Genomic DNA, 56,294 nt, shown 5'->3' with positions numbered 1-56,294 from the left:
GGCGGTGCGCGGGGAGGCCCGCCGGGCGCGCCGCCGGGCCCGGCACGAAGTCCCGTACGGACACCGCCAGCACTCGGCGGAAGGCGGGTCCGGTGCGGGGACCCGTACCAGTACGGGCGTGGAACCGGAAGACGCCCTCCTGCACGGCGAGGAGAACCGGGCCCTCCGATCGGCGGTCGCCCGATTGCCCGGAAGGTGTCCGGAGCTCATGAAGGCACTTCTTTCGCCCAGGGACCTCACCTACCGTGAAATCGCAGGAGAGTTGGGTATCTCACAAGGAAGTTTGGGGCCCGTCCGTTCCCGTTGCCTGGGATGTCTGCGCAGAATGCTGGCCGTAGAGGTTGCGGCTCCCGTCCTGCGGGGAATGGAGCGGTAGACCAAAAGGCCACCAGGTGAGCGGGAGGCATGCGCACATGGGCATGAGCGTGACGATTTCGGCGGCAGCCGCCGAGGATGCCGAGCAGATCATCAAGCTGCAGTATCTGGCGTTCCAGAGCGAGGCCGAGCTGTACGGCAACTACCGCATCCAGCCGCTCACCCAGTCCCTGGACTCCCTCAAGGCCGAGCTGGCGTCGGACACCGTGCTGGTGGCCCGGCTCGGCGAGGAGATCGTCGGCGCCGTGCGCGGCACCGTCGACGAGGAGGGCACCGGCAAGATCGCCAAGCTCTGCGTGCACCCCCGGCTCCAGGGCCACGGCCTCGGCGCCCGGCTGCTGAGCGCGGTCGAGGCGGCCCTGTCCGGCCACGACGGGACCACCCGCTTCCGGCTGTTCACCGGCCACAAGAGCGAGTCGAACCTGCGGCTCTACCGCAAGGCCGGATACACCCAGGTCGGCGGGCGCACCGCGTCCGACGGCGTCCGCCTGGTGATCCTGGAGAAGGCGGCCAAGGAGGCCACCGACTTCGCGGTCAGCGCTTAGCCCCCAACGCCTAGCGCTTCGCGCGGAGCCAGAGCATCCCGGTGATCGGCAGGATCACCGGGATGAACAGGTAGCCCATCCCGAAGTCCGACCACACGGTCGCGTCGGGAAAGGCGTCGGGCCGCGCCAGGGTCCAGGCGCCCACGACGAGTACGCCGGTCAGCTCGGCGGCGCAGCAGATCCGCGCCGCCTTGCGGGCCGTCTCCCCGCCGCGCACCAGCGAGTACGTGATGAAGGCGTAGACCAGCGCGGCCGCGGCCGACAGCGAGTACGCGAGCGGGGCCCGGTCGAACTCGGTGGAGATCTGGTAGATCGAGCGCGAGACCGCGCCGACGGTGATCACCCCGTAGAACCAGACGAGCAGCACCCCCGGCCCGGTGACCAGGCGCTTCCGCCCGCCGGGCGGGGTGGCGGTGGCCGTGGCGTCCGTGTCGGTATCAGGCACCGGTGTTTCCCCAGATGTCGTAGAGCCGTACTTCGAGCACGGCGAGGACGACCGCTCCCGCGGCCACCGTCACCGAACCCCACTTGGTCCGCTCGCTCAGCGAGAGCACCCCCGCGGCCGGGATGGTCGCGAAGGCGCCCACCAGATAGGCCAGGAAGAGCACCGTGCCCTGACCGGGCTTCTCGCCCCGGGCGAGCTGGACCAGGCCGACCACCAGCTGTGCCAGGACCAGAACGGTCACCACGGCCATGCCGATGAAGTGCCAGTCCTTGGTCGGCTGGTCCCGCCAGGCGGCGAAACCGCACCAGGCGGCGAGAGCGAGTGCGGCCACGCCGATGGCGACCGTCAGGGCGTCGAGCATGCAGCGAGGGTATTACGGGCCGAAAGACCCGATGCGCTCACCCCTGCCCCGGGGCTTTCCTTGAAGGCATGAAGCTGCTGCACGGGAAGCTCGGCCCGCAATTCGACGCGCTGCTGTTCGACAACGACGGCACGCTCATCTCCTCGATGGAGTCGGTGCACCGCTGCTGGACCCTCCCGCAGACTCCGTCCGGGGGGACCCCCGGGGCCCGGGAGTACGGGATCACCGAGGAGGCCTTCGCCGCGGTGGAACTCCACGGCCGCCCGGCCGCGGAGATCATCGCCGACCTCCTGCCCGAGGCCGTACGGGCCGGCGCGCCCGCCCGGATCGAGGTGCTGGAGACCGAGGACGTGGCGGGCGGCGTGGTCCTGCTCCCCGGCACCAAGGAGCTGCTCTCGGCCCTCCCCGCCGGCCGCTGGGCCGTGGTCACCTCCGCGACCCTCCCCCAGCTACCGCTGGGAGGTGCCCCCGGGCTGGCCGAGGCCCGGCTGCGGGAGGTCGGCATCGCCGCCTGGGAGGAGGGGGGCCCGGAGATGGTGGCCGCCGACGACATCACCCGCGGCAAGCCCGACCCGGAGCCCTTCCTGCTGGCGGCCGCCCGGCTCGGCGTGGACCCGGCCCGCTGCGCGGTCTTCGAGGACGCCCCCGCCGGCCTGGCCGCGGGCCGCGCCGCCGGGATGACCACCGTGGCCTTGACCACAACCCACCCGGCCGCCGAACTCGACGCGGACGTAATCGTCCGAGACCTCTCGGCCGTGTCCGTGCTGGTCGGAGCCGATGGTGTGACGATCGAGACGGACGATCGGCCCTGACCGGTGTTGTCCGGTATGCGGCCGAAATCCGTCCGCTATTCGGACGCCTTTGATCGGTCACGGGGAACGTCTGGTTTACTGGGGCCCATGACCACGACGAGCAGCCGCACCCTTGCGACCGAGGCGACGATGACGCCCGGTGCTCGTTGTATGTGTCGAATGCGCGCCTTCTGAGGGCCCCTGCCCCAGGTCTCACGCCCCGAAGCGAGACCGGCCGAGCCGCTCCCGGCACCCCCGTGTGAACCCGGACCGCTCCTGCCCCGCGCATGCGCCGAAGCCGTCGATTTCCGATGGTTCGACCCGTATCGCGTCCCAGATGTTTGCCCCGTGCCCGGCACCCGCTGCGCCGCGCACTCGACAGCGACGGAAATCCTGTGATCACCACATCGGGCCTCACGAAGGTCTACCAGTCCCGTGGCCGTGAGGTCACCGCCCTGGACGGCGTCGACCTGCACGTCCGCCAGGGCGAGGTCTACGGAGTCATCGGCCAGAGCGGCGCCGGAAAGTCCTCCCTGATCCGCTGCGTGAACCTGCTGGAGCGCCCCACCGCCGGCACCGTGTCCGTCGACGGGGTCGACCTCACCGCCCTCGCCGGCCGGGGCCGCCGCGCCGGCAAGGAGCTCCGCGAGGCCCGCAGCCGCATCGGCATGGTCTTCCAGCACTTCAACCTGCTGTCCTCGCGCACCGTGCAGGGCAACATCGAACTGCCCCTGGAGATCCTCGGGATCTCCGGCCGCGAGCGCTCCCGCAAGGCCGCCGAACTGCTCGACCTCGTCGGCCTCGCCGACAAGGCCACGTCCTACCCCGGTCAGCTCTCCGGCGGCCAGAAGCAGCGCGTCGGCATCGCCCGCGCCCTGGCCGGCGACCCCAAGGTGCTGCTCTCCGACGAGGCCACCAGCGCCCTGGACCCCGAGACCACCCGCCAGATCCTCCAGCTGCTGCGCGACCTCAACCGCCAGCTGGGCCTGACCGTCCTGCTCATCACGCACGAGATGGACGTGGTCAAGTCGGTCTGCGACTCGGCCGCCCTCATGCGGCAGGGCCGGATCGTCGAGGCCGGCACCGTCACCGAGCTGCTGGCCACCCCCGGCTCCGAGCTCGCCCACGAACTGTTCCCGCTGACCGGGTCCGCGACCACCGCGGAGCACACAGTCATCGACGTCACCTTCCACGGCGAGACCGCGACCCGGCCGGTCATCTCCCAGCTGGCCCGCACCTACAACATCGACATATCGATCCTCGGCGCCGCGATGGACACCGTCGCCGGCCGGCAGATCGGCCGCATGCGCATCGAGCTGCCCGGCCGCTACGAGGACAACGTCGTCCCCGTCGGCTTCCTGCGCGAGCAGGGCCTGCAGGTGGACGTCGTGGAAGCGGACACGGACGTCGAGGCCGACGTCGACGGCGAACTGGCCGAGCTGGTCAAGGATGGTGCGAAGTGACCTGGTCCGAAATGCAGCCGCTGCTCACGCAGGGCACCTTCGACACCCTCTACATGGTGTTGTGGTCCGCCCTGGCGACCATCCTCGGCGGACTGCCCATCGGCATCCTCCTCGTCCTCACCGACAAGGGCGGCCTGCTCCAGAACCGTGCGGTCAACAAGATCCTCGGCGTGATCGTGAACATGGGCCGCTCGCTGCCGTTCATCATCCTGCTGATCTTCCTGATTCCGGTCACCACGGCGATCGTCGGCACCTTCATCGGCCCCACCGCCATGATCGTCCCGCTCGCCATCGGCGCCATCCCCTTCTTCGCCCGGCTCGTCGAGACCGCCGTGCGCGAGGTGGACCACGGCCTGATCGAAGCCGTCGAGTCCATGGGCGGCGGCATCCCGACCCTGGTCGGCAAGGTGCTCCTGCCGCAGGCCCTGCCCTCGCTGATCGCGGCCGTCACCACCACCGTGATCACCCTGATCGGCTACTCCGCCATGGCCGGCGCGGTCGGCGGCGAAGGCCTCGGTTCCAAGGCCATCACGTACGGCTTCCAGCGCTTCGAGACCGGCTTCATGCTCGCGACCGTCGTGGTGCTGATCGTGCTCGTCACGGTGATCCAGCTCATCGGCGACGGCGTGGTACGCCTCCTCGCGCGGCGCGGTCGGACAGCCTGAACCGGGCCTGAGCCGGACAAACACCAACTTTTCCCAGAAAGCCCGCACTTGTCGTGCTTGGGCCGTCATCAATCAGCAAGACGCAAGAAAGGCACTCTTCGTGCGCAAGAACATCAAGCTCACCGCCCTCGCCGCCACCGCCGCCGCGCTCACCCTCTCCCTGAGCGCCTGCGGCAGCTCCTCGGACCCGTCCTCCACCAAGGCGGACGGCGGCAAGACGGACGAGAGCAAGCCCCTGGTCGTCGGGGCGTCCCCGTCCCCGCACGCCGACATCCTGAAGTTCGTGCAGGACAACCTCGCGGCCAAGGAAGGCCTCAAGCTGAAGGTGCAGGAGTTCACGGACTACGTCCTGCCGAACACCGCCACCCAGCAGGGCGACATCGACGCCAACTACTTCCAGCACGTCCCGTACCTCGACGACTTCAACAAGAAGAACGGCACCGACATCGTGCCCGTCGTGAACGTGCACCTGGAGCCCCTGGGCCTGTACTCCAAGAAGAACAAGGCCCTCACGGACATCAAGGCCGGCCAGACCATCGCCGTCCCCAACGACCCCACCAACGAGGGCCGCGCGCTCCAGCTCCTCGCCGCGAACAACCTCATCACCCTCAAGGAGGGTGTCGGCACCGGCGCCAAGCTGTCCGACATCACCGACAAGAAGGGCCTGGAGTTCAAGGAGCTGGAGGCCGCCACGGTCCCGCGCGCCCTGAACGACGTGGACGCCGCCGTCATCAACGGCAACTACGCCATCGAGGCCGACCTCGTCCCGGCCAAGGACGCGCTCGTCCTGGAGAAGGCCGAGGGCAACCCGTACGCCAACATCCTGGCGGTCAAGAACGGCAACCAGGACGACCCGCGGATCCAGAAGCTGGCGAAGCTCCTGAACTCCGACGAGGTCAAGAAGTTCATCGACGACAAGTACCAGGGCTCGGTCATCCCGGCCTTCGGCAAGCCCGTCGCCTGATCCGGTCAGTGACACCGGGCCGGCCCGATCCGGCCGGCCCGACCGGCCCCGTACGCCCCACCGGTGTACGGGGCCCGGCACTGCCCGCTTCCGGGCAGCCCGGCCCTGCACATCACCAGGCCGATGCTGCATGCTGTGGCCTACGAACCGCGGCGGCGGACCGTATACCCCGTGTATACCGTCCCGCGCCACGGTCGCCTCGCACCACGGTCGCACCACGGTCTCAGGCTTGGAGCTGCGCATGACTACCACCTTCCCGGACGTCACCATCAGCACGGACCGGCTGGTGCTGCGCCCCTTCGAGGAAGAAGACGTCACCGCGCTCGCCGAGATGATGAACGACGAACACGTCACCGCCTGGACCTCCGTCCCGCACCCCTACACCTACGCGGACGCGGTCACCTGGGCCACGAGGACCGCCCACACGGAGCGCACCGAGGGCCGCGGCATCGTCTTCGCCGTCACCGAGTTCCTCACCCAGCGGCTGGTCGGCATCGTCCACCTGCAGGACACCGACTGGCGGGCCCGCACCACCGAGATCGGCTACGTCACCGCCCCCTGGGCCCGGGGCGAGGGCTACGCCAGCGAGTCCGTCCGCGCCGTGGCCCGCTGGCTCTTCACCGACCAGGCCTTCGAACGCCTCGAACTGCGCACCGCCGCCGACAACACGGCCTCCCAGCAGGTGGCCCAGAAGACCGGTTGCATCAGTGAAGGCGTCCTGCGCAACGCCTGCATAGTGCGCACCCAGAACCCCGACGGCTCCTGGGCCGACACCCGCAGCGACCTCATCGTCTGGGGCCTGGTCCCGGAGGACCTCGACGAGGACGCCGACGGATACTCCGACTACTCCGACTACGCAGACGGCTACGAGGACGGCTACTCCGTGGGCTACGCGGAGCCCCGCGCCGACGCACGCGACGGCTACCGGATCCAGCCCGCCCACGCGAACGACGCGCACGGCTACGCCGTCTTCTCGGACCGGAACTGACCCGATGACCGGGTAGTCTCACCAAGCCCGCCCCCCTCGACGAAGCTTCGCCCTGCCCCGGCCACCGCCGCGAAGGGCCCCCTCCCACATCAGGAGACTGACGACGATGGCCGACCGGGTCACGGTGATCGGCTGGGACGGCTCCCCCCTGACCGCGGCAGCCCGGTCCGCGCTCTCCGCCGCCACCCTGGTGGCCGGCGCCGCACACCACCTCGCCCTCCCCGAAGTCCCGCCCACCGCCGAACGCGTGCGCCTGGGCAGCCTGTCCATCGCCGCCCGCCGGATCGCCGGCCACCGCGGCACCGCCGTCGTCCTCGCCGACGGGGACCCCGGCTTCTTCGGCGTCGTACGGGCCCTGCGCGCCCCGGAACACGGCCTGGAAGTGGAGGTCGTACCGGCCGTCTCCGCCGTCGCCGCCGCCTTCGCCCGCGCCGGGATGCCCTGGGACGACGCCCAGGTCGTCGTCGCACACAGCCGCACCCTGCGCCGTGCCGTGAACGTCTGCCGCGCCCACTCCAAGGTCGCCGTCATCACCTCGCCCGGCGCCGGCCCCGCCGAACTCGCCCTGCTACTCGAAGGCGTCCACCGCACCTTCGTCATCTGCGAGGAACTCGGCACCGACAAGGAACAGGTCACGGTCCTCACCTCAGACAAGGCCGCCGACCACAGCTGGCGCGACCCCAACGTCGTCATCGTCATCGGCGGCACGGGACCGGCCGCGGCCGCCGCCGAACCGGCCTGGCTGCTGGGCCGGAGCGCGGCCCCAGCCGCCGGACGGGGCTGGGCCCGCCCGCAGATCGACGTGGGAGAAGGGGAGTCCACGCAGCTTCGCGCGGCCCAGCTCGCCCGGCTCGGCCCGCGCACCGGGGACCTCGTCTGGGACATCGGCTCCGGCTCCGGAGCCCTCGCCGCGGACGCCGCCGCCCTCGGCGCCGCCGTCATCGCCGTCGACGCCGACCGGCACGCTTGCGAACGCACAACCGCCGCCGCCCGCGCCCGGGGTGTGCAGCTCCAGGTCGTCAACGGCCGCGCCCCGCACGTACTGGAGACCCTGCCCGAACCCGACGTCGTCCGCGTCGGCGGCGGGGGAGCCGCGGTCGTCGCCGCGGTCGCCGACCGGCGCCCCGAACGGATCGTCAGCCACGCCTCCACGCGCGACGAGGCGGAGGCCATCGGCCGGGTCCTGACCGAGGGCGGGTACGCCGTCGAGTGCGCGCTGCTCCAGTCCGTCGGCCTGGACACCCGGACCTGGACCGAACAACAGCGCTCCGTGGTGTTCCTGCTGGCCGCCGAACGCCCCGTTAACCGCCCGGACCGTCCCTAGCCGCGAGCCCGGGGTAGGCTGGCCGATCGTCGCACCGCCCGGACGATGCGGGCACGCGGCCCGGCTGGACGCGCGACGTGGCGCAGTCCACAGAGGACCGTGGCGGTTATGGCCGACACGGTGGCGAACGGGCAGGACAATACTTACTGGTTGTCGTGCGGGCGTACGTGAGGCCTCGTGGACGACCGGGCAGTCGAAGAGGCAACACCGATGGGCGAGGGGTACGCATGACTGACACCGGCCAGGTTCCGGGCGAGGGTCTCCCGGACAGCACGGGCATGGTGGATCAGCAGGGCGTCCCCGCCCCGGTTCCCCTGTCCTCCCCGGCGACCGGGAGCTACGCCTTCCAGGACCTCGTGGACAACCCGGCCGAGCCGGAGGACGAGGAACTGCTGCTGATGCCGAGCAGCCAGGGCGCGTGGAGCGACCCCCAGGTCGTCCCGCCGGTGCCCGCCTTCCCCGATTTCCCCGAGCCCTCCGGGTACGCGGACGCCCCGTACGCGGATGCCCCGTACGCGGACGCGCCCTACGCCGATTTCGCCGGGACCCCGGAGTACCAGCAGCCCCACCCGGGCCAGTACCCGGTCCCCGAGGCACCGCTCGGCTACGAGCCCGCCGGGTACCCGCAGCAGTCCTTCGACGGGCAGTCGTTCGCCGGGCAGCCCTTCGACGGGCAGCCGTCCTTCGCCGACGCCTCGTTCGCCGACGCCTCGTACGGCGCCGGTGTGCACGAGGCCGGCGGCCGGGATTCCGGTGTGCTGGACCTCGGCGGCCTCGTGGCCCCGCAGCCCATGTCCCAGCCCCAGTCCGCGGCGGCCCCCGTCGCCGCGGCCCCGGTGCGCCGGCCGCTGCACATGGGCCCGCCCGTGCCCGAGGCCACCGGCGGAGTCGTACGGTCCCTCGCGGACCGGGGCCCGGCCGCTACGCCGCCGCCCGCGCAGGCTCCCGTACAGGCCCCGGCGCCGCTGTCGGCGGCCGAGCCCGTTCCCGTCCCGGTCGCCTCCGTGCCCTCCGCCGTCTCCGTCTCCGAGCCTGTCGCTCTGAGTGCCCCGGCTCTGAGCACCCCGGCGACGCCCGTCCCGGTGCGCCAGTCCGGGCCGCCGACCACGGGGCCCGAGTACCTGGACTTCACGCAGGCCGAGGCCGAGCACGTGCCGGGCCTGGCGCAGCAGCCGGTCGAGATCCCGGTGCAGGCGGGGACGCCGTGGACCGTGGAGCCGGCTCCGGAAGCCCCGGCGGAACCCGTCGCGGAGACCGCGGCGGAGCCCGTAGCCGAGCCGATCGCCGAGCCGATCGCGGCGCCCGTCGCGCCGCACGCCGCCTTCGCACAGCCCGAGCCGGTCCTCGTGGCGGAGCCCGAGTCCGTGCCCGTGGCGGAGCCGGTGCCCGTCGCCGCGGCCGTTGCCGAGCCGGTCCTCGTGGAGCCCGCGCCGGAGCCCGTCGCCGAGCCCGTCGTCTTCGCGGCGCCCGAGGCCGCCGTCGTACCGGCACCCGAGCCCGTCGCGGTTCCCGAAGCCGCGGTCGAGGCCGCGGCCGCCGTCGAGCCGGAGCCCGAGCAGGTCGCGGCGCTGCAGCCCGAGCCGCAGCCCGCAGAAACGGTGGTTCAGGCCGAGGCGCCGGAGCCGCTGCCCGAGCCCTCCGCCGCGGTAGTCCCCGAGCCCGAGCCCGTCGCCGTCGCGCAGGCCGAGGTGCCGCTGGAGGCCGGACAGGCCCCCGAGGCCGGCACCGAGCCGGAAGCCGAGCCCGAGGCACCCGTCACCGAGGCGGCCCCCGGGTACGCCGACGCCGAGCGCGAGGCCGTCCTGCGCGTCATGCGCGAGCGCCGTGACATCCGCAAGGGCTTCCGCCGGGACCCCATCCCGCACGAGGTGCTGCTGCGAGTCCTGGAAGCGGCCCACACCGCGCCGAGCGTCGGCCACTCCCAGCCCTGGGACTTCGTCGTCATCAAGTCCGCGGAGACCCGCCGGACCATGCACGAGCTCGCCGAGCGCCAGCGCGAGGCCTACGCGAAGTCGCTGCCCAAGGGCCGCGCCAAGCAGTTCAAGGAACTCAAGATCGAGGCCATCCTCGACACCCCGGTGAACATCGTGGTCACCGCCGACCCCACCCGCGGCGGCCGCCACACCCTGGGCCGGCACACCCAGCCGCAGATGGCCCCGTACTCCTCGGCCCTCGCCGTGGAGAACCTCTGGCTCGCGGCGCGCGCCGAAGGCCTCGGGGTCGGCTGGGTCAGCTTCTTCGACGAGCGCGAGATGGTCCGCGAGCTCGGGCTCCCGGAGCACCTGGAGGTCGTCGCGTACCTGTGCGTCGGGTACGTGGACGAGTTCCCCGACGAGCCCGAGCTCGCGCAGGCCGGCTGGTCCCAGCGCCGGCCGCTGGCGTGGGTCGTGCACGAGGAGACGTACGGGCGCCGCGCGCTGCCCGGCGAGGAGCCGCACGACCTGCTCTCCGAGACGGTCGCCAGCATCCGCCCGCTCGACGCGAAGGCGCTCGGCGAGGCGTGGGAGCGGCAGAAGCGCATGACCAAGCCCGCCGGGGCCCTGGGCATGCTCGAAATCATCTCCGCCCAGCTGTCCGGCCTCTCGCGGGTCTGCCCGCCGCCGATCCCGGAGCCCGCCGCGGTGGCGATCTTCGCGGGTGACCACGGCGTGCACGCCCAGGGCGTCACCCCCTGGCCCCAGGAGGTCACCATGCAGATGGTGGCCAACTTCCTGGGCGGCGGCGCGGTGTGCAACGCGTTCGCCAACCAGGTGGGCGCCGAGGTCTGCGTGATCGACGTGGGCGTCGCCGGCGACCTCCCGGCCACGCCGGGCCTGCTGCCGCGCAAGGTCCGCCCGGGCACGGCCGACCTGTCGGTCGGGCCGGCGATGACCCGCGAGGAGGCCGTCGCGGCGATCGAGGTGGGCATCGAGACGGCCCGCGACCTGGTCGCGGCGGGGAACAAGGCGCTCCTCACGGGAGAGATGGGCATCGCCAACACCACGGTGTCGGCGGCGCTGATCTCGGTCTTCACCGGGGTGGACCCGGGTGAGGTCACCGGCCGGGGTACGGGCATCAACGACGAGACGCACGCCCGCAAGGTCGAGGTCGTACGCCGCGCCCTGGAGCTCCACCAGCCGGACCCGGCGGACCCGATCGGCGTCCTGGCCGCCATCGGCGGCCTGGAGCACGCGGCGATCGTGGGCCTCCTCCTCGGTGGAGCCTCGCTGAGGACCCCGGTGATCCTGGACGGCGTCAGCGCCGGCGCGGCCGCGCTGGTGGCCCGGGCCATCGCTCCGGAGTCGCTGTCCGCCTGCATCGCGGGACACCGCAGCGCGGAGCCGGGCCATGTGGCCGCCCTGAACAAGCTCGGCCTGCGCCCGCTGGTCGACCTGGACCTCCGCCTCGGCGAGGGCACGGGTGCGCTGCTGGCGCTGCCGCTGGTGCAGAGCGCTGCGCGGGCCATGCACGAGGTGGCTACGTTCGACTCGGCGGGTGTCACGGAGAAGTAGCGGGGGCTGCGGGGCCGGTGCCGGGGACGGGGTGGGGTGTCGTCCGGGACTCATGATTTATGGCGCCCCGTGCGCGCTGCGTCCCGGATGGCCTTGTTTTCGCGCCAACAAATCACGTTCTACGTCCCGGACGACACCCCACCCCGTCCCCGTCCCCTAATCCAACCCCTCATCCAGCCCCTCCGGCGTTTGAGGAGCGGGGTCCGGGGCGGAGCCCCGGTTTCGGGAAGGGACGGGGTGGGGGAGAGCCCCGCAGGGCCCGGCCGCACCGCGTCGCCCTCGTAGCCGACCCTGGGTCCGAGCCCGCGTACGGGCCCCGTGGCCTGGGGCGGAGCCAGGGGTGGGTCGGGTCACCGCCCGGCCAGGGCAATGGCCCCCGAGGCGACCACCGCGCAGGTGGGTCGTATCGTGGACCCCGGACGGGCCACCGCACGTCACCGTCCGATCAGCCGCTCCAGCGACGCAGCGGCCCGCCGTCACCGCCGCATCAGGAGCCGCAACCGCCATGGGACACCCGGCACACCCCGCCTACCCCGTCGGACTCCGTCTCACGGGCCGCCGCGTCATCGTGATCGGCGGTGGCCAGGTCGCTCAGCGCCGCCTGCCCGCGCTCATCGCGGCCGGCGCCGACATCGTCCTGATCTCGCCCTCCGCGACCCCCTCCGTGGACGCCATGGCGGAGACCGGCGAGATCCGCTGGGAGCGCCGCCGCTACGAGGACGGCGACCTGGCCGGCGCCTGGTACGCCCTCGTCGCCACCCGGGACCGGGACGCCAACGACGCCGCCTCCGCCGAAGCCGAGCGCGAGCGGATCTGGTGCGTCCGCGCCGACGACGCCGAGGCCGCGAGTGCCTGGACCCCGGCCACCGGCCGGGTGGAGGGCGTCACCGTCGCCGTACTGAGCGGCAACGACCCCCGCCGCTCCGCCGCCGTCCGCGACGCGGTCGTCGAGGGGCTGCGGGACGGCTCCCTGACGGCCGCCCGCCCGCACACCCCCGGCGTGTCCCTCGTCGGCGGGGGGCCCGGAGACCCGGACCTGATCACGGTCCGCGGCCGCCGCCTCCTCGCCGAGGCCGACGTGGTCATCGCCGACCGGCTCGGCCCCCGCGACCTCCTGGACGAGCTCCCGCCGCACGTCGAGGTCATCGACGCCGCGAAGATCCCGTACGGCCGTTTCATGGCCCAGGAGGCCATCAACGACGCCCTCATCACGCACGCCAAGGCCGGCAAGGCCGTGGTCCGGCTCAAGGGCGGGGACCCGTACGTCTTCGGCCGCGGCATGGAGGAGCTCCAGGCCCTCGCCGAGGCGGGCATCCCCTGCACCGTCGTGCCCGGCATCTCCAGTTCCATCTCCGTGCCCGGCGCGGCCGGCATTCCGGTCACCCACCGGGGCGTGGCCCACGAGTTCACGGTGGTCAGCGGCCATGTCGGACCCGACGACCCGCGCTCCCTGGTGGACTGGGCCTCGCTGGCCAAGCTCACCGGCACCCTCGTCATCCTCATGGGCGTCGACAAGATCGGCCTGATCGCCGAGGCACTGGTCCGCCACGGCCGCCCCGCGGACACCGCCGTCGCCGTCATCCAGGAGGGCACCACCGCCTCTCAGCGCCGGGTGGACGCCACCCTGGCGACGGTCGGCGAGACCGTCAAGGCCCAGGAGGTCAGGCCGCCCGCCGTCATCGTGATCGGCGACGTGGTGAAGGTCCACCGGCCCGCGGCCGAGTGACACCCCCGCAATTCCGCAACCCCGCAGAGCCGTTGGCACCGCACCCAGGACAAGGCAGTATCACCCTGTGGCTGATCTCATCACCGTCGAGGACCCCGACGACCCGCGCCTGCGCGACTACACGGGCCTGACCGACGTAGAACTCCGGCGCCGGCGCGAGCCCGCGGAAGGTCTCTTCATCGCCGAAGGCGAGAAGGTGATCAGACGTGCCAAGGACGCCGGGTACGAGATGCGCTCGATGCTGCTCTCCGCCAAGTGGGTCGACGTCATGCGCGACGTCATCGACGAGCTCCCGGCCCCGGTCTACGCCGTCAGCCCGGAGCTCGCCGAGCGCGTCACCGGCTACCACGTGCACCGCGGCGCCCTCGCCTCGATGCAGCGCAAGCCGCTTCCCACGGCCGAGGAACTGCTCGCCACCACCCGGCGCGTGGTCATCATGGAAGCGGTGAACGACCACACCAACATCGGCGCCATCTTCCGCAGCGCGGCCGCCCTCGGCATGGACGCGGTACTGCTCTCGCCCGACTGCGCGGACCCGCTGTACCGGCGCTCCGTCAAGGTCTCCATGGGCGCGGTGTTCTCCGTCCCGTACGCCCGGCTGGAAGCCTGGCCCAAGGGCCTGGACTCGGTCCGCGAGGCGGGCTTCAAGCTGCTCGCCCTCACCCCGCACCAGAAGGCCTCGCCGATCGACGTGGCGGCTCCGCAGGACCTGGAGCGGGTCGCGCTGATGCTGGGCGCGGAGGGGGACGGGCTGTCGACGCAGGCACTGGTCGCGGCCGACGAATGGGTGCGGATCCCCATGGCGCACGGGGTGGACTCGCTGAACGTGGGCGCGGCCGCGGCCGTCGCCTTCTACGCGGTGGCCAGCGGCCGCCCGTAGGCCTGTGGCGGGCCCGGAGGCTCTGGGCGAGTGGGACGTGCGGGCCGGAGCTTTCGGGCCAGGGCTTCCGCGCCAGAGCTTCTGCGCTAGAGCTTCTGGGCCAGCGCGATGCCCAGCGCCACGAGCAGCGTCACCACGACGAAGACGATCAGGCGCTGGCGCATCAGTTTGGGGTCCGGCCGTGACGGCCGCCGCCCCGTGCCCGTCGTACGGGGAGCCGGGCGGCCGCCCGTACGCCCGGCGGTGGAGCCGGGACCCCGCGAGCCGGTGCCCCGGGCCGAGGAGGGGCGCGAGTCCGGCCCGCCGCGCGGCCCCTGCCCCTTGGCCTGCACCTTCCCCTGGCCCGCACCGGTTCCCGTACCCGGACGTCCCGGAACGGGAGTGCCGGCGGTACGGCGCTCCGTGCGCTGCTCGGCGTACCCCTCGACATACTCCTCGGGCAGACGCCCCGTCGGCCGCTCGGTCCGGGCCCGCTGCGCCGGCGGGCGGCTGTCGCCCATCCCGTGCGCCTCGCGGGCCGCGATCTCCTTGAGCCGCATCGAGAGCTGGAGTGTGCTCGGCCGCTCGTCGGGATCCTTCGCCAGGCAGGCCCGTACGAGGGGCGCGAGCGCGTCCGGAACACCCTGGAGGTGCGGCTCCTCGTGCACCACCCGGTACAGCATGACCTCGGAACTGCCGTGCCCGAAGGGCGAGTCGGCGGTGGCCGCGTAGGCGAGGGTGGCGCCCAGCGAGAAGACGTCGGTGGCGGGCGTGACGGCGGCTCCGCGCACTTGCTCGGGCGCCAGGAAGCCGGGGGAGCCGACGGCCGTTCCCACGTGGGTGAGGGTGCTGGCGCCGGTGGCCCAGGCGATCCCGAAGTCGATGATGCGCGGGCCCTTGGGCGACAGCAGGATGTTCGAGGGCTTCAGGTCGCGGTGGACCACCCCGGCCTCGTGGACGGCGACCAGGCCCTCGGAGAGCGCGGCGCCGATGGCGGCGATCGCCGCGGCCGTCAGGGGGCCTTCCTCGGCCACCTTGTCGTGCAGGGAGGGGCCGGGCACGTACTGCGTGGCGAACCAGGGGCGCTCCGCCTCCAGGTCCGCGGCGACCAGGCGCGCGGTGCACCCGCCGCGGATCCGCCGGGCGGCGGAGACCTCGCGTGCGAAACGCGAGCGGAACTCCTGGTCCTCGGCCAGGTCCGGCCGGATCACCTTGAGCGCGACGCGCTGTCCGCGCCGGTCGGAGCCCAGGTAGACGACGCCCATGCCGCCGGCGCCGAGGCGCCGGTGCAGCCTGAACGAGCCGACGACACGCGGGTCCTCGCGCCGGAGCCGCATCATCGCCATGTCCACCCCGCTGACCGGTCGTCCTGTTGACGTGGCACAGCTTACGGACCATCCGGCATGCGCGCTCAGAGGCCGCGCCCTCGCCGGGGGATTCGATTGTCAGTACGGGGCAGTCCACTTGGGGAATCACCGGACCACCGGTAGGACGCATGTGCGGAACGGGGTGGTTCGGTCAAGCAGGGCCGGGAGCACGGGAATTGGGGTCCGGGGCGGGGTGGCGGGGGAGCGGTGGCCGCCGGGGCGGCCGGGCTCGTCCGGTTGATCTTGGGAGTGCCTGGTCGGCGGGGTGACGTGTGCGGTGAGTGACGGAAGTGAGCGAAGTCACCACGCTCCGGTCATCCCCTCCGGGAAGACCCTCAGACCGGGAGGCCGATCTCCACCCAGGGGAGTACACGGGAGGTGGACTCCTCATCCTCCTGGAGGCCAGGCAATGGGTACGAAGGCATGAGGCCAGGAGCCTTTCCCGCACCTAGTGTTGAAGACAAGCGGCGGGTGGAGCACTCGTCCCCCGAGGTCATAAACCCGCCGCTGCCAAACGACAGGGAGAGGACCATGGCGGACATCGCACGGCAGGGACGCAAGGCATTCGCGTTCAACAGCCATGAGTCCGGTCGTCGCCACCCACTGGTGGCCGCGGCCATGGTGCTCCCCCTGGCCGCCCTCCTGCTCTTCCTCTTCGGAGGCTTCGACCAGGTGGCGGCACAGGCGTCGTCCGTAAGCGTGATGCTGGGGCGCTGAGCGGCGCCCCGGGCCCAGGAGAGCGGCCTGGGCCGGGACTGTCACCGGCCGAACCCCGTGGGGACGGGGGAGCGGTCGACGGACGGCAGGTGAAGGGTGCTGCGCGTACGGCTGGGGAGCCGGACGCGCAGCACCCTTTTTCATGCCCGTGCGGACCCCTTTTGACGCGTCCCTCGCACCTCGAAGCGCTGGCGCGCTTCGAGGGCTTCGGGCCGCTGCGCCGGACTCCGTCCGGCGGTGCCGGGGCGGTGGTGCCGCCAGTGCCGCCTGGGGGCGGGACCGGTGGGCGGGCGCGGGCGGTCTGCCTGTGGGGTGGAGCCGCACACCCGCACGCCGCACGCCGCGCGGTCCGCCCCGATCCGGGACACGCCCGAAGTGTTCCCCACGCTGCGTACCCTCGTTCCGAGGAGCACCCGCCGGGGGTGCACGGGGTGCGGGGAGTGGTCATGGCGCGGTCGGGCCCGGAGGGCGGCGTCCGGACGCGCGTGCGGCAGGGTGTCCCGCTGGGCGCGGTCACCGTGGAGCCGGCCGTTCTCCCGCGGCTGCACGGCCGCTTCGTACCGGACTCGGGGTTCGAGCGGGCCGCGTCCTGCTCCGGGGCGCCGGCCCGCCGCTCGCCGTCCGGGCTGCCCGCGGCAGATCTGCCGCTCCACGTCGACGGCGCAGGGGCGTGGTTCCGCTGGAGCGGGTGAGCGCGGCCGCGCTCGCGGCGTACGCCGGCGCGACCCGGTACGTACTGCTCGCGGACCGCGACGACGGCACGGTCGTCCGCTGCGGGGAGATCGTGGCCAAGGCGCATGCGGGCGACAGCGACCCCGACGCCCTGGCGGTACGCGTCCGGATCGCCGGGGACCCGGCGCTGGCCGGTGTGCTGCTGCCGCCGCTGGGCCCCGGCCTCGGCCGGGTCGGGCAGCGGCCGGTCTCACTGTGGCCCTACGGGGCTCCGGTCGCCCCGGACCGCCCGGAGGAGGCCCCCTGGGAGCCTGTGGCCGAGCTCCTGGCCGCCCTCCACCGGACCCCGCTGCACCGCCTCCCGGGCCCGGTCCCGCTGATGCGCGGCCCGGCGAAACTCGCCCGCGCCCTGCACCGCCTCGACGCGGCTCACCCGCTCACGGCCCCGGCCGGGTACGCCGCGCCGGGACGCCCCGCGCGGGTGGGCGCGGCAGCCGGCGAGGCGAGGAGCGCGCCGCGTGGAGGCCCGGCCGGGGAACACCCCGCAGGCCGCGGCTCCGGGGGCAGTCCGGCCCCGGCCGGTGCCACCTTCCACACCAGGCCCGCGGTCAGCATCCCCGCCGGGCCTACCGGGGCTGTCGGCCGGGCCGGTCTGCCCGTCCCCGCCGGGGGGCCGATCGCTGCGCAGCCCGGCACCGGCACCGATCCCGGCACCGGCCCCGACCCCGACGCCGCGCGGATGGCACGGCTCGTACGGGCCGCCGCGGCCACGCTCCCCGGGTGGGCCCGGGGGGAGGGGCCGCCGCCGTCCGGCGGGGCGCTGTGCCACGGCGACCTGCACCTCGGGCAGTTGGTGCGGAGCCCGGCCGGGGGCTGGCGGCTGATCGACGTCGACGACCTGGGAGTCGGCACGCCCGCCTGGGACCTCGCCCGGCCCGCGGCCTGGTACGCCGCCGGGCTGCTGGACACCGGGACCTGGCTGCGCTTCCTCGACGCCTACCGCGCCGCCGGCGGCCCCGCGGCCGGTGCGCCCGGCAGTGACCCCTGGCCGGAACTCGACCTGGCCGCCCGCGCGCTCACCGTGCAGACGGCCGCGCTGGCCCTCGCCAAGGCTGCCCGCGAGCGGCGCCGACTCGACGACGTGGAGCGGCTGATGGTGGACGCCTGTGCACGAATCGCCTTCCTCCCGCCCGACTTGGAGCCGAACGCTCCGTCGTAGGGTGAGCCTCACGCCACCGGGTACGCATCCGGTGTCGACGCGAACCGCGAGGAGTTGATCCGGTCATGCAGTGTCCGAAGTGTCACGCGATGATGCACACGTACAACCGCAACGGTGTCCAGATAGAGCAGTGCAGCGGCTGCCGCGGCATCTTCCTCGACTACGGCGAGCTGGAGGCGCTGACCCGCCTGGAGTCCCAGTACACCTCCCAGTACGGCCAGGTCCCGCCCCAGGCCGCCCCGCCGGCTCCGGCCCCCGCCGCGTACCCGCAGCAGCACGCCGCCCCCGCGCCCGCCTGGGGCGCCCCGCAGCACGGCGGCTACGGCCACGGTCACGGCCACCGCAAGGGCGGCCTCGGCCGGATGCTCTTCTCCTCCTGAGACACGGCGGACCGCACACGCGAAAGCCCCGGCCGTGGGAACGGCCGGGGCTTTCGGATGCTGGTGCGCGATACTGGGATTGAACCAGTGACCTCTTCCGTGTCAGGGAAGCGCTCTCCCGCTGAGCTAATCGCGCGGGACCACGTTCACGGTGCGAACACCGCAGGTGGCAGATTCGAAGCATACTGCGTGCGCGATACTGGGATTGAACCAGTGACCTCTTCCGTGTCAGGGAAGCGCTCTCCCGCTGAGCTAATCGCGCGGGGATCCTTGCGGACCAGTGGACGATACTGGGATTGAACCAGTGACCTCTTCCGTGTCAGGGAAGCGCTCTCCCGCTGAGCTAATCGTCCTTGGAGGTGGAGACGGGATTTGAACCCGTGTAGACGGCTTTGCAGGCCGTTGCCTCGCCTCTCGGCCACTCCACCATGGAGCAAGCAGGGGGTCCTCGGGAAGATGATCCCCCACCTTAGAGCGGACGACGAGACTCGAACTCGCGACATCCACCTTGGCAAGGTGGTGCTCTACCAACTGAGCTACGTCCGCAGGTCACCGTGTTCGCTCCGGGGTTTTGCCCCTTCGCTCCCTGGCGACGTGTTGAACTCTAGCGGATTCCCGGGCCAGCTCAAAAACGCGTTTCCGCAGCGTGCTGCCGCCCGATCACCGCCGGTCACCCCGCGGACGCCTCACCGGCGCCCGGGCGTCACCGGTCATAGACTCGCAGCCGTGCACGACCTGCCTCCCCTCGCCCGCTTCGGCGGCCTTCTCGCGACCGATCTCCGAGATGTCACCAGTGATCCCGCCGCCCTGGACTCCACCGGCTTCTGGGCGGTGACGGCCGATTTCGAAGGCCGTCTCGTCTGCGCGCGCTTCGGGGACATACGCCCCGACCCCGTGCCCGCCCCCGTCCCCGGCGCCTGGCGCGGCCCCGACGCCGACGCGTGGACCTCCTCCCTCGGCCGCGCCGCGTACACCGCGGGCGTACGCCGCATCCGCGAGCACATCGAGGCGGGGGAGGTCTACCAGGCCAACCTCTGCCGCGTGATGTCCGCGCGGCTTCCCGATCCGGCGGGCGCCGATGTGGACGCCCTGACGGCGCTGCTCGCGCGCGGCAACCCGGCTCCGTATGCAGGAACGATTCGGCTGCCGGCCCACGGCGTCGAGATCGCCACCGCGTCCCCCGAGCTCTACCTGCGCCGCACCGGCCGCCGCGTCGAGTCCGGTCCGATCAAGGGCACCGGCCGCACCGCGGCCGATCTGCTGCCCAAGGACCACGCCGAGAACGTGATGATCGTCGACCTCGTACGCAACGACCTCGGCCGGGTCTGCGCGACCGGCTCCGTGACCGTCCCCGAACTGTGCGCGCTCGAAGAGCACCCGGGCCTGGTCCACCTCGTCTCCACCGTCGCCGGGGAACTCGCCGACGGCGCCGGCTGGCCTGAGCTGTTCGCCGCCACCTTCCCGCCCGGCTCCGTCACCGGAGCCCCCAAATCCTCGGCCCTGCGGATCATCGAGGCCCTGGAGACCGCCCCGCGCGGCCCCTACTGCGGAGGCGTCGGCTGGGTCGACGCCGACCGGGGCACGGCCGAGCTCGCGGTCGGCATCCGGACCTTCTGGATCGACCGGACGGCCCCCGGCGGCCCCCGGCTGCTCTTCGGCACCGGCGCCGGGATCACCTGGGGCTCCGACCCCGACCGCGAATGGGCGGAGACCGAGCTGAAGGCCGCCCGGCTGCTGCGGGTAGCGTCGGGAGCGATCGAAGCGAACGTGATCGGCGCGACCGGCGAGTCCGGGGCGGTCGGGGCGCAGACGGACGAAAGCGGGAGGACCGTACGGTGAGGATCTGGCTCGACGGAGCACTGCGGGATGCCGACGAAGCGAAGGTGTCCGTGTTCGACCACGGCCTCACCGTCGGCGACGGGGTCTTCGAGACGCTCAAGGCGGAGCGCGGGACGACCTTCGCGCTCACCCGGCACCTGGAGCGGCTGACCCGCTCGGCCCGCGGCCTCGGCCTGCCGGACCCCGACCCGGACGAGGTGCGCCGCGCCTGCGCCGCCGTGCTGGAGGCCAACCCGCTGCCGCTCGGCCGGCTGCGCGTCACCTACACCGGAGGCGTCTCCCCGCTCGGCTCCGACCGCGGCGAGGCCGGCCCGACGCTGATCGTCGCCCTCGCCGGGGCCGCCCGCCGCCCCGACACCACCGCCGTGGTCACGGTTCCGTGGGTGCGGAACGAACGCTCCGCCGTGGCGGGCCTGAAGACCACCTCGTACGCCGAGAACGTGGTCGCGCTCGCAGCCGCCCACCGGGCCGGCGCCTCCGAGGCACTCTTCGCCAACACCGTCGGCCGGCTCTGCGAGGGCACCGGGTCCAACGTGTTCGTCGTCCTCGACGGGCAGCTGCACACCCCGCCCGTGTCCTCGGGCTGCCTCGCCGGCATCACCCGGGCCCTGGTCGCCGACTGGTGCGGGGCCAAGGAGACCGACCTGCCCTTCGAAGCGCTGGACCAGGCGGAAGAGGTCTTCCTGACCTCCTCCCTGCGCGACGTCCAGGCCGTCGTACGGATCGACGGGCGCGAGCTGGGCTCCGCCCCCGGGCCCGTCACCGCCGAGGCCATGCGGATCTTCGACGAGCGCTCCGCCGAGGACGCCGACCCCCGCTCCTGACCGGGACGGGCACAACCGCTGTCCATCGGGCCGCAGGGCGGGTAGAACTCGATTGATGACCACCACCCTGCGGCCGAGCGGGCCGCTTCAGCAGAGCACCGGCGGGGCGCGCTCGCGCCCGTACGAGATCCGCGTCAACAGCAGGCGCGTCGGCGCCGTGCTGCTCGCGACCGACACGCCCTTCGGGCCGACGGTCGCCGAGATCCGCGAACTCGCCGTGGACGAGCCCGACCGCCGACGCGGGCGCGCCACGGTCGCCGCGCTCGCCGCCGAGGAAGTACTGCGCGGCTGGGGCTGCCGGCGGGTCCGCGTCTCGGTGCCGGCCGGCTCGGCAGGCGGCCTGCGCCTCGCCGCCGCCCTCGGGTACGCCGAGTACAGCCGCAACATGGCCAAGGAACTACCGGCTGAGCCGCCCGCCCTCTCCGAGAGGGTCACGGGCCGCCCGATGACGGAGGCCGAGTTCGAGACCTGGCTCGCCGGGGCGCGGGAGAGCTACGCGCGGAGCTGGATCGGCCGCGGCATGCCGACGGCGGCCGCACACGCGAAGTCGGTGGCCGACCACGAGTCCCTGCTGCCCCGTGGCCTGGCCACCGAGGGCGTCAGCTTCGGCGTCCTGGAGGCGGCCGGCGTACCCGTCGGCACCGTCTGGGTCGCGCCGAGCGGGGAGGAGTCGTACGTCTTCGACGTGGAGGTGGCCGAGGAGCACCGTGGCCGCGGCTACGGCCGGGACCTGATGCTCCTCGCGGAACGCACGGCGCTCGCCGGCAGCCACCAGGTGCTCGCGCTGCACGTCTTCACCGACAACACCCCGGCCCTGCGGCTCTACGAGTCCCTCGGCTACCGGCCGACGAACTTCAACTACGCCAAGGACCTGATCTAAGACTTGGTCCGCATCTCGTGAGGATGACGGATTGCAGCCGGGGCGGTTCCTGGGCTGTCCGGCGTGGTCGCCCGGGGGCGGCTCATCCGGGGTCGCTCAGGGCGCTGGTCCGGCGTTCGGGGGGCAGAGGCACAGATCAGACGTTGTGCTGCCGCGTGATCTGTACCGGCAAGCCGGGGACAGACACGATGCGGTTGACTCCCACAGGGCGTCTTGTCGCCCTATCCCTTGCGGGACTTGGCCATCGTAGCGGAATTACGGAACGCCTCTCAGGCGTCCGCGGCGAGCAGGCGGTCGACGATCCCCTCGATGCGCTCGCGCAGGCCCTCCTGGCTCTTGCCGCCGTCGAGGCGCTCTCCGTCGATCACGTAGGTCGGGGTGCCGGTCACGCCGATCGCCTTGCCCTCGGCCTGGTCGGCGTCCACGATCAGGATGTGCCGGCCGTCGATGAGGGCGGTGTCGAACTCCTCGGCGTCCAGGCCCAGTTCACGCGCCACCTCGACGAGCACCGACTCGCCGGCCTTGCCGAGTTCCGCGGTGCGGGCCAGGACGGCCTCCACGTAGGGCCAGCCCTGCCCCTGCTCGGCGGCCTCCTCCGCGGCCTGCGCGGCGGCGAAGGCGTGCTTGTGCTTCTCCAGCGGGAAGTGGCGCAGCCGGATGTCCAGCCGGTCGCCGTAGCGGGCCCGCAGGGCGCGCACGTCGTCCAGGGCGCTGTGGCAGTCCGGGCACTGAAGTTCGCACCAGACGTCGAGGATCACGGAATCGGTCATACGCACAGTCTCCCAGTCCGCGGGGAGGAGCACGGACCGGGACCTCGGGAGGAGACATGACCCGGAGATGTCCCGGAGATCCGCCCGCGGGGCGCTCCGGCCGTGGCCAGGGCGAGGGTCGCCGGTGCAGGATGGATGGGGACAGAACGCCCGGCCCGCCGGCCGGGTCCGACCGACCGAACCGCCCCTGGAGGCCCCGCATGCTCGCCGAGACCATCTGCTCCGCGGTGTCCGCGGCGGGCCTGGGCATCGCCGCGCTGACCGCCTACCGCAAGCGATTCCTCGCGGCCACGCGGATCGCCGCCTACTCGCTGGTGCCCGTGGGCCTGGTGATGACGGGTGTCGTGCAGTGGCTGACCGGGATCGTCTTCAAACCGACCGTCTGGGCCGGGTTCGCCGTGCTGGGACTGGCCTGGCTGCTCTTCATGACCACCCGCGCGATAGAGCGGCGCGGACAGGGCGCGGGCGAGAGCACGGGGGAGGAGAAGCAGAAGCGGCAGAAGGCCGCCAAGGGGCGCCCGGCCCAGGAAGCCGTCGCCCCGGCCGCCTCCGCCCCTTCGCTGGGCGACGGTGCCCGCCCGCGGCCGACCCCGGCGGCCGCCCCCGCCGAAGACTTCTCCGACATCGAGGCGATCCTGAAGAAGCACGGCATATGATCCCGGGCGCCGTGCCGGTCGGCGCGGCGATCCCGGCCGGGAACCACCTGATCTGACGGGATCCGGTGAACTCGTGCGCTCCGTCTGGCGTGTTGAGCGGCGCGCGCGGGCCCGCTGGGCCATCATCGCCCCGACATGCTCGACACATCATCGGGTGAGCCGGCGGTTCCCGCGCCGGCCACCGTCCCCGTCGCCGAGGAGCCGAAAGGCTGCCTCTTCGCGCTCTCCCAGCCGCCCCTGATGATCTTCCTAGGCGTGATCGGTGGGCTGCTGCTGCTCGCCGCCCTGCACGATCTCTTCCTGCTCTGAGCCCGGCTCCGTCCCCAGCTCCGATTTGCGCCGGGCCCGGTACGCCGCCACGTGCAGCCGGTTCCCGCAGGTACGGCTGTCGCAGTAGCGCCGGGAGCGGTTGCGGGAGAGGTCGACGAAGGCCCGCCGGCAGTCCGGAGCCTCGCAGCGGCGCAGCCGCTCCTGCTCGCCCGAGACCACGATGAAGGCCAGCGCCATGCCGCCGTCGGCCGCCAGGTGGTCGCCCACCGAGGCGCCCGGGGCGAAGTAGTGCACGTGCCAGTCGTAGCCGTCGTGGTTGGTCAGCTGGGGGGTGGTGCCGGCCGTCGCGACCAGCTCGTTGATCAGCACGGAGGCCGCGCGCGAGTTGGGTGCGGCGAAGACCTGGGCGAACTTTCCGCGCACCGCCCGCACGCCGGCGAGGTCGCGGGCGCTGAGCTCGCCGACGTCGCTGATCGAGTAGTCGTGGACGAAGCCGCGCAGGGCGTTGACGTCCGTCAGCCCGTCGGGCTGCTCCGTCTCGGCCGAGGTGTTCACCAGCGCGACGACGACGTCGAGGGCGCGACGGGTGTCGTGGGGGATCTGCACGGGGTCTCCCTGAAGGGCCGGGCCTGCGGTGACGGTCTGCTGCCGCCGCTGGTGGCCGACTCTAGCGGGTCACCCCAAAGCGCACCGGCGCCGTCCACGCGGGTGGCTTCCGCGTGAACAGCGCCGGCACTTCCGTATGTGGTTGTCCGCCGTGCACCGTCGCCCCGAGTCGGACGGTGTCGTGCGGCCCCCGGCCTCGGCCGGGGGAGGGTTCCCTCTGTAGGCCTGGCTCAGGATTCGGCCAGGATGTGGGAGAGCTCCTTGTCGAGGTCGAAGTGCCGGTGTTCGGTTCCGGGTGGAACCGCGGCGTCCGTCCGCTTGAGGAACGACTCCAGTGCTCGGGCGGGTGCTTCGAGCAGCGCTTCTCCCTCCGGTGAGCTCAGGGCGATGCAGACGACTCCCTGACCGTGACTGCGGGACGGCCAGACACGGACGTCGCCGGTACCGGTGGGCCGGTGAAGACCCTCGGCGAGGAGGTCGCGGGCGAATACCCATTCGACCGTCTCCTCGGCGCCGGTGTGGAAGGTGGCGTGCACGGCGTAGGGATCGGCCGTGTCATACCGCAGGCCCGCGGGAACAGGCAGTGAGGACTCGCTCGACACAACGAGGCGCAGGTGCAGCTCGCAGCTGACCGTGGTGTTCATAAGCGCCAGGGCCTTTCGCTCAGTGTGCGCTCGGGGATTCGCACGTCGGCGAAATCGACATGCCACCTACGGTGCCGTTGTAAACCCCTCTGACCGTTTTGCGGACCTCTGGGTCCCCCGGACGGCGGATCCAAACCGTCATTCCCGTGTGCTGGGACCTCCGGTAGATTCGACCCCATGAACACGGGGAGTGACCGCGAGACCAATGAGTCCGCAGACGAATCGGCAGACGAATCCGCAGCCGGATCCGCAGCGGGGTCCGCCGCCGCCGAGGAGGCGCCGCACGTCTCCAAGGCGCCGGCCTTCATCAAGGCCCGCCGGGGCCTGCACCTGAGCTGGCAGGTCGGCGTCTTCGTCGTCGGCCTCGCCGTCATCGGCGCCGGCATCGCCATGCTGGTCCTGCCCGGACCGGGCTGGGTGGCGATCTTCGCGGGCCTGGCGATCTGGGCGACCGAATTCGCCTGGGCCCACCTCGTCCTGCGCTGGACCAGGCGCAAGGTCAGCGAGGCCGCCCAGAAGGCCCTGGACCCGAAGGTCCGCCGCCGCAACATCATCCTGACCAGCGTCGGGCTCGTGATCGCCGGCGTCCTGATCGGCTTCTACCTCTGGAAGTACGGGCTCGTGCTGCCCTGGAAGCGCGAGGTGGGATGAGCCCGTCCGGCCATCGTCCGGCCATGGCGGAGAGCACCGCTGACATGCGGTAATGTTTGCGGTGCGTCCGGGCGATTAGCTCAGTGGGAGAGCACTTCGTTCACACCGAAGGGGTCACTGGTTCGAACCCAGTATCGCCCACCCGGACCAGAGGCCCGGAGACTTTCACAGTCTCCGGGCCTCTGGCGTTTTCACCCGTCCGGCCCCGGTCCCGGACCCGCCCGGCCTACCGCAGCCGGCCGATGGCCTCCCGCAGCCGGCGGGCGTCGCGCAGCCGCTTCTCGTAGGTGGCCCCCACGACCAGCAGCAGCACCCCCGCCAGGGCCGGCGGCAGCCAGCGCGGCAGCGCGTCCACGACCTGGACCACGTACGGGGTCAGCTCGTGCAGCGCCACCGCCGTCAGCGTCGCCCCGCCCAGCAGCAGCGGCGCCCGGAGCCGGCCGCGGGCACCGGCCAGGGTCACCGCGAGCGCGGCCGTCCCCAGCAGCAGCGGCCGCAGCCAGTGCGGGTCGCCCCACACCGCGAGGGTGCTCGGCAGCATGGTCGCCGCCAGACCCGGCCCGTACGCCGTCCAGGACCCGGCCAGCGGATCACGGCGCCGCCGCAGGAATCCCACGGCCAGCGCCGCCGCCGTCACCGGCAGGGTGTACGCCTCGGGCACCGTCACCTCCGAAGCCGCGAGCCGCACCCAGGTCGCCGCGAGGAACAGCACCCCGGCCGGCCAGCCCGCCGCGGACCGGCGCTCGGGCCGCACCGCCGCCGCCGCGCACACCACCCCGGCCAGGGCCAGGACCAGCGCGAGCACCGGAGCGTCCCCGGTGGCCAGGGCCACCGCGAGGAGGCCGGAGGCGGCCGCCGCGGCCTCCGCCGGGACCCGCACGGTGCCCAGCCGCGGCCCGAGCGCCGCCACCGCCGCCGGGACCGCCAGCACCGGCGGCGCCCACCAGGCCACCGGCCGCTCCAGCAGCGCGCCCAGCGCCACCGCGAGCAGCGCCGCGTACCCGACGGCGAGGGCCACCGCTCCCGCGCGGGCCCACGCCGGAGCGGGCCGGTACGCCGCTCCCGCCGCGCAGGCGGCCCCCAGCAGGCCGAGCACCCCGAAGGTGGCCAGCCGGCCGTCCAGGGCCGCCACGGACACGCTCAGGGCCCCCGCCAGCGCGCAGGCGCCCGCGGCGAACCCGGTGCTCACGGCGCCGCCGCCGGCCGCCGCCCCGGACCGCAGGGCGAGCGCCCCCGCAGCCAGCGTCACCGCGAGCTGGGCCGCGAAGACCGCGCCGGGGGCCGCGTCTAGCATCACGGGGGCCGTGAACAGCGCCGCCCAGCCCAGGACCACCGCCGCCACCCCCGGCTCCGGGCGCCCGGGGAGCACTCGGACCAGCCACCACGCGGCACCGGCCGTCAGCAGCAGCGCCACCAGCGGAGCGAGCCCCGGACCGTTCGCGGGCGCCGCGGCGGGCGTGGTCGCCGACCACACCTCCTCCAGCACCCGCAGCCGGCCCACCAGCACCGTCGCCACCCAGGCCACGGCGGTCACCGCCTCCAGGGCGGCCACCCCCGCACCGGCCAGGGCGAGGCCGCGCCGGACCGGCTCCGGAAGCCCGGAGATCCGTACCGCCCCCAGCAGGGGCAGGGCCACCACCAGGTACCCCACCGCGCCCCAGGGCGGGCGCAGCTCCGGCGCGGCCAGACCGCCGAGCGCCGCCACCGCCGCGAGGGCGCCGACCGCGGCGAACGCCGCCGGCATCCGGGAGGTGCGCCACGCCACCGCCACCGCCAGGACCGAGAACGCCGCCAGCAGCGCCGACGAGCCCACCGCCGCGCCCGCCGACTCCGCCGTCACCGACTCCGCCAGACCCGTCAGCAGCGCCGCCCCGCCCACCACCGAGCCCGCCGCCCCCGCCCAGGAGGACCAGCGCCCCGGCCGGAGCAGCGCGAGCCCCGCGTCCAGGCCCGCCGTCGCCAGCAGCGCCCAGCCCAGCTCCGGCCCGGTCGCCCCGCCCGTCAGCGCCGCCAGCGGCAACGGGAGCTGCGCCGTCAGCAGGGCCGCGGGCATGGGGGCCCGCAGCGCCCGCGCGGCCGGCAGCCGGCCGTACGCGGCCCACACCGCCGCCAGCACCGCGGCCGCGGTGGCCGCGTACGCCGTGCCGTCCACCCCCGGCATGCCGACGGCGTACAGCGCGTACGCGTCCAGCACCGTCAGCAGCAGGCCGACGGCGGCCACCGCCTCGGCGGTCGAGCGCAGCCCCCGGTGCAGCAGCGCCACCGGGGCGCCCAGCGCCGCCGCCGTCACCACGGCGAGCACCGCGCTGCGCCCGGCGATCCCCAGGGAGCCCCAGCTGACCAGCGTGAACGCCAGCGCCGCGACGGCCAGCAGGACCGCGCCCAGGATCAACAGCACGTTCTGCGCACCGGGAGCCGAGGCCTCCTTCCCCTGCGCGGGCACGGCCGGCCGGGCCGGAGCGCCCCACGCGAGGGGGGCCTGAGCGCCCAGCAGCCAGGCGCGCCGGCTCAGCAGGAAGTGGCGCCGGGCGTCGAGTTGGATCAGTTCGCGGTCGATGAGCACGAGCTCCTCGGCCGGTGGCAGGGGGTTGTCCATGGTTCGGAGTGTGGTGCCCGTCACCCCGTCAGGACATGGGTGCGCGTACTCATCTCCGGGTGAGTTCCGGCTGAGTACCCGGCGTGCGCCCCCGCCGCGCGCAAGACTGGGGGCATGGACCGAAGCAGCCGCAGCGGCACGTCTTGCGGGACCCGTGCCGCCCCCGCCAACCCCGGCGGCCGGTGGACCCGTTACCGCTTCCGCAGCGTGTGGGACCTCGACGCCGCGCCCGCCCGGGTCTACGCCGCCCTGGAGCGCCCCGAGTCCTACCCCCTGTGGTGGCCCCAGATACGCGCCGTCGCCCCGGCCGGCGACGGGAGCAGCGGCACCGCCTTCATCCGCTCCGCCCTCCCGTACACCCTGCGCGTGAGCGCGGCCGAACTCCTGCGGGACCCCGTGCGCGGCATTCTGGAGGTCGCCCTGCTCGGCGACCTGGAGGGCTGGGCGCGCTGGACCGTGCGCCCGCGGCCCGGCGGTACGCGGGCCCTGTACGAGCAGGAGGTCGAGGTCCGCCGCCCCCTCATGCGGCTGCTCGCGTTCCCCGGGCGGCCGGTGTTCCGGCTCAACCACACCCTGATGATGCGGGCCGGACGGCGCGGGCTCGCCGCACATCTGGCGGCCCGGTGGGAAGCGGTTTGAACCAGCCCCGAGCCTTCTGTATTGTTCACTCCGTTCCCGGGCGATTAGCTCAGCGGGAGAGCACTTCGTTCACACCGAAGGGGTCACTGGTTCGATCCCAGTATCGCCCACCGGGACAGGCCGGTCCGTCTGCTGACGGACCGGCCTTCCGCATGTACGGGACCCTTGCCGTCCGGGCCCCTCACGCCGCCGCGGGCAGCTCCGGCCGCAGCGGCCAGTGCGGATCCACCGACTCCGGCGTGCCCTGCCGCGCGAACCACGCCTGAAGTCCCCGCGCCTGCGCCGCGTGCCACACCTGCTGGAGGGTGTGCAGCTCCGCCGGCGACAGCCGCTCCAGCCGGCCCGCGAAGCGGCGCCCCACGGCCCGTACCAGCTCCAGGGAAGCCAGCGCGTCCGCGCCCGCGTCATGGGCACCCTCCAGCTCTATCCCGTAGTGCGCGCACAGATCCGTCAGCGTCCGGCGCCCCTTGCGGTAGCGGTCCAGATGCTTGTCCAGCACCCGCGGATCCAGCACCGTCAGCGGCCGGTTGTCCAGGTACCGGGCCAGCGAGGACGCCCGGTGCCGGCGCAACTCCCGGTCCAGCAGCGTCAGATCGAACGGCGCGTTCATCACCACCACCGGCCGGCCCGCCACCTGCTGCTCCCCGAGCGCGCGGGCTATCTCCTCCACCACCGGCGCGGGCCACCGGCCGTTGCGCTGGAGGTGATCATCGGTCAGACCGTGCACTTCCGTGGCCCCCGGCGGTACCGGGATGCCGGGATTGACCAGCCAGCGCGTCGAGCGGATCCGGCCGCCCGCGCACTCCTGCACGATGAGCGCGGCGGACACGATCCGGTCCCGTTCCACGTCCACCCCGGTCGTCTCCGTGTCGAATGCGGCCAGCGGGCCCTCGTACCAGCGTGTCATGGCGAACTCCTCGTCACCCGTCGGCAGATGGCCCCTCCCGGGCACCGCGCCCCAGGCCCCGCCACCCTTGCCCGAAACGGTGATACCCGGGCTCTTTGCCCCGTACGCCGTTTGCGGGACGCCGACTGCGGAGACAACTCAACTGGGGGACCGCACACATGACCGGTCGTCAACCCCGACATCCTGACAGGGACCTGACGCGGCTGCTTGAAACGGGACAGCCCGGAAGGCATGGGGAGCCGGCCATGGCGCTCGCGCAGCCCGAACCGGGCGGGGTGCTCGCGGGGCAGATCGATCCGCGGAGCGGACCGCTGCGCGGCACGCTCGCCACCACCGCCTGCATGGAGACCCTCCAGGTGGGATACCTGCACGCCGTCGTCGCCGCGGCCGGCTGCTCGCTGTCCCAGCCCTTTCCCGACAACGGCATCGACTGGCACGTCAGCCACGGTGCCCCCGAGCACGTCGTCGACGACGAGGTCACCATCAAGGTCCAGCTCAAGGCGACCTACCAGATACCGCCCAGACCGGCCGGGCCCACCTTCGGCTTCACCCTCGACAACGAGCACCTGGTGAAGCTGGCCCGCACGCCGGTCGCCGTGCACAAGATCCTCGTCGTGATGCTCGTCCCGCGGGAACGCGACCAATGGCTGAGCGCCGGACACGACCGGCTCGACCTGCGGCACTGCTGCTACTGGACCAATCTCGCCGGACACCCCGTGACCGGCCGGCGCCGGACCACCGTACGGATCCCGACCACGCGGATCTTCGACGACCGGGCGCTCTGCGAGATCATGACCCGGGTCGGGTCGGGAGGGACACCTTGATGAACTGGCAGTCACCGCACCTGGAGCCGCTCTCCCCACCGGAGTTCGCGGCGGGCGCCCCCGATCCCGCGCAGGTCGACCCGCTCGTGCTCGGCGCACTGCTGCACCGGCACGGCTGGCTGCGCCGCGGCGGCGCCGCCGGACGGTACGGGCGCTGGACGCCGCCCGCCCCGTACGCCACGGGCAGCGGCGGCACCAGCCTCCTCGTCCCCGAGAGCCGGGCCTTCCCCGACTGCGCCGACCTGCTCGAAGAGGCGCTCACCGCGCTCTCGCGCAGCGCGCTGCCGTCGGCGCGCGAGGTGCTGTACGGGCTCAGCGTGCCGAGCGACGAGATCCGCTGGGAGCGGGAGATCCCGCGGGGGGCGTACGGGCTCCAGGGCGAGGCCGACTGGACCGTCCAGGAGCAGCTGCGCTCGGCCGCGCGCCAGCTGCTCCTCGCCGGGGCGCTGGCCGACCGGGCACGGGCCGGGTACTACGGAGCCCGGCACCGGGGCCAGGCGGAGCGGGCGCTGGACGGGGTCCTGGTCGGGCCGGCTCCGGGCGGCCGGCGGCTGACCGCGTACGTCCCCGTCGACGGGGGCCGGGGCACCGTGACCCGGCTGCACCACGCGCTGCACGCCGCCCGCGAGGCCGTGGACTACTGGCGGGCCACCGGCGGCATGGAGGCCTTCGACGCCGCGGTCGAGGCCGGGGTCAGCCGGGAGCTCGCGGAAGCGCTCATCTCGCTGATCCACGGCTCGGAGGGGGCCCGGGTGGCCCTCGCGTGGGCCCCGGCGGCGGGGGTCCCGGCGGGGTGCGCGGCCCGGCCGGAGCCGGTGGAGTTCTCGCCCGGCGACCTCCCGGTGCTCCGGGAGGCGGCCGCGCGGTACACGCGGGACGAACCGGCGGTACCGGTCCGGGTGGCGGGCGCGGTGGTCCGGATGCGGAGGTCGGCCCCGGGCGGCGGCGGCACGGTCCGGCTGCGGATCCTCGCCGGGGCGGAGATCCCGTACGTCCGGGTGGTGCTCGACGAGGAGTCGTACCGGGTGGCCGGCCACGCGCACCTGGTCGGACTGCCGATCCGGGTCAGCGGGCGCCTGCAGCGGCGGGGCGGATTCCGCCGGCTGACGGACGCCGCCGATGTGCGGCCCGTCCCGATGGACGAGGTCGAGCGGGACCGGCTGATGAAGTCGCTGGACGAGTCCCTCGACGCCGGGGACGTGCTGCCGTCGGACGACTAGGGAAGCCGGTCACAGCACTAGACGTGCAGCTCGGGGGGAAAGCCGGTCCAGCACAGCTCGGGGGGCAGGTGCCGCAGGTCGTTCGAGACGAGGACGGAGGCGGGCCGGCCGGGCGCGTACCGGATGACCGTGAGAGCGGCGTTGGCGTGGTTGAGGCCGAGCCAGCGCCACTGCGGCGCGTCCATGGCGTCCCGGACGAGCCAGGCGACCAGGAAGTTGTGGGTGACGACCAGTTCGTGCCGGTCCTCTGCGCCGTCCACCGGCCCGGTGAACAGGTCCAGGGCCCGCCGGGCCAGCGCGGGTCCCCGCTCCCGCTCCTCCTCGCCGGCCCCGGCGAGGAAGCGGAGGAAGAGGTCCGCGGAGTCCGCCGGAAGCTCTTCTCGCGCCGGCACGTAGGGAACGTAGTCACCGGCGACGTCCGAGACGTGCAGGGGGACGTTCTCCAGCTGGTCGCCGATCAGGCGTGCGGTCTGCTCCGCCCGGGGCAGCGGGCCGTGGTGCACGGCCGTGAGGGGGACGCCGCGCAGGCGCCGGCCGAGCAGCGCGGCCTGCCGGCGGCCGCCTTCCGTCAGCCCGCTCTCCTCCGACGCCGCCTCGCCGTGCCGCACCAGATAGAGGTAACGGGTAGCCGTGCCGGTCATCACACACTCCTCTGCGCCCACCAACGATCTTGTGCATCCGGGGACGCCGCCGCCTCCGGCGGCGGTTCCCACAGGCCCGGGCGGTAACCGTTTAGCGGCTCAGCCCATCCGCTCGGTACGATTCAGGCGCGCAGTGTTCGCTCGCGCACCCCCTGAGTCAGGAGAGACCGGTGTCAGACGTCCGTGTGTTCATCCAACGCGATTCCGAGCGGGACGAGCGCGTGGTGGCCACGGGCACTACGGCGGCAGAGCTCTTCGCCGGCGAGCGCACCATCGTCGCCGCGCGCATCGCAGGTGAGCTGAAGGACCTCGCGTACGAGGTGCGGGACGGCGAGACCGTCGAGCCCGTGGAGATCTCCTCCCCGGACGGCCTCGACATCCTGCGCCACTCCACCGCGCACGTCATGGCCCAGGCCGTGCAGGAACTGTTCCCCGAGGCCAAGCTGGGCATCGGCCCGCCGGTCCGGGACGGCTTCTACTACGACTTCGACGTCGCGAAGCCCTTCACCCCCGATGACCTCAAGGCCATCGAGAAGAAGATGCAGGAGATCCAGAAGCGCGGCCAGCGCTTCGCCCGCCGCGTCGTCACCGACGAGGCGGCCCGCGAGGAGCTCGCGAACGAGCCGTACAAGCTGGAGCTCATCGGGATCAAGGGTTCGGCGTCGACCGACGACGGCGCGAACGTCGAGGTGGGCGGCGGCGAGCTGACCATCTACGACAACTTCGACGCCAAGACCGGCGACCTGTGCTGGAAGGACCTCTGCCGAGGCCCCCACCTGCCCACCACCCGCAACATCCCGGCGTTCAAGCTGATGCGCAACGCCGCCGCCTACTGGCGCGGCAGCGAGAAGAACCCGATGCTCCAGCGCATCTACGGCACCGCGTGGCCGTCGAAGGAGGAGCTGAAGGCCCACCTCGACTTCCTCGTGGAGGCCGAGAAGCGCGACCACCGCAAGCTCGGCACCGAGCTCGACCTGTTCTCCGTACAGGACGAGATCGGCTCCGGCCTGGCCGTCTTCCACCCGCGCGGCGGCGTCATCCGCCGCACCATGGAGGACTACTCGCGCAAGCGGCACGAGGAAGAGGGCTACGAGTTCGTCTACACCCCGCACGCCACCAAGGGCACCCTCTTCGAGAAGAGCGGCCACCTGGACTGGTACGCGGAGGGCATGTACCCCCCCATGCAGCTCGACGGTGGTACCGACTACTACCTCAAGCCCATGAACTGCCCGATGCACAACCTGATCTTCGACGCGCGCGGCCGCTCCTACCGCGAACTGCCTCTGCGCCTCTTCGAGTTCGGCACCGTGTACCGGTACGAGAAGTCCGGCGTCGTGCACGGCCTGACCCGCTCGCGCGGCTTCACCCAGGACGACGCGCACATCTACTGCACCAAGGAGCAGATGGCGGAGGAGCTCGACCGCACGCTGACCTTCGTGCTGAACCTGCTCCGCGACTACGGTCTGACCGACTTCTACCTGGAGCTGTCCACCAAGGACCCGGAGAAGTTCGTCGGCTCGGACGAGATCTGGGAGGAGGCCACCGCCACCCTCCAGCAGGTCGCCGAGAAGCAGGGCCTGCCCCTGGTCCCGGACCCGGGCGGCGCCGCGTTCTACGGTCCGAAGATCTCGGTCCAGTGCCGTGACGCGATCGGCCGCACCTGGCAGATGTCGACCGTGCAGCTCGACTTCAACCTGCCGGAGCGCTTCAACCTGGAGTACACCGGCCCCGACGGCACCAAGCAGCGGCCGGTCATGATCCACCGTGCGCTGTTCGGTTCCATCGAGCGGTTCTTCGCCGTCCTGCTGGAGCACTACGCGGGCGTCATGCCGCCGTGGCTCGCCCCGGTCCAGGCGGTCGGCATCCCGATCGGCGACTCGCACATCGAGTACCTGCAGGAGTTCGCCGCCGAGGCGAAGAAGAAGGGCCTGCGCGTCGAGGTGGACGCCTCCTCCGACCGCATGCAGAAGAAGATCCGCAACCAGCAGAAGCTGAAGGTCCCCTTCATGATCATCGTCGGTGACGAGGACATGGCCGCGGGCACCGTCTCCTTCCGCTACCGCGACGGTTCGCAGGAGAACGGCGTCCCGCGCGACCAGGCGCTGGCCAAGCTCGTCGACGTCGTGGAGCGCCGCGTCCAGGTGTGACCGCGGCGGCGGCCGTGACCGCCGCGACGCCGTGACGGCCGCGTGACGGCCCGGAGCCCCCGGGGACCTCAGATCCCCGGGGGCTCCTCCTCGTCCTGGCGGCGGAACACGTGGAGCATCCAGGAGGAGAACGAGCCCGTTACCGCGCCCAGCAGCGCCAGGCCGCCCGCCATCAGGAACGCCGCGATGATCCGGCCCATCGGGGTGACCGGGGCCATGTCGCCGTAGCCCACCGTGGTCAGCGTCTCGCACACCCACCACACCGCGTCCCCGAAGGTGTGGATCGTGCCGTTCGGGGCCCGGCGCTCGAAGTGGTAGACCCCGAGGGCGCCCGCGAACCCGAGCAGCCCGGCCGACAGGCCGGCGTACGACATCACCCGCGCGTACAGCCCCTGGCGCGGGCGCTGCCGCCTGGACTGGATCGCGTTGTGCACCTTGACCATGCGCAGCGGCCGCAACAGCGGCAGCATCACGATCAGGGTGTCCAGCCAGTGCACGCGGACGAAGCGCAGCGGCCGCATGCGGCTCAGGAACAGCCGGGCCACGTAGTCCACGATGAAGCAGACCCAGGTCAGTGCGACCACACCGAGGCCGACGTCCCGCCAGAGCGGATGGGCCCGGTAGGCCAGTACGGAGACCGCGTAGGCGGCCAGGAAGAGCAGGGAGGCGTAGAACAGCGGCAGCTCGGTCCGGCGCTCCCAGGCCTGGTCACCGGTCTCGGGTGCATCGTTCATGGGCTCAGCATTGCCTCCCGCCCACCGGTCTTCGCCCCGGCGACACGCCGCTCGGGGCCAAGGTCATATGCTGCATCCCATGACGATTGAGCCGGAGCAGCAGATCGGTGTGGGCACGCAGGACGCGTTCCAGCGTCTGTGGACGCCCCACCGGATGGCCTACATCCAGGGGGAGAACAAGCCGACCGGGCCGGAGGCCGGGGACGGCTGTCCCTTCTGCGGGATTCCGGAGATGTCGGACCAGGACGGACTGGTCGTGGCCCGGGGCAAGCACGTCTACGCCGTGCTGAACCTCTACCCGTACAACGGCGGCCACCTGATGGTCGTGCCGTACCGGCACGTCGCCGATTACACGGACCTGGACTCCGCCGAGACCCTCGAACTCGCCGACCTCACGAAGCGGGCGATGGTCGCGCTGCGCAAGGCCTCGGGTGCGCACGGGTTCAACATCGGCATGAACCAGGGCCAGGCCGCCGGCGCCGGCATCGCCGCGCACCTGCACCAGCACATCGTGCCCCGCTGGGGCGGGGACACGAACTTCATGCCGGTCGTGGGACACACCAAGGTGCTGCCCCAACTCCTCGCGGACACCCGCCAGATGCTCGCCGATTCCTGGCCCACGGGCTGAGCCCCACCGCTTGAGACCCACCGGCCGGGGCCCGCCGGGCCCCGGCCGGTGGGCCGGGGCTCACGCGTCGTAGACGTCAGCCTTGCGCGGTGCGGCGTCCTGGACCATGCCGCTGACGATCATCGAGCGGTTGGTGAAGCGCTCGGTGTCGACCCCGTTCTCCTCCAGGACCCGCATCGCGGCGGTGTGCACCGCCCGCAGGACCGGGGTCGCGGCGCGCATCGCGTCGTCCGCCATGAAGCGGTGGCGCCACGGCTGGCCGGCCCAGACGTGGCGGACGCCGAAGGGCTCCGGGAGGACGAGCTTGCCGCCCAGGAAGTCCAGGAGCGGCGGGTACCAGGTGAAGGGGGCGCGCACGGCGAGCCGTACCACCTCGTTCGTGTCGACCACGGGTCGCTTGAGCTCCATGGTTTCCCAGAAGCGCACGGATTTGGCGACCTCGTCCACCGGCGCCGCCGATTTGGTGGTGAACAGGCCGTGCACCGGGCCGAGGGCGTGGCCGGTGACCTCCACGCGCAGGGTCTTGTAGAGCACGGTGACGGTGACCAGCATGGTGATCACGAGCTGGCCGTCCCAGAGCGGGTACTGGATGCCGAGGTAGTGCCGGTTCCCGGCGCTGAACTGCTGCTCGTTGCAGATGCGGGTGATCTCGTGCGGCTTGACCAGGAAGGTGTCCACGTCCGCTCCGCTGGGGCGGGTCACCTCCTTGGCGCCCTCGCCGACCGGGCTGACGATCCAGTGCTGGATCGAGGCGGGCGGGAGGCCGCCGGTGTGCAGGGGGCCGCGCTCCAGCTTGCGCAACTGGGTGTCGATCGCGCGTATGACGTCCCAGCTGCGGAACGGGTGGATCTCCGAGCCCTCGTTCTTGGGGGCGAGCTCCTCGGCCATCTGCCAGCTGCCCCAGCGGGTACCCATGCCGAGTATGCCCTTGGGGCCCGCGTAGAAGACGGCGTTGCTGCGGTCCTCGGCGGTGAGCTTGGCGAGGGAGTGGCGCAGGTCCTCGCGGGCCTTCTCGTCGGGGTTGCCGGGGACGGCCTCCGGGATCTTGGCGGCCACCCCGCCGCCGCCCGCGATGAGCCCGTCCCAGCGGGAGCGCAGGTCTTCCGCGGTGGCCTCGCAGAGCCGGCGGGCGAGGAACCAGCCGAAGACCGGGGCGATGACCATGGCGCGGACGTAGATGCCCAGGACGCCGGTGACCGGGAGCCGGAACATGAGCACGGCGACCACCAGGCCCACGCCGACGAGGAGCGCCGTGCCCATCCAGGAGGCCCGCTTGGCCTCGGAGGCGGCCAGGGCCTTGCGGGCCCAGAACAGGCCGAGCCACAGCAGGAGGCCGGGGAGGAACACGGCCCCGCAGACGAGCATGATCAGGCGCAGCTTGCGGTCGCGCTCCTTGCGGATGCGGGAGGCGGCCAGGCAGTGCTCGACGACGGTCTGCGGGTCGGCGCCGAAGGACTGGATCAGGGGCTTGCGGGTGGGCGGGATGGTGCGGGCCTCGACGGCGCGGCAGAAGGCCTCGCCGAGATTGGGGGCGAGCAGGGAGATCTTGCCGGGTTTGACGACGGACTCGTGGTAGTCGTTGTTGGCCTTGAGTATGTCTTCCAGCTTGGTGTCGCGCCCGCCGTCCCGGTAGGCGGCGGAGGCGAGGGCGTTGGTCGCGGCCGTCTGGCCGCCGCCGCCCTGGAGCGGGACCTGTGCCCCGGGCCTGAAGTCGAATCCGTCGTCCGCCACCGCTGCCCCCATCGCTGTGCGTCGTACTCGTGTGCGGGCCTGCCCGCGATGCCGCCGGCTCCGGGTGGTGTTCCCGGTGCGGCGTTCCCGCCCTGTCCGCTTGGTCTACCCGTTCGGCCTGCCCGCCGCACGCGCGGACGAGCCTATCGGCCGATTCCTCCCCGTGGTCATGGGACAGGTAAATGCCGCCCACCGCAACCTGGTTGGATGGGCGGCCCGAGTGACGCTATGTCAATTGGCTTCCCTTCTCGGCCTGTTCGCGCAGCTTGTCCGCTATCTGCGGCGGCATCGGCTCGTGGCGCGCGTACGTACGGCTGAACAGGCCCGTGCCGTGCGACACGGAGCGCAGCTCGACGGCGTACCGGCCGATCTCGATCTCGGGGATCTCGGCGAGGACCCGGGTGCGTCCGGCGCCGGCCGCGTCGGTGCCGACGACCCGGCCCCGGCGGCCGGCGAGGTCGCTCATGACGGGGCCGACGTACTCGTCGGGAACGACCACGGCGAGCTCGGCGACCGGTTCGAGGAGCTGGACGGAGGCCCCGGCGGCGGCTTCGCGCAGGGCCAGGGCGCCGGCGGTCTGGAAGGCGGCGTCGGAGGAGTCCACCGAGTGGGCCTTGCCGTCGAGCAGGGTGACGCGTACGTCGACCAGCGGGTAGCCGGCCGCGAGCCCCCGGGCGGCCTGCGCGCGGACGCCCTTCTCCACGGACGGGATGAACTGGCGCGGAACGGCTCCGCCGACGACCTTGTCGACGAACTCGATGCCGCTTCCCGGCGGCAGCGGCTCGACCTCGATCTCGCAGATGGCGAACTGGCCGTGCCCGCCGGACTGTTTGACGTGCCGCCCGCGGCCGCCGGCCTTGGCGCCGAAGGTCTCGCGGAGGCTGACCCTGTGCGGGACCGGGTCGACCTGGACCCCGTACCGGGTGCGCAGCCGTTCGAGGGCGAGGTCCTGATGGGCTTCGCCGAGGGACCACAGGACGAGCTGGCGGGTGTGCGGGTTCTGTTCGAGCCGCATCGTCGGGTCTTCGGCGACCAGCCGGGCCAGGCCCTGGGAGAGCTTGTCCTCGTCGGCCTTGCTGTGGGCCTGAATGGCGAGGGGGAGCAGCGGGTCGGGCATGGACCAGGCCTCCATCAGGAGGGGGTGGTCCTTGGCGGAGAGGGTGTCGCCGGTCTCGGCGCGGGTGAGTTTGGCCACGCAGGCCAGATCGCCGGCGACGCAGTGGGCGAGGGTGCGCTGCTGTTTGCCGAAGGGGGAGGTCAGGGCCCCGATGCGCTCGTCGACATCGTGGTCCTCGTGCCCGCGGTCGGTCAGCCCGTGCCCGCTCACGTGGACCGTCTCGTCGGGGCGCAGGGTGCCGGAGAAGACGCGGACGAGCGAGACGCGGCCGACGTAGGGGTCGGAGGAGGTCTTCACCACCTCGGCGACGAGCGGCCCGTCGGGATCGCAGGTGACCGCGGGGCGGGCCGCGCCGTCGGGGGTGGTGACGCCGACGGGCGCGCGCTCCAGCGGGGTGGGGAAGCCGCCGGTGATCAGTTCGAGGAGTTCTACGGTGCCCAGGCCCTTGCGGGCGCCGTCGGAGGCGGGGGCGGCCATCAGGACGGGGTGGAAGGTGCCGCGGGCGACGGCCCGCTCCAGGTCGTCGACCAGGGTCTTGAGGTCGATGTCCTCGCCGCCGAGGTAGCGGTCCATGAGGGTCTCGTCCTCGCTCTCGGCGATGATCCCCTCGATCAGCCGGGCGCGGGCGTCGGTGATCAGGGCGAGCTCGCCGGGGTCCGGGTCGCGTTCGACGCGGTCGCCGGAGGTGTAGTCGTAGACGCGCTGGGAGAGCAGTCCGAGCAGTCCGGCCACCGGGGCGCGGCCGTCGGGACCGGCGGGGCCGTGCAGGGGCAGGTAGAGCGGGCGCACGGCATCGGGGTCGTCCGCTCCGAAGGCGTCGCCGCACACCGCGGTCATCTGCGTGTAGTCGGCGCGGGCGGCTTCCAGGTGGGTCACGACGATGGCGCGCGGCATGCCGACGGCGGCGCATTCGTCCCAGACCATCCGGGTGGCTCCGGAGAGCCCCTCTCCGTCCTCGGCGGCCGAGACCACGAAGAGGGCCGCGTCGGCGGCGCGCAGCCCGGCCCGGAGCTCGCCGACGAAGTCGGCGTATCCGGGGGTGTCCAAAATGTTGATCTTGATTCCGGCCCACTCCACGGGGACCAGCGAGAGCTGGATGGAGCGCTGGCGGCGGTGCTCGATCTCGTCGTAGTCGGAGACGGTGGCGCCGTCCTCGACGCGCCCGGCCCTGTTCACGGCGCCGGCGGTCAGGGCGAGGGCTTCGACCAGGGTGGTCTTGCCGGCTCCGCTGTGGCCGACCAGCACGACGTTCCGTACGGATGCCGGGCGGTCGGCCGTCGGTGCTCTTCCGGCGGCTCCGGATTGGTGTGATGCGGCTCCCACGATGCTCGTGCCTCCCGATTTGGAGGGGATGGGGGAAAAGGCCTCCTTCGAGCTTTGCACTGCCGTCACACCCCGTCCATACGTCGTACCGGAACCGCGGAAACCGGGGGAGCGGCGGGGACCCGGCGGGAGCCGCCGGCAGGGCCGCCGGAACGTGGCGAACGGCCCGAGAACGGCCCGCGTCGTGTGAACCGGTGGGTGCGCGGCGCCGATGGCCCGGGGCCCTGGCTACGATGGGCCAGCCGGTGGCCGTGGTGGCCGTGCGGCCCAGCGACCCTCCGGGAAGGCCATGCTGAACAAGTACGCGCGTGCATTCTTCACGCGTGTTCTCACGCCATTCGCCGCTTTTCTGCTCCGGATGGGAGTGAGTCCCGACGCGGTCACCCTCATCGGCACGGCCGGAGTGGTGGCCGGAGCCCTGGTCTTCTTCCCCATGGGCGAGCTCTTCTGGGGCACGATCACCATCACGCTCTTCGTCTTCTCCGACCTGGTGGACGGGAACATGGCCCGCCAGGCCGGCGTCTCCAGCCGGTGGGGCGCGTTCCTCGACTCCACCCTCGACCGGGTGGCGGACGCGGCGATCTTCGGCGGGCTCGCGCTCTGGTACGCGGGTTCCGGGAACAACAACGCGCTCTGCGCGGTCGCCATCTTCTGCCTGGCCAGCGGCCAGGTGGTCTCGTACACCAAGGCCCGCGGCGAGTCGATCGGGCTGCCGGTGGCCGTCAACGGGCTCATCGAGCGCGCCGAGCGCCTGGTGATCACGCTGGTCGCGGCCGGCCTGTCCGGGCTGGAGACCTTCGGCGTCCCCTCGTGGATCGGCCTGCTGCTGCCGATCGCGCTGTGGGTGGTCGCGGCGGGCTCGCTCGTGACCCTGATCCAGCGCGTGGTGACCGTACGGCGCGAATCGGCGGAGGCCGACGCCGCCGCTGCTGCCGCCGGTGCTCCCTCCGAAGGCGGTACGCCCTGATGGGCAAGGCACAGGACAAGCTGGTCGACGGGCTCTACGGGCTCGGCTGGGCCGGGGTCAAGAAGCTGCCCGAGCCGGCCGCGGCGGCCCTCGGCCGGCGGATCGCGGACTTCGCCTGGAAGCGGCGCGGCAAGAGCGTGCTGCGCCTGGAGTCGAACCTGGCCCGGGTGGTGCCGGACGCGACGCCGGAGGGGCTGCGCGAGCTGTCGCACGCGGGCATGCGCTCCTACATGCGGTACTGGATGGAATCCTTCCGCCTGCCGACCATGGCCAAGGAACGATTCAGCACCGACGTGGAGATGAAGGACGACCACATCCTGCGCGAGGCACTGGCCTCCGGGCGCGGAGTGGTGGTGGCCCTCCCGCACCTGGCCAACTGGGACCTCGCCGGCGCCTGGGCCGTCACCCACATCGGAGTCCCCTTCACCACCGTCGCCGAGCGGCTCAAGCCGGAGACCCTCTACGACCGCTTCGTCGCGTACCGCGAGAGCCTGGGCATGGAGGTGCTCCCGCACAGCGGCGGCGCCGCCTTCGGCACGCTCGCCCGGCGGCTGCGCTCCGGCGGACTCGTCTGCCTGGTCGCGGACCGGGACCTGTCGGCCTCCGGGGTGGAAGTGGACTTCTTCGGCTCGGCGGCGCGCATGCCGGCCGGCCCGGCGCTGCTCGCCCAGCAGACGGGCGCGGTCCTGCTCCCGGCCACCCTGTACTACGGGGACGCGCCGAAGATGTACGGCCGGATCCACCCCCCGGTGGAGATCCCCGAGCAGGGCACCCGGCAGGAGAAGACGGCCGTCATGACGCAGGCGCTCGCCGACGCCTTCGCGCAGGGCATCGCCGAACACCCGCAGGACTGGCACATGCTCCAGCGGCTGTGGCTGGACGATCTGGACACCACCGCCGGCCGGCCCGAGGAGCACCCCGCGTGAAGATCGGCATCGTCTGCCCGTACTCCTGGGACGTCCCCGGCGGGGTCCAGTTCCACATCCGGGACCTGGCGGAACACCTGATCGGCCTCGGCCACCAGGTGTCGGTCCTGGCCCCGTCGGACGACGAGACCCCGCTGCCCCCGTACGTGGTCTCGGCGGGGCGGGCGGTGCCGGTGCCGTACAACGGGTCGGTCGCCCGGCTCAACTTCGGCTTCCTGTCGGCGGCCCGCGTGCGGCGCTGGCTGCACGACGGGGTCTTCGACGTGGTCCACATCCACGAGCCGACCGCCCCCTCGCTGGGCCTGCTGACCTGCTGGGCGGCGCAGGGGCCGATCGTGGCCACCTTCCACACCTCCAACCCGCGCTCCCGCGCGATGCTCGCCGCGTACCCGATCCTGCAGCCGGCGCTGGAGAAGATCAGCGCGCGGATCGCGGTGAGCGAGTACGCGCGGCGCACGCTGGTCGAGCACCTCGGCGGGGACGCGGTGGTCATCCCCAACGGCGTGGACGTGGACTTCTTCGCCAAGGCCGACCCGAACCCGGCCTGGTCGGGCCAGACCCTCGGCTTCATCGGCCGCATCGACGAACCGCGCAAGGGCCTGCCGGTCCTCATGGCGGCCTTCCCCCGCATCGTGGCGGAATGCCCGGACGTACGCCTCCTGGTGGCGGGCCGCGGCGACGAGGAGGAGGCGGTCGCCTCCCTGCCGCCCGAGCTCCGCTCCCGGGTCGAGTTCCTCGGCATGGTCTCCGACGAGGACAAGGCGCGGCTGCTGCGCAGCGTCGACGTGTACGTGGCTCCGAACACGGGCGGCGAGAGCTTCGGCATCATCCTGGTCGAGGCCCTCTCGGCCGGGGCGGCCGTCCTCGCCGCCGACCTCGACGCCTTCGCGCAGGTCCTGGACCAGGGGGCGGCGGGAGCCCTGTTCTCGAACGAGGACCCCGACTCCCTGGCGACCTCGGCGATCGCCCTCCTGGGCGACCCCGCACGGCGCGCGGAACTGAGCACCCGCGGCTCGGCCCACGTACGCCGCTTCGACTGGTCGACGGTGGCGGCGGACATCCTGGCCGTCTACGAAACGGTGACCGACGGCGCGACAGCAGTGGCCGAGGACGAGCGGGTCCCGCTCCGCACCCGCCTGGGCCTCTCCCGCGACGCGTAGCCCCTCCGGGGAGGCTCGTACGCATGTCCGGCTCCGGCTCCGGGTGTGCCGTTGCGCGGGGCGAAGTCTCCTACCCGCCCTTCGCCCGTTCTCCGGGGCCGGGCCCCGGACCCCTGCGCCTCAAACGCAGACGGGGCTGGATGTGGCTGTCGTCAGCCCGCACGCTCGCGTTCTCAGCGCCGACGTGAGGCGCGGGTCCGGGCGGAGCCCGGGGAACGGTGGAAGGGCGGGTGGGGGACCTCGCCCCGCAGGGCCGACCATGCCGCACCCGTCCACCGGCCTTCACGCGAGACGACGGTGGCCGCACCCCGCCCGGACACCGCCGGACGGAGTCCGGCGCAGCGGCGCGAAGCCGGGGAGGCCCGCCAGGGCCGCACCGTGTGAGCGGCGCGTCGAAAAGGTGCCCGGCGCAGCGGCGCGAAGCCGGGGAGGCCATCCAGGGCCGAGCCGTGCGAGCGGCGCGTCGAAAGGTAGAGTCGCCGCCCGTGATCGAAACCCTTGTCTGGATTGCCCTCGGCCTCGGCCTCGTCGGGGTGTACCTCAGTTGGACCGCCGGGCGCCTCGACCGGCTGCACTCCCGGATGGACGCCGCCCGGGCCGCCCTCGACGCGCAGCTCGTGCGCCGGGCCTCCGTGGTGGTGGAGGTCGCGACCTCCGGGGTGCTGGACCCCGCCTCCTCCCTCGTCCTGTACGAGGCCGGGCACGCCGCCCGCCAAGCGGAGGAGGAGCACCGCGAGGTCGCCGAGAGCGAGCTCAGCCAGGCGCTGCGCGCCGTCTTCGCCGATGCGGAACAGGTCGACGCGCTCAAGGCGGCCCCGGGAGGGGCGCAGGCCGCCGAGGAGCTCGCGGCGGCGGTGCGCAGGGTGCCGATGGCACGCCGGTTCCTCAACGACGCCGTACGCGCGGCCCGGGCATTGCGCCGGCACCGCAAGGTCCGCTGGTTCCGGCTGGCGGGCCACGCGCCCTTCCCGCTGGCCTTCGAGATGGACGACGAGCCTCCGGTGGATCTGGCCGAACGGCCGTAACTTGTACCCAATGGCCAAATCGCAAGGAGCCACCGGCTGCACATTGGCCCTTGCCGTGGACTGGTCGAGGAGGTTTCCTCGGTCGAGTACCACCAGGTCGCCAGCAGCGATCACCAGTAGCGCCTGAATCTTCCTTTCGAGTGAGGTCAATCCGTGAGCACGCTTCCCTCCACCACGCAGTCCGCCGAGTCGGCGATCGGCACCTCCCGCGTCAAGCGCGGCATGGCCGAGCAGCTCAAGGGCGGCGTGATCATGGATGTGGTCAACGCCGAGCAGGCGAAGATCGCCGAGGACGCCGGCGCCGTGGCCGTCATGGCCCTGGAGCGGGTTCCCGCCGACATCCGCAAGGACGGCGGCGTCGCCCGGATGTCCGACCCGAACATGATCGAAGAGATCATCGAGGCCGTCTCCATCCCGGTCATGGCGAAGTCCCGCATCGGCCACTTCGTCGAGGCCCAGGTCCTCCAGTCCCTCGGCGTCGACTACATCGACGAGTCCGAGGTCCTGACCCCGGCCGACGAGGTCAACCACGCCGACAAGTGGGCGTTCACCACCCCCTTCGTCTGTGGCGCCACCAACCTGGGCGAGGCCCTGCGCCGCATCGCCGAGGGCGCGGCCATGATCCGCTCGAAGGGCGAGGCCGGCACCGGCAACGTGGTCGAGGCCGTCCGCCACCTGCGCCAGATCAAGAACGAGATCGCCCGCCTGCGCGGCTACGACAACAACGAGCTGTTCGCCGCCGCCAAGGAGCTGCGCGCCCCGTACGAGCTGGTCAAGGAAGTCGCCGAGCTCGGCAAGCTCCCGGTCGTACTGTTCTCCGCCGGTGGCGTCGCCACCCCCGCCGACGCCGCGCTGATGCGCCAGCTCGGTGCCGAGGGCGTCTTCGTCGGCTCCGGCATCTTCAAGTCGGGCGACCCGGCCAAGCGCGCCGCCGCCATCGTGAAGGCCACCACCTTCTACGACGACCCGAAGATCATCGCGGACGCCTCCCGCAACCTGGGCGAGGCCATGGTCGGCATCAACTGCGACACCCTCCCCGAGTCCGAGCGCTACGCCAACCGCGGCTGGTAGTCATCACCATGACCACCCCCGTGATTGGTGTCCTGGCACTCCAGGGCGACGTACGGGAGCACCTGATCGCCCTGGCCTCGGCTGACGCCGTGGCCAGGCCGGTCCGGCGTCCCGAGGAGCTCGCCGAGGTCGACGCCCTGGTGATCCCCGGCGGCGAGTCCACGACCATGTCGAAGCTCGCCGTGCTGTTCGGCATGCTGGAGCCGCTGCGCGAGCGCGTACGGGCCGGGATGCCGGTCTACGGCACCTGCGCCGGCATGATCATGCTCGCCGACAAGCTCCTGGACGGCCGTGAGGACCAGGAGACCCTGGGTGGCATCGACATGATCGTGCGCCGCAACGCCTTCGGCCGGCAGAACGAGTCCTTCGAGGCGCAGGTCGACTTCGCCGGCATCGAGGGCGGCCCCGTCGAGGGCGTCTTCATCCGGGCCCCCTGGGTCGAGTCCGTCGGCGGAGCCGCCGAGGTGCTCGCCACGTACGACGGCCACACCGTCGCCGTACGCCAGGGCAATGTCCTCGCCACCTCGTTCCACCCGGAGCTCACGGGCGACGACCGGGTCCACGCGTACTTCGTCGACATGGTGCGCGCGGGGCTGTAACGGCGTCCCGGTAGGATCTGAGGCGAACATTGTTGGTGACGCGAAGGAGACAGGCAGATGTCCGGCCACTCTAAATGGGCTACGACGAAGCACAAGAAGGCCGTGGTTGACGCCAAGCGCGGCAAGCTCTTCGCGAAGCTGATCAAGAACATCGAGGTCGCGGCCCGTATGGGCGGCGCCGACATCGATGGCAACCCGACCCTCTTCGACGCCATCCAGAAGGCGAAGAAGAGCTCGGTCCCGAACAAGAACATCGACTCCGCGGTCAAGCGCGGCGGCGGCCTCGAGGCCGGCGGCGCCGACTACGAGACGATCATGTACGAAGGCTACGGCCCGAACGGCGTCGCGGTGCTCATCGAGTGCCTCACCGACAACCGCAACCGTGCCGCGTCCGACGTACGGGTCGCCATGACCCGCAACGGCGGTTCGATGGCCGACCCCGGCTCGGTCTCGTACCTGTTCAACCGCAAGGGCGTCGTCCTGCTGCCCAAGGGCGAGCTGTCCGAGGACGACGTGCTGGAGACGGTGCTCGAGGCGGGCGCGGAAGAGGTCAACGACCTCGGCGACCAGTTCGAGATCATCAGCGAGGCCACCGACATGGTCGGCGTCCGCACCGCGCTGCAGCAGGCGGGCATCGACTACGACTCGGCCGACTCCAACTTCCTGCCGACCATGCAGGTCGAGCTGGACGAAGAGGGCGCGCGCAAGATCTTCAAGCTGATCGACGCGCTGGAGGACAGCGACGACGTGCAGAACGTCTTCGCCAACTTCGACGTCTCGGACGAGGTCATGGAGAAGGTCGACGCCTGATCCGGGTGCCGACCGCTCACAGCGTCGCAGCGGGCCGACGGGGACACACCCCGTCGGCCCGCTGCGTTGTCATAGGCAGCCGTTAGTCTGGCGACCGCAACCATCAATTGATCAGCCACGACGGCGAGGCACCACCTCCGCGAGAGCGGCGGCGGTTTAGCCGCAAAGGGGGGAGGCGGGGTGCGCGTACTCGGTGTTGACCCGGGCCTGACCCGATGCGGTGTCGGCGTGGTCGAGGGGGTGGCGGGCCGTCCCCTGACGATGCTGGGCGTGGGGGTCGTACGGACGCCCGCGGACGCCGAGTTGGGCCACCGGCTCGTCGCGATCGAGCAGGGCATCGAGGAATGGATCGACGAGCACCGGCCCGAAGTCGTGGCTGTGGAGCGGGTGTTCAGCCAGCACAACGTCAGCACCGTGATGGGCACGGCCCAGGCCAGCGCTGTCGCCATGCTGTGCGCGGCGCGCCGCGGCATACCGGTCGCGCTGCACACCCCGAGCGAGGTCAAGGCCGCCGTCACCGGCAGCGGTCGCGCCGACAAGGCGCAGGTCGGTGCCATGGTCACCCGGCTGCTGCGGCTGTCCGCCCCTCCCAAGCCCGCCGACGCCGCGGACGCCCTCGCCCTCGCCATCTGCCACATCTGGCGCGCCCCCGCGCAGAACCGCCTCCAGCAGGCCGTCAACCGGCATGCCAGCGCCCTGAAAGGCCGCACTACATGATCGCCTTCGTCAGCGGCACGGTCGCCGCGCTCGCCCCCACCCTGGCCGTCATCGAGGTCGGGGGAGTGGGCATGGCCGTGCACTGCACGCCGAACACCATCGCGGGCCTGCGGACCGGCGAGCCGGCCCGGCTGGCGACCTCGCTGGTCGTACGGGAGGACTCGCTGACGCTGTACGGCTTCGCCGACGACGACGAGCGCCAGGTCTTCGAGCTCCTGCAGACGGCGAGCGGGGTCGGCCCGAAGCTCGCGCAGGCGATGCTCGGGGTGCACAGCCCGGACGCGCTGCGCGTCGCCGTCTCCGTGGGGGACGAGAAGGCGCTGATGGCCGTCTCCGGCATCGGCAAGAAGGGCGCGCAGAAGCTGCTGCTGGACCTGAAGGACAAGCTGGGCGCTCCGCTGGGGTCGAGCGGGATGGTCGGCGCGCAGCGTGCGGTGGCCTCCGGCCCGGCGCCGTGGTCGGAGCAGCTGTCCGCCGCGCTGATCGGCCTCGGCTACGCGCCCCGGGACGCGGACGACGCGGTCTCGGCCGTCACGCCCCAGGCTGAGGCCGCGATCGCCTCGGGCGGTTCTGCCCCGGTTCCGCAGCTCCTGCGGGCGGCCCTGCAGTCCCTGAACCGAGCCCGGTGACGTCCGTGCGGCGCCGTTGCCGGGGGCCAGCCCCCGGACCCCCGCTCCTCAAACGCCGGAGGGGCTGAAATGGCCCTGCGGGCAATCCAGCTCGCCAAGGCGAACGACGTGCCCCGTGCACGTCCAGGCTGACGCCGGCCAAATCCAGCCCCGCCGGCGTTTGAGGCGCGGGGTCCGGGGCGGAGCCCCGGGATACGGCCCGCGCACAGACCACCGCAGCACCCCGAGAAGGCAGACTGACACCGTGAACTGGGATGACGAGAGCGACGACCGGATCGTCGCAGCCGCGGCGGACGGCGAGGACACCGCCGTCGAGGCGGCCCTGCGGCCCAAGGACCTCGGTGAGTTCGTCGGGCAGGAGAAGGTCCGCCAGCAGCTGGACCTGGTCCTGAAGGCGGCCCGCCAGCGCGGCGCCACCGCCGATCACGTGCTGCTGTCGGGCGCCCCGGGCCTGGGGAAGACTACCCTGTCCATGATCATCGCGGCCGAGATGGGCGCGCCCATCCGGATCACCTCCGGCCCCGCCATCCAGCACGCGGGCGACCTCGCCGCCATCCTCTCCTCCCTCCAGGAGGGTGAGGTCCTCTTCCTCGACGAGATCCACCGCATGTCCCGGCCCGCCGAGGAAATGCTCTACATGGCCATGGAGGACTTCCGCGTCGACGTGATCGTGGGGAAGGGTCCGGGGGCCACCGCCATTCCGCTGGAGCTGCCCCCGTTCACCCTCGTCGGGGCCACGACCAGGGCCGGTCTGCTCCCGCCCCCGCTGCGCGACCGCTTCGGCTTCACGGGCCACATGGAGTTCTACGCCCCGGAGGAGCTGGAGCGCGTCATCCACCGTTCCGCGCGGCTCCTCGACGTGGAGATCGACACCGCCGGCGCCGCCGAGATCGCCGGCCGCTCGCGCGGAACCCCCCGTATCGCCAACCGGCTGCTGCGCCGCGTCCGCGACTACGCCCAGGTCAGGGCCGACGGCGTGATCAACCGCACGGTCGCCGGCACCGCCCTGAAGGTCTACGAGGTCGACGAGCGCGGGCTCGACCGGCTGGACCGGGCCGTCCTGGAGGCGCTCCTGAAGCTCTTCGGCGGGGGCCCCGTGGGCCTGTCGACGCTCGCCGTCGCCGTCGGTGAGGAGCGGGAGACCGTGGAGGAGGTCGCGGAGCCCTTCCTCGTACGGGAGGGGCTTCTGGCCAGGACCCCGCGGGGGCGGGTCGCGACCCCGGCCGCATGGGCTCACCTGGGACTTGTTCCGCCACAGCAGGGCGGGAACGGATCAAGCGGACAACAGGGCCTCTTCGGGACCTGACGGCGCGGAGGTTCGACCCCTCAGGAACTGCGGTGACATGCTGGGCGTTGTTCCATCGGTGCGGACTCGCCTAGACTCCGCCGATGCCGACCCTTACGGTCGGCGTACCCACCCCCCGTACAAAGGCCGTGCGCTCGTGCGGTCGATACGAAGGACCTGCGTCCCTTGGATATCTTCTCCCTCCTCCCGTTCGTGCTGATCATCGGCGCGATGTTCCTGCTGACCCGTAGCCAGAAGAAGAAGCAGCAGCAGGCCGTGCAGATGCGCGAGCAGCTGACCCCCGGCACCGGCGTCCGCACCATCGGTGGCATGTACGCCACGGTGAAGGAGGTCGGCGAGGACACCGTCACGCTCGAGGTGGCCCCCGGCGTCCACGCGATCTACGCGAAGAACTCCATCGGTGCCGTGCTGGAGGACGAGGAGTACAACCGCATCGTCCACGGCATCACCGATGATCTGACGATCGACACGCCGGTCGTCCCGGACGACGCGTCCTCCCTGACCGGGGACGAGGCCCCCAAGCTCGACCTGGGCAAGAAGGACGAGCCCAAGGCCGACGAGCCCAAGGCCGACGAGGCCAAGGGCGACGAGCCGAAGGACGGCAAGACCGACGGCGAGGCCGGCGCGAAGTAGCGCTGGGCCGGGGACCGTGCGGGGCGCCTGATCGGCAGCCCCGTCGGCCCCCGCCAGTGACCCTTCTGCGGGGGGCAGGGGTCCCCACACACATTTCGGTGGCCGTCCACGCGCTGACCCGGCGCGGGACGGTTGGACAGGGAGATACGACAAGGTGGCAGCACCGAAGAAGGGCCGGCGGCCCACGGGGGCTCAGGGGAGGCCGGGGCGTGCCCTGGCCATCATCCTGATCGCGATGGTGGCGCTCACCGCGGGGATGTTCCTCACGAAGCAGACGACGCCGCGCCTCGGCATCGACCTCGCCGGCGGTACGAGCATCACGCTCAAGGCCAAGAGCGAGCCCGGCAAGCCGGACGCGATCAACGAGACCAACATGAACACGGCGGTCGGCATCATCGAGCGCCGTGTCAACGGTCTCGGTGTGTCGGAGGCCGAGGTCCAGACCCAGGGCCGCGACCACATCATCGTGAACATCCCCAAGGGGACGAACGACCAGCAGGCGCGCGACCAGGTCGGTACCACCGCCCAGCTGTACTTCCGCCCCGTGCTCGCCACGGCGGACGGTGCCCCGGTAGCCCCCGAGGCCAACGCGAGCGGCTCCCCGAGCGCCGCCCCGAGCGGCTCCGGCAGCCCGTCTGCCAGTGCGCCCACCCCGTCGTCCAGCGCCACTTCCCAGGGCCGTGCGGTCAGTGAGGCCCTCAAGGCCCCGAACGCCCCCTCTCCCTCGCCCTCGGCGAGCGAGTCGAAGAAGGCAGACGACAAGGCCACGCCGTCCACGTCGCCGTCCGCGCCGTCCGCCGAGCAGGCCGCTGCCGCGGACCTGCAGGCGAAGTTCGCCGCGCTGGACTGCAGCGACGAGGCGCAGCGCACCGCCGTCAAGCAGAACGTCAAGCCCGAGGACCCGACGCTCGCCTGCGGCAAGCGCGGCGACGCCTGGGCCAAGTGGGTGCTCGGCCCGGCCCAGGTCAACGGCCAGGACGTGAAGGACGCCAAGGGCATCATCGACCCGCAGCGCGGCATGTGGATCGTCACGATGCAGTTCACCGACAAGGGCGCCGACAAGTTCGCCAAGATCACCGGTGAGCTCGCGGCCAAGCAGCCCCCGCAGAACCAGTTCGCCATCGTGCTCGACGGCGAGGTCATCTCCGACCCGTCCGTCAGCCAGGCGCTGACCGGCGGCAACGCCGAGATCTCCGGCGGCTTCACCCAGCAGTCCGCGCAGGACCTGGGCAACATGCTCTCGTACGGCGCCCTGCCGCTGTCCTTCCAGGAGGACAGCGTCACCACCGTCACCGCCGCGCTCGGCGGCGAGCAGCTGAAGGCCGGCCTCATCGCCGGCGCCATCGGCCTCGCCCTCGTGGTGATCTACCTGCTGGCGTACTACCGGGGCCTGGCGTTCGTCGCCATCATCAGCCTCATGGTCTCCGGCATCCTGACCTACACGATCATGGTGCTGCTCGGCAAGGGCATCGGCTTCGCCCTGAACCTGCCGGCCGTCTGTGGTGCGATCGTCGCGATCGGCATCACCGCCGACTCGTTCATCGTGTACTTCGAACGCATCCGGGACGAGATCCGCGAGGGCCGCACCCTGCGTCCGGCCGTCGAGCGCGCCTGGCCGCGCGCCCGTCGCACCATCCTGGTCTCCGACTTCGTGTCGTTCCTGGCCGCCGCGGTGCTGTTCATCGTCACCGTCGGCAAGGTGCAGGGCTTCGCCTTCACCCTGGGCCTGACCACCCTGCTCGACGTGGTCGTGGTGTTCCTCTTCACCAAGCCCGTCATGACGCTGCTGGCCCGTACGGACTTCTTCGCCAGCGGTCACCCGTGGTCCGGGCTGGACCCGAAGCGACTGGGCGCGAAGCCGCCGCTGCGACGCTCGCGTCGTACCGGCTCCGACGCGGCCGCCGCGACCGTCTCCGTTCCCGTCGACGCAAAGGAGGCGTGAGAGATGTCGAAGCTCGGAGATCTCGGCGCCAAGCTGTACCGAGGTGAGGTCGGCTACGACTTCGTCGGCAAGCGCTTCGTCTGGTACGGCGTTTCCATCCTGATCACCATCACGGCGATCGTGGCCGTGGCCGTCTCGGGCCTGAACATGGGCATCGAGTTCAAGGGCGGTGCCGTCTTCACCACCCCGAAGACCTCCGTCTCGGAGGCCCAGGCCCGAGAGGACGCGGAAGAGGCCTCCGGCCACGCCGCGATCGTCCAGAAGCTCGGCACCGGCGGCCTGCGCATCCAGATCTCGGAACTGGGCACCGATGCCGCGGCCGAGGTGAAGGCCAAGCTCGCCACCGACCTCAAGGTCGACGCGGCTCAGATCAACGCGGACCTGGTCGGCCCCAGCTGGGGCGAGCAGATCGCCAACAAGGCCTGGACCGGCCTCGGCGTCTTCATGGTCCTCGTGGTGATTTACCTGGCCATCGCCTTCGAGTGGCGGATGGCGGTCGCGGCGCTCATCGCGCTGATCCACGACCTCACGATCACGGTCGGCGTGTACGCGCTGGTCGGCTTCGAGGTCACCCCGGGTACGGTCATCGGTCTGCTGACCATCCTCGGTTACTCCCTCTACGACACCGTCGTCGTCTTCGACGGTCTCAAGGAGGGCTCGAAGGACATCACCAAGCAGTCCCGCTGGACGTACAGCGAGATCGCCAACCGCAGCATCAACGGCACCCTGGTCCGCTCGATCAACACCACCGTCGTGGCACTGCTCCCGGTCGGAGCGCTGCTCTTCATCGGTGGCGGCATCCTCGACGCCGGCATGCTGAACGACATCTCGCTGTCGCTGTTCGTCGGCCTCGCGGCCGGCGCCTACTCGTCGATCTTCATCGCGACCCCGCTGGTCGTGGACCTGAAGGAGCGCGAGCCGGCGATGAAGGCCCTGAAGAAGCGGGTGCTCGCGAAGCGGGCGTCGGCCGAGGCCAGGGGCGAATCGCCCGAGGACGCCGGGACCGACGGCGCGCCCGAGGTAGTGGCGCAGGGCCGGTCGGGACGCCGCCGGTGACCGCGGAGCTGCCCTCCGGTGTACGGGACCTGCTGCTCAGCCGGATCACGGACGTGGCGGACTACCCGAAGCCGGGTGTGATGTTCAAGGACATCACCCCGCTGCTGGCCGACCCGAAGGCGTTCGGCGCCCTCACGGACGCGCTGGTGGCCCTGGCCGGGCAGTACGGAGCGACGAAGATCGTCGGGCTGGAGGCGCGGGGATTCATCCTGGCGGCTCCGGTGGCCGTGCAGGCGGGCATCGGCTTCGTGCCGGTCCGCAAGGCCGGGAAGCTGCCCGGGGCGACGCTCCTGCAGTCCTACGACCTGGAGTACGGGTCGGCGGAGATCGAGATCCACGCGGAGGCGCTGTGCGCCGACGACCGGGTCATGGTCATCGACGACGTGCTGGCCACCGGTGGCACCGCCGCCGCCTCGCTGGAGCTGATCCGGCGGGCCGGGGCGCAGGTCGCCGGGGTCGCGGTCCTGATGGAGCTGTCGTTCCTGCCGGGCCGTGAGCGGCTGGTGGCGACGCTGGGCGATGCTCCGCTGGATGCGCTGATCGTGGTCTGACCACACTGTTCTACGAAGCGGGCGTGCACCGGGACATCCCGGAGCGCGCCCGCTTCGGCGTGTGCGGGCCGCTGCGCGGGGCGAAGTCCCCTACCCGCCCTTCCTCCATTCCCCAGACTCCGTCCGGGGGGACCCCCAGCTGGGGCTCCGCCCCAGACCCCGGTCCTCAAACGCCGGACGGGCTGATTCGCGCAGGCTCGGGGAACGGGGTGGCGGAACCCTCGCTACGATGGGTTATCCGGACCGGACACGGGCACCGGATCCGCTGAGGGAGCGCTCTTGCCAGACGAGGTCCAGCCAATCTCCGCCGCGCAGCCCGATCCGCAGGCCGAGCCGGCCGCGGCGGGCCCCGCCACGCCGCCGGCCGCCCCGGTACCGCCGGCCCCGGCGCCCGCGCCCCCGGTCAAGCCCGCGTCCGCGAAGTCGGCCGGGTCCTCCAATCGGGTGCGCGCCCGGCTGGCCCGCCTCGGCGTCCAGCGTTCCAACCCGTACAACCCGGTCCTGGAACCGCTGCTCCGCATAGTCCGCAGCAACGATCCGAAGATCGAGACGGCCACGCTGCGCCAGATCGAGCAGGCCTACCAGGTCGCCGAGCGCTGGCACCGCGGCCAGAAGCGCAAGAGCGGCGACCCGTACATCACCCACCCGCTCGCGGTGACCACGATCCTCGCCGAGCTGGGCATGGACCCGGCCACGCTGATGGCGGGGCTGCTCCACGACACCGTGGAGGACACCGAGTACGGGCTGGAGGACCTGCGGCGCGACTTCGGCGACGCGGTGACCCTGCTCGTCGACGGAGTCACCAAGCTCGACCGCGTCAAGTTCGGCGAGGCCGCGCAGGCCGAGACCGTCCGCAAGATGGTCGTGGCCATGGCCAAGGACCCCCGGGTCCTGGTCATCAAGCTCGCCGACCGGCTGCACAACATGCGCACCATGCGCTATCTCAAGCGGGAGAAGCAGGAGAAGAAGGCCCGCGAGACCCTTGAGATCTACGCCCCGCTGGCGCACCGGCTGGGCATGAACACCATCAAGTGGGAGCTGGAGGACCTCGCCTTCGCGATCCTCTACCCCAAGATGTACGACGAGATCGTGCGGCTGGTGGCCGAAAGGGCACCCAAGCGCGACGAGTACCTCACCGTCGTCACCGACGAGGTGCAGGCCGACCTCCGGGCCGCCCGCATCAAGGCCACCGTCACCGGGCGCCCCAAGCACTACTACAGCGTCTACCAGAAGATGATCGTGCGCGGCCGCGACTTCGCCGAGATCTACGACCTGGTCGGCATCCGGGTCCTCGTCGACACCGTCCGGGACTGCTACGCCGCCCTCGGCACCGTGCACGCGCGATGGAACCCGGTCCCCGGCCGGTTCAAGGACTACATCGCGATGCCGAAGTTCAACATGTACCAGTCGCTCCACACGACGGTCATCGGACCCAGCGGCAAGCCCGTCGAGCTCCAGATCCGCACCTTCGACATGCACCGCCGCGCCGAGTACGGCATCGCCGCGCACTGGAAGTACAAGCAGCAGACCGTCGCCGGCACCTCGAAGGTACGGACCGACGTGCCGCAGGCGGCCAAGGGCAGCGCCGGCCACGACACCGTCAACGACATGGCGTGGCTGCGCCAGCTGCTGGACTGGCAGAAGGAGACCGAGGACCCGAGCGAGTTCCTCGACTCGCTGCGCTTCGACCTCTCGCGCAACGAGGTCTTCGTCTTCACGCCCAAGGGCGATGTCATCGCTCTGCCGGCCGGAGCCACGCCCGTCGACTTCGCGTACGCCGTCCACACCGAGGTCGGCCACCGGACCATAGGAGCGCGGGTCAACGGGCGGCTCGTACCGCTCGAATCGACCCTCGACAACGGCGACCTGGTCGAGGTCTTCACCTCCAAGGCCGAGGGCGCCGGCCCGTCCCGCGACTGGCTGGGCTTCGTCAAGTCCCCCCGCGCCCGCAACAAGATCCGCGCCTGGTTCTCCAAGGAGCGCCGCGACGAGGCGATCGAACACGGCAAGGACGCCATCGCGCGGGCCATGCGCAAGCAGAACCTGCCGATCCAGCGCATCCTGACCGGGGACTCCCTCGTCACCCTCGCGCACGAGATGCGCTACCCCGACATCTCCTCGCTCTACGCGGCGATCGGCGAAGGCCACGTCACCGCGCAGAACGTCGTCCAGAAGCTGGTCCAGGCCCTCGGCGGCGAGGACGCGGCCAACGAGGACATCGAGGACAGCATCCCGCCGGCCCGCGGCCGCAGCACGCGCCGCGGGAACGCCGACCCCGGCGTGGTGGTCAAGGGCGTCGAGGACGTGTGGGTCAAGCTGGCCCGCTGCTGCACCCCGGTGCCGGGCGACCCCATCATCGGGTTCGTCACCCGGGGCAGCGGCGTATCGGTTCACCGTGCCGACTGCGTCAACGTGGACTCCCTCTCACAGCAGCCCGAGCGGATGCTGGAGGTCGAGTGGGCGCCCACCCAGTCCTCCGTCTTCCTGGTCGCCATCCAGGTCGAGGCACTGGACCGGTCCCGGCTGCTGTCGGACGTCACCCGGGTCCTGTCGGACCAGCACGTGAACATCCTGTCCGCGGCCGTCCAGACCTCCCGCGACCGGGTGGCCACCTCCCGGTTCACCTTCGAGATGGGCGACCCGAAGCACCTGGGCCACGTCCTGAAGGCCGTACGGGGCGTCGAAGGCGTCTACGACGTCTACCGCGTGACCTCGGCCCGCAGGCCCTAGCCCGCAGGCCCTGGCGCCGCACACGTGAAAGGGCCCCGGTACGCAGCTTGGGTTCTAGGAGTCGTTGCAACACCCCAGTTCAAGGGGTGGCATGGGCTTCGAGATCCGCGAGGACCGGCAGCCGCAGGGACGTAAGAAGCTCGCTCGTGAGCGGGCGGCATACTCCCGGCTCA

The 56,294-nt window shown here is 72.2% G+C and carries 53 protein-coding genes and 7 tRNA genes (1 of these 60 running past the window's edge); 43 read left to right on the top strand and 17 right to left on the bottom strand.

What is annotated here, in order from left to right:
• Together AC061S_RS16980 and AC061S_RS16975 are read left to right on the top strand one after the other, a co-directional pair.
• A protein-coding gene (locus AC061S_RS16980; RefSeq protein WP_478686822.1) for a sigma-70 family RNA polymerase sigma factor crosses the window boundary here: on the top strand, positions 1–376 show its 3' portion. 182 nt of this gene lie to the left of the window's left edge; only the last 376 of its 558 coding nucleotides appear in the window; its start codon lies off the left edge, out of view; its stop codon occupies positions 374–376.
• Between the two features lie 37 nt (positions 377–413).
• Positions 414–920 carry a GNAT family N-acetyltransferase gene (locus AC061S_RS16975; protein WP_478686779.1) on the top strand — a complete coding sequence of 169 codons (507 nt, stop codon included), beginning with the start codon at positions 414–416 and terminating at the stop codon, positions 918–920.
• Between the two features lie 10 nt (positions 921–930).
• On the opposite strand, the gene AC061S_RS16970 is transcribed toward AC061S_RS16975, so the two are convergent.
• Positions 931–1,365 carry a hypothetical protein gene (locus AC061S_RS16970; protein WP_478686778.1) on the bottom strand — a complete coding sequence of 145 codons (435 nt, stop codon included), beginning with the start codon at positions 1,363–1,365 and terminating at the stop codon, positions 931–933.
• Positions 1,358–1,726, bottom strand: a complete 369-nt coding sequence (locus AC061S_RS16965; RefSeq protein ID WP_478686777.1) for a hypothetical protein — start codon at positions 1,724–1,726, stop codon at positions 1,358–1,360. Before AC061S_RS16965 ends, AC061S_RS16970 begins: the two co-directional genes overlap by 8 nt.
• A 68-nt stretch (positions 1,727–1,794) precedes the next feature.
• Here AC061S_RS16965 and AC061S_RS16960 point away from each other — a divergent pair, with 68 nt between their 5' ends.
• From AC061S_RS16960 to AC061S_RS16920, 9 genes are all read left to right on the top strand, one after another.
• A complete protein-coding gene (locus AC061S_RS16960; RefSeq protein WP_478686776.1) occupies positions 1,795–2,538 on the top strand; it encodes an HAD-IA family hydrolase in 744 nt (247 codons plus the stop codon).
• A gap of 374 nt (positions 2,539–2,912) precedes the next feature.
• Positions 2,913–3,980 (top strand): methionine ABC transporter ATP-binding protein, encoded by a 1,068-nt coding sequence (locus AC061S_RS16955; protein WP_478686775.1) that lies wholly within the window; start codon positions 2,913–2,915, stop codon positions 3,978–3,980.
• A complete protein-coding gene (locus tag AC061S_RS16950) occupies positions 3,977–4,645 on the top strand; it encodes a methionine ABC transporter permease (RefSeq protein WP_478686774.1) in 669 nt (222 codons plus the stop codon). The genes AC061S_RS16955 and AC061S_RS16950 overlap by 4 nt, the downstream gene beginning before the upstream one ends.
• A gap of 100 nt (positions 4,646–4,745) precedes the next feature.
• Positions 4,746–5,609, top strand: coding sequence for a MetQ/NlpA family ABC transporter substrate-binding protein (locus AC061S_RS16945; RefSeq protein WP_478686773.1), 864 nt, complete (start codon positions 4,746–4,748; stop codon positions 5,607–5,609).
• A gap of 241 nt (positions 5,610–5,850) precedes the next feature.
• Positions 5,851–6,597, top strand: coding sequence for a GNAT family N-acetyltransferase (locus AC061S_RS16940; RefSeq protein WP_478686772.1), 747 nt, complete (start codon positions 5,851–5,853; stop codon positions 6,595–6,597).
• A gap of 106 nt (positions 6,598–6,703) precedes the next feature.
• Entirely contained in the window at positions 6,704–7,921 is a 1,218-nt protein-coding gene (cbiE, locus tag AC061S_RS16935) for a precorrin-6y C5,15-methyltransferase (decarboxylating) subunit CbiE (RefSeq protein WP_478686771.1), read from the top strand.
• 227 nt (positions 7,922–8,148) lie between these two features.
• The gene (gene cobT, locus AC061S_RS16930) at positions 8,149–11,412 is read left to right on the top strand and encodes a nicotinate-nucleotide--dimethylbenzimidazole phosphoribosyltransferase (protein WP_478686770.1); all 3,264 of its coding nucleotides are present in this window, start codon (positions 8,149–8,151) and stop codon (positions 11,410–11,412) included.
• A gap of 505 nt (positions 11,413–11,917) precedes the next feature.
• The gene (gene cobA, locus AC061S_RS16925; RefSeq protein WP_478686769.1) at positions 11,918–13,138 is read left to right on the top strand and encodes a uroporphyrinogen-III C-methyltransferase; all 1,221 of its coding nucleotides are present in this window, start codon (positions 11,918–11,920) and stop codon (positions 13,136–13,138) included.
• 67 nt (positions 13,139–13,205) lie between these two features.
• Entirely contained in the window at positions 13,206–14,018 is an 813-nt protein-coding gene (locus AC061S_RS16920) for a TrmH family RNA methyltransferase (protein WP_266910292.1), read from the top strand.
• Between the two features lie 86 nt (positions 14,019–14,104).
• Here AC061S_RS16920 and AC061S_RS16915 read toward each other — a convergent pair whose 3' ends face one another.
• Positions 14,105–15,349: a serine/threonine-protein kinase gene (locus tag AC061S_RS16915; protein WP_478686768.1), complete on the bottom strand. Its 1,245-nt coding sequence runs from the start codon at positions 15,347–15,349 to the stop codon at positions 14,105–14,107.
• A gap of 546 nt (positions 15,350–15,895) precedes the next feature.
• Here AC061S_RS16915 and AC061S_RS16910 point away from each other — a divergent pair.
• The 4 genes from AC061S_RS16910 to AC061S_RS16895 all read left to right on the top strand — a co-directional run bounded on the left by AC061S_RS16910 (position 15,896) and on the right by AC061S_RS16895 (position 18,352).
• Complete coding sequence (locus tag AC061S_RS16910; RefSeq protein ID WP_215034445.1) at positions 15,896–16,081, top strand: hypothetical protein; 186 nt, start codon at positions 15,896–15,898, stop codon at positions 16,079–16,081.
• 446 nt (positions 16,082–16,527) lie between these two features.
• Positions 16,528–16,773 (top strand): hypothetical protein, encoded by a 246-nt coding sequence (locus AC061S_RS16905; protein ID WP_478686767.1) that lies wholly within the window; start codon positions 16,528–16,530, stop codon positions 16,771–16,773.
• A complete protein-coding gene (locus AC061S_RS16900; protein ID WP_478686766.1) occupies positions 16,770–17,972 on the top strand; it encodes a phosphotransferase family protein in 1,203 nt (400 codons plus the stop codon). Before AC061S_RS16905 ends, AC061S_RS16900 begins: the two co-directional genes overlap by 4 nt.
• Before the next feature lie 65 nt (positions 17,973–18,037).
• The gene (locus AC061S_RS16895) at positions 18,038–18,352 is read left to right on the top strand and encodes a TFIIB-type zinc ribbon-containing protein (protein ID WP_478686765.1); all 315 of its coding nucleotides are present in this window, start codon (positions 18,038–18,040) and stop codon (positions 18,350–18,352) included.
• A gap of 61 nt (positions 18,353–18,413) precedes the next feature.
• Here the strand turns inward: AC061S_RS16895 and AC061S_RS16890 are convergent.
• The 5 genes from AC061S_RS16890 to AC061S_RS16870 form a co-directional block, all read right to left on the bottom strand.
• A tRNA-Val gene (locus AC061S_RS16890) sits at positions 18,414–18,488 on the bottom strand.
• A gap of 54 nt (positions 18,489–18,542) precedes the next feature.
• Positions 18,543–18,614 (bottom strand) — tRNA-Val (locus AC061S_RS16885).
• Positions 18,615–18,633: 19 nt separating this feature from the next.
• Positions 18,634–18,705: transfer RNA gene (locus AC061S_RS16880), tRNA-Val, on the bottom strand.
• Position 18,706: 1 nt separating this feature from the next.
• Positions 18,707–18,780: transfer RNA gene (locus AC061S_RS16875), tRNA-Cys, on the bottom strand.
• Positions 18,781–18,825: 45 nt separating this feature from the next.
• Positions 18,826–18,898: transfer RNA gene (locus tag AC061S_RS16870), tRNA-Gly, on the bottom strand.
• 180 nt (positions 18,899–19,078) lie between these two features.
• Between AC061S_RS16870 and AC061S_RS16865 the strand changes: the two genes are divergently transcribed.
• The 3 genes from AC061S_RS16865 to AC061S_RS16855 are packed head-to-tail and all read left to right on the top strand — an operon-like array spanning position 19,079 to position 21,895.
• Positions 19,079–20,191, top strand: a complete 1,113-nt coding sequence (locus AC061S_RS16865; RefSeq protein ID WP_478686764.1) for a chorismate-binding protein — start codon at positions 19,079–19,081, stop codon at positions 20,189–20,191.
• On the top strand, positions 20,188–21,015 hold the full coding sequence (locus AC061S_RS16860; RefSeq protein WP_478686763.1) for an aminotransferase class IV: 828 nt from the start codon (positions 20,188–20,190) through the stop codon (positions 21,013–21,015). Before AC061S_RS16865 ends, AC061S_RS16860 begins: the two co-directional genes overlap by 4 nt.
• 55 nt (positions 21,016–21,070) lie before the next feature.
• On the top strand, positions 21,071–21,895 hold the full coding sequence (locus tag AC061S_RS16855; RefSeq protein ID WP_478686762.1) for a GNAT family N-acetyltransferase: 825 nt from the start codon (positions 21,071–21,073) through the stop codon (positions 21,893–21,895).
• A 269-nt stretch (positions 21,896–22,164) separates the two neighbouring features.
• Here AC061S_RS16855 and AC061S_RS16850 read toward each other — a convergent pair whose 3' ends face one another.
• On the bottom strand, positions 22,165–22,665 hold the full coding sequence (locus tag AC061S_RS16850) for a DsbA family protein (RefSeq protein WP_478686761.1): 501 nt from the start codon (positions 22,663–22,665) through the stop codon (positions 22,165–22,167).
• Positions 22,666–22,865: 200 nt separating this feature from the next.
• On the opposite strand from AC061S_RS16850, the gene AC061S_RS16845 reads away from it, so the two are divergent.
• Positions 22,866–23,321, top strand: a complete 456-nt coding sequence (locus tag AC061S_RS16845) for a hypothetical protein (RefSeq protein ID WP_478686760.1) — start codon at positions 22,866–22,868, stop codon at positions 23,319–23,321.
• Between the two features lie 135 nt (positions 23,322–23,456).
• Entirely contained in the window at positions 23,457–23,630 is a 174-nt protein-coding gene (locus AC061S_RS16840; RefSeq protein WP_478686759.1) for a hypothetical protein, read from the top strand.
• Here the strand turns inward: AC061S_RS16840 and AC061S_RS16835 are convergent.
• Positions 23,571–24,197, bottom strand: coding sequence for a CGNR zinc finger domain-containing protein (locus tag AC061S_RS16835; RefSeq protein WP_478686758.1), 627 nt, complete (start codon positions 24,195–24,197; stop codon positions 23,571–23,573). The two genes, AC061S_RS16840 and AC061S_RS16835, sit on opposite strands and share 60 nt — an antisense overlap.
• A gap of 230 nt (positions 24,198–24,427) precedes the next feature.
• Positions 24,428–24,841 carry an SsgA family sporulation/cell division regulator gene (locus AC061S_RS16830; protein WP_030011909.1) on the bottom strand — a complete coding sequence of 138 codons (414 nt, stop codon included), beginning with the start codon at positions 24,839–24,841 and terminating at the stop codon, positions 24,428–24,430.
• 177 nt (positions 24,842–25,018) lie between these two features.
• Between AC061S_RS16830 and AC061S_RS16825 the strand changes: the two genes are divergently transcribed.
• Together AC061S_RS16825 and AC061S_RS16820 are read left to right on the top strand one after the other, a co-directional pair.
• Entirely contained in the window at positions 25,019–25,492 is a 474-nt protein-coding gene (locus AC061S_RS16825; protein ID WP_478686757.1) for a TIGR02611 family protein, read from the top strand.
• Positions 25,493–25,561: 69 nt separating this feature from the next.
• A tRNA-Val gene (locus AC061S_RS16820) sits at positions 25,562–25,633 on the top strand.
• An 85-nt stretch (positions 25,634–25,718) separates the two neighbouring features.
• On the opposite strand, the gene AC061S_RS16815 is transcribed toward AC061S_RS16820, so the two are convergent.
• Positions 25,719–28,088 (bottom strand): SCO7613 C-terminal domain-containing membrane protein, encoded by a 2,370-nt coding sequence (locus tag AC061S_RS16815; RefSeq protein WP_478686756.1) that lies wholly within the window; start codon positions 28,086–28,088, stop codon positions 25,719–25,721.
• A gap of 114 nt (positions 28,089–28,202) precedes the next feature.
• Between AC061S_RS16815 and AC061S_RS16810 the strand changes: the two genes are divergently transcribed.
• Complete coding sequence (locus AC061S_RS16810; protein ID WP_478686755.1) at positions 28,203–28,727, top strand: SRPBCC family protein; 525 nt, start codon at positions 28,203–28,205, stop codon at positions 28,725–28,727.
• A 38-nt stretch (positions 28,728–28,765) separates the two neighbouring features.
• Positions 28,766–28,837, top strand: a tRNA-Val gene (locus AC061S_RS16805).
• A gap of 71 nt (positions 28,838–28,908) precedes the next feature.
• Here the strand turns inward: AC061S_RS16805 and AC061S_RS16800 are convergent.
• Entirely contained in the window at positions 28,909–29,634 is a 726-nt protein-coding gene (locus tag AC061S_RS16800) for a 3'-5' exonuclease (RefSeq protein WP_243334222.1), read from the bottom strand.
• Positions 29,635–29,879: 245 nt separating this feature from the next.
• Here AC061S_RS16800 and AC061S_RS16795 point away from each other — a divergent pair, with 245 nt between their 5' ends.
• Entirely contained in the window at positions 29,880–30,458 is a 579-nt protein-coding gene (locus tag AC061S_RS16795; protein ID WP_478686754.1) for a DUF4365 domain-containing protein, read from the top strand.
• Positions 30,458–31,678 carry a hypothetical protein gene (locus tag AC061S_RS16790; protein WP_478686753.1) on the top strand — a complete coding sequence of 407 codons (1,221 nt, stop codon included), beginning with the start codon at positions 30,458–30,460 and terminating at the stop codon, positions 31,676–31,678. Before AC061S_RS16795 ends, AC061S_RS16790 begins: the two co-directional genes overlap by 1 nt.
• 17 nt (positions 31,679–31,695) lie before the next feature.
• Here the strand turns inward: AC061S_RS16790 and AC061S_RS16785 are convergent, their stop codons facing one another.
• Complete coding sequence (locus AC061S_RS16785; protein WP_478686752.1) at positions 31,696–32,319, bottom strand: histidine phosphatase family protein; 624 nt, start codon at positions 32,317–32,319, stop codon at positions 31,696–31,698.
• Between the two features lie 170 nt (positions 32,320–32,489).
• Between AC061S_RS16785 and thrS the strand changes: the two genes are divergently transcribed.
• Complete coding sequence (gene thrS, locus AC061S_RS16780) at positions 32,490–34,466, top strand: threonine--tRNA ligase (protein WP_243334227.1); 1,977 nt, start codon at positions 32,490–32,492, stop codon at positions 34,464–34,466.
• Between the two features lie 68 nt (positions 34,467–34,534).
• Here thrS and AC061S_RS16775 read toward each other — a convergent pair whose 3' ends face one another.
• Positions 34,535–35,200 carry a potassium channel family protein gene (locus AC061S_RS16775; protein WP_478686751.1) on the bottom strand — a complete coding sequence of 222 codons (666 nt, stop codon included), beginning with the start codon at positions 35,198–35,200 and terminating at the stop codon, positions 34,535–34,537.
• Between the two features lie 67 nt (positions 35,201–35,267).
• On the opposite strand from AC061S_RS16775, the gene AC061S_RS16770 reads away from it, so the two are divergent.
• Entirely contained in the window at positions 35,268–35,828 is a 561-nt protein-coding gene (locus AC061S_RS16770) for an HIT family protein (protein ID WP_478686750.1), read from the top strand.
• A 60-nt stretch (positions 35,829–35,888) separates the two neighbouring features.
• On the opposite strand, the gene AC061S_RS16765 is transcribed toward AC061S_RS16770, so the two are convergent.
• Positions 35,889–37,559 carry a hypothetical protein gene (locus AC061S_RS16765; protein ID WP_478686749.1) on the bottom strand — a complete coding sequence of 557 codons (1,671 nt, stop codon included), beginning with the start codon at positions 37,557–37,559 and terminating at the stop codon, positions 35,889–35,891.
• A gap of 226 nt (positions 37,560–37,785) precedes the next feature.
• Positions 37,786–39,999, bottom strand: a complete 2,214-nt coding sequence (locus AC061S_RS16760; protein ID WP_478686748.1) for an elongation factor G-like protein EF-G2 — start codon at positions 39,997–39,999, stop codon at positions 37,786–37,788.
• Positions 40,000–40,288: 289 nt separating this feature from the next.
• On the opposite strand from AC061S_RS16760, the gene pgsA reads away from it, so the two are divergent.
• From pgsA to AC061S_RS16685, 15 genes are all read left to right on the top strand, one after another.
• On the top strand, positions 40,289–40,966 hold the full coding sequence (gene pgsA, locus AC061S_RS16755; protein ID WP_385377091.1) for a phosphatidylinositol phosphate synthase: 678 nt from the start codon (positions 40,289–40,291) through the stop codon (positions 40,964–40,966).
• The gene (locus AC061S_RS16750; protein WP_478686747.1) at positions 40,966–41,892 is read left to right on the top strand and encodes a phosphatidylinositol mannoside acyltransferase; all 927 of its coding nucleotides are present in this window, start codon (positions 40,966–40,968) and stop codon (positions 41,890–41,892) included. The genes pgsA and AC061S_RS16750 overlap by 1 nt, the downstream gene beginning before the upstream one ends.
• Positions 41,889–43,052 carry a glycosyltransferase family 4 protein gene (locus AC061S_RS16745; RefSeq protein WP_478686746.1) on the top strand — a complete coding sequence of 388 codons (1,164 nt, stop codon included), beginning with the start codon at positions 41,889–41,891 and terminating at the stop codon, positions 43,050–43,052. Before AC061S_RS16750 ends, AC061S_RS16745 begins: the two co-directional genes overlap by 4 nt.
• Before the next feature lie 485 nt (positions 43,053–43,537).
• Complete coding sequence (locus tag AC061S_RS16740; RefSeq protein ID WP_478686745.1) at positions 43,538–44,077, top strand: LemA family protein; 540 nt, start codon at positions 43,538–43,540, stop codon at positions 44,075–44,077.
• A gap of 153 nt (positions 44,078–44,230) precedes the next feature.
• The gene (gene pdxS, locus AC061S_RS16735) at positions 44,231–45,148 is read left to right on the top strand and encodes a pyridoxal 5'-phosphate synthase lyase subunit PdxS (protein WP_478686744.1); all 918 of its coding nucleotides are present in this window, start codon (positions 44,231–44,233) and stop codon (positions 45,146–45,148) included.
• A gap of 8 nt (positions 45,149–45,156) precedes the next feature.
• Positions 45,157–45,747 (top strand): pyridoxal 5'-phosphate synthase glutaminase subunit PdxT, encoded by a 591-nt coding sequence (gene pdxT, locus AC061S_RS16730; protein WP_250744713.1) that lies wholly within the window; start codon positions 45,157–45,159, stop codon positions 45,745–45,747.
• A 57-nt stretch (positions 45,748–45,804) separates the two neighbouring features.
• Positions 45,805–46,557, top strand: a complete 753-nt coding sequence (locus AC061S_RS16725; RefSeq protein ID WP_330295445.1) for a YebC/PmpR family DNA-binding transcriptional regulator — start codon at positions 45,805–45,807, stop codon at positions 46,555–46,557.
• A gap of 180 nt (positions 46,558–46,737) precedes the next feature.
• Complete coding sequence (gene ruvC, locus AC061S_RS16720) at positions 46,738–47,274, top strand: crossover junction endodeoxyribonuclease RuvC (RefSeq protein ID WP_478686743.1); 537 nt, start codon at positions 46,738–46,740, stop codon at positions 47,272–47,274.
• The gene (ruvA, locus tag AC061S_RS16715; RefSeq protein WP_478686742.1) at positions 47,271–47,903 is read left to right on the top strand and encodes a Holliday junction branch migration protein RuvA; all 633 of its coding nucleotides are present in this window, start codon (positions 47,271–47,273) and stop codon (positions 47,901–47,903) included. Before ruvC ends, ruvA begins: the two co-directional genes overlap by 4 nt.
• Before the next feature lie 244 nt (positions 47,904–48,147).
• Positions 48,148–49,209, top strand: coding sequence for a Holliday junction branch migration DNA helicase RuvB (ruvB, locus tag AC061S_RS16710; protein WP_478686741.1), 1,062 nt, complete (start codon positions 48,148–48,150; stop codon positions 49,207–49,209).
• A 165-nt stretch (positions 49,210–49,374) separates the two neighbouring features.
• Positions 49,375–49,842, top strand: coding sequence for a preprotein translocase subunit YajC (yajC, locus tag AC061S_RS16705; protein WP_478686740.1), 468 nt, complete (start codon positions 49,375–49,377; stop codon positions 49,840–49,842).
• A 154-nt stretch (positions 49,843–49,996) separates the two neighbouring features.
• Positions 49,997–51,784, top strand: coding sequence for a protein translocase subunit SecD (gene secD / locus AC061S_RS16700; protein WP_478686739.1), 1,788 nt, complete (start codon positions 49,997–49,999; stop codon positions 51,782–51,784).
• A 3-nt stretch (positions 51,785–51,787) separates the two neighbouring features.
• Complete coding sequence (gene secF / locus AC061S_RS16695) at positions 51,788–52,840, top strand: protein translocase subunit SecF (protein WP_478686738.1); 1,053 nt, start codon at positions 51,788–51,790, stop codon at positions 52,838–52,840.
• The gene (locus AC061S_RS16690; RefSeq protein WP_478686737.1) at positions 52,837–53,391 is read left to right on the top strand and encodes an adenine phosphoribosyltransferase; all 555 of its coding nucleotides are present in this window, start codon (positions 52,837–52,839) and stop codon (positions 53,389–53,391) included. The genes secF and AC061S_RS16690 overlap by 4 nt, the downstream gene beginning before the upstream one ends.
• 279 nt (positions 53,392–53,670) lie before the next feature.
• Positions 53,671–56,121, top strand: a complete 2,451-nt coding sequence (locus AC061S_RS16685) for a RelA/SpoT family protein (RefSeq protein WP_478686736.1) — start codon at positions 53,671–53,673, stop codon at positions 56,119–56,121.
• The last annotated feature ends 173 nt before the right edge of the window (positions 56,122–56,294 follow it).

The sequence above is a fragment of the Streptomyces sp. CA189 genome (assembly GCF_056428985.1).
This window is presented reverse-complemented; position numbering and strand designations above follow the sequence as displayed.

Excerpts from the sequence above, each read along its gene's own strand:
- AC061S_RS16975 (WP_478686779.1), top strand. The coding sequence starts at position 414 with ATGGGCATGAGCGTGACGATTTCGGCGGCAGCCGCCGAGGATGCCGAG.
- AC061S_RS16965 (WP_478686777.1), bottom strand. The coding sequence starts at position 1,726 with ATGCTCGACGCCCTGACGGTCGCCATCGGCGTGGCCGCACTCGCTCTC.
- AC061S_RS16960 (WP_478686776.1), top strand. The coding sequence starts at position 1,795 with ATGAAGCTGCTGCACGGGAAGCTCGGCCCGCAATTCGACGCGCTGCTG.
- AC061S_RS16940 (WP_478686772.1), top strand. The coding sequence starts at position 5,851 with ATGACTACCACCTTCCCGGACGTCACCATCAGCACGGACCGGCTGGTG.
- cbiE (WP_478686771.1), top strand. The coding sequence starts at position 6,704 with ATGGCCGACCGGGTCACGGTGATCGGCTGGGACGGCTCCCCCCTGACC.
- cobT (WP_478686770.1), top strand. The coding sequence starts at position 8,149 with ATGACTGACACCGGCCAGGTTCCGGGCGAGGGTCTCCCGGACAGCACG.
- cobA (WP_478686769.1), top strand. The coding sequence starts at position 11,918 with ATGGGACACCCGGCACACCCCGCCTACCCCGTCGGACTCCGTCTCACG.
- AC061S_RS16910 (WP_215034445.1), top strand. The coding sequence starts at position 15,896 with ATGGCGGACATCGCACGGCAGGGACGCAAGGCATTCGCGTTCAACAGC.
- AC061S_RS16905 (WP_478686767.1), top strand. The coding sequence starts at position 16,528 with ATGGCGCGGTCGGGCCCGGAGGGCGGCGTCCGGACGCGCGTGCGGCAG.
- AC061S_RS16895 (WP_478686765.1), top strand. The coding sequence starts at position 18,038 with ATGCAGTGTCCGAAGTGTCACGCGATGATGCACACGTACAACCGCAAC.
- AC061S_RS16855 (WP_478686762.1), top strand. The coding sequence starts at position 21,071 with ATGACCACCACCCTGCGGCCGAGCGGGCCGCTTCAGCAGAGCACCGGC.
- AC061S_RS16850 (WP_478686761.1), bottom strand. The coding sequence starts at position 22,665 with ATGACCGATTCCGTGATCCTCGACGTCTGGTGCGAACTTCAGTGCCCG.
- AC061S_RS16845 (WP_478686760.1), top strand. The coding sequence starts at position 22,866 with ATGCTCGCCGAGACCATCTGCTCCGCGGTGTCCGCGGCGGGCCTGGGC.
- AC061S_RS16840 (WP_478686759.1), top strand. The coding sequence starts at position 23,457 with ATGCTCGACACATCATCGGGTGAGCCGGCGGTTCCCGCGCCGGCCACC.
- AC061S_RS16830 (WP_030011909.1), bottom strand. The coding sequence starts at position 24,841 with ATGAACACCACGGTCAGCTGCGAGCTGCACCTGCGCCTCGTTGTGTCG.
- AC061S_RS16825 (WP_478686757.1), top strand. The coding sequence starts at position 25,019 with ATGAACACGGGGAGTGACCGCGAGACCAATGAGTCCGCAGACGAATCG.
- AC061S_RS16815 (WP_478686756.1), bottom strand. The coding sequence starts at position 28,088 with ATGGACAACCCCCTGCCACCGGCCGAGGAGCTCGTGCTCATCGACCGC.
- AC061S_RS16810 (WP_478686755.1), top strand. The coding sequence starts at position 28,203 with ATGGACCGAAGCAGCCGCAGCGGCACGTCTTGCGGGACCCGTGCCGCC.
- AC061S_RS16800 (WP_243334222.1), bottom strand. The coding sequence starts at position 29,634 with ATGACACGCTGGTACGAGGGCCCGCTGGCCGCATTCGACACGGAGACG.
- AC061S_RS16795 (WP_478686754.1), top strand. The coding sequence starts at position 29,880 with ATGGCGCTCGCGCAGCCCGAACCGGGCGGGGTGCTCGCGGGGCAGATC.
- AC061S_RS16790 (WP_478686753.1), top strand. The coding sequence starts at position 30,458 with ATGAACTGGCAGTCACCGCACCTGGAGCCGCTCTCCCCACCGGAGTTC.
- AC061S_RS16785 (WP_478686752.1), bottom strand. The coding sequence starts at position 32,319 with ATGACCGGCACGGCTACCCGTTACCTCTATCTGGTGCGGCACGGCGAG.
- AC061S_RS16775 (WP_478686751.1), bottom strand. The coding sequence starts at position 35,200 with ATGAACGATGCACCCGAGACCGGTGACCAGGCCTGGGAGCGCCGGACC.
- AC061S_RS16770 (WP_478686750.1), top strand. The coding sequence starts at position 35,268 with ATGCTGCATCCCATGACGATTGAGCCGGAGCAGCAGATCGGTGTGGGC.
- pgsA (WP_385377091.1), top strand. The coding sequence starts at position 40,289 with ATGCTGAACAAGTACGCGCGTGCATTCTTCACGCGTGTTCTCACGCCA.
- AC061S_RS16750 (WP_478686747.1), top strand. The coding sequence starts at position 40,966 with ATGGGCAAGGCACAGGACAAGCTGGTCGACGGGCTCTACGGGCTCGGC.
- pdxT (WP_250744713.1), top strand. The coding sequence starts at position 45,157 with ATGACCACCCCCGTGATTGGTGTCCTGGCACTCCAGGGCGACGTACGG.
- AC061S_RS16725 (WP_330295445.1), top strand. The coding sequence starts at position 45,805 with ATGTCCGGCCACTCTAAATGGGCTACGACGAAGCACAAGAAGGCCGTG.
- ruvA (WP_478686742.1), top strand. The coding sequence starts at position 47,271 with ATGATCGCCTTCGTCAGCGGCACGGTCGCCGCGCTCGCCCCCACCCTG.
- secF (WP_478686738.1), top strand. The coding sequence starts at position 51,788 with ATGTCGAAGCTCGGAGATCTCGGCGCCAAGCTGTACCGAGGTGAGGTC.